Raw genomic sequence first — 57,671 nt, 5'->3', positions numbered from 1 at the left:
CGCCGCGAACTATGGGACACGCCGGACGGCGCCCGCATCGCGCTGGATTTTGTCGCCGGGCGGCCCGGCGCGCCGCTGGTGGTGCTATTTCACGGACTGGAAGGCAGCAGCGACAGCCACTACGCGCGCGCGCTCATGCTGGCGGTGCAGCGGCGCGGTTGGCATGGCGTAGTGCCGCATTTTCGCGGCTGCGGCGGCGTGGACAATCCCTTGCCGCGCGCCTATCACGCCGGCGACGGCGCCGAGGTGCGCTGGATTCTGAGCCGGCTGGCTCAACGCTTCCCGATCTTGGCCGCCGCCGCGGTATCACTTGGCGGCAGCATGCTGCTCAACTACCTGGCGGACGAAGGCGCGCTGGCGCTGCCGCGCGCGGCAGCGGCGGTGTCCGCGCCGCTGGACCTGGTGGCGGCCAGCACCCGACTGGACCGGGGTCTGGGCAAACTGCTTTACACCCGCATGTTCATGGGCACGCTCAAGCCCAAGGCCTTGGAATCGCTGCAACGCCATCCCGGTCTGTTCGACGAGGGCAAACTTAGCCGCGCGCGCACCTTCATCGAGTTCGACGACCTGGTCACCGCGCCCATCCACGGCTTCGGCACCGCGCTCAATTACTGGCGCAGCGCCAGCGCCAAACCGCGGCTGGGCCAGATCGCGCTCCCCACCCTGGTGCTGAACGCGCGCAACGACCCCTTCCTGCCGGAGCAGGCGCTGCCGCGTCAAACCGATGTAGCCGCCAGCGTCACCTTGGAATTTCCCCGCCACGGAGGCCATGTCGGCTTCGCTTCCGGCGCCTTCCCCGGCACGCTGGACTGGCTGCCCTCCCGCTTGCTGGGGTTCTTCGAACCGCATCTGGATTGACTGCGCGGCGCTTTCTGCGCATCTTGACGGCATTCACCCATTAAGCGAGAGCGCCGCATGAGCCCAGACTCCGTCAAGACCTCCGTTCTGCGCAAAACCTATCTGCGCATCCTCGCCCCGCTGTTCATCGCCTCCATGCTGGCCTTTCTGGATCGGGTCAACGTCAGCTACGCGGCCTTGACTATGAACGCCGACCTCGGCTTCGACGCCAAGGTCTACGGCCTTGCCGCCGGCATTTTCTTCGCCGGCTACGTGCTGTTCGAAGTGCCCGGAGCGATTCTGGCCGAGCGCTGGAGCCCCAGTCGCTGGATCGCGCGCATCCTGTTTTCCTGGGGAGCGGTCAGCATGCTGCTGGGCCTGGTGCAGAACGAATGGCAGTTCTATCTGCTGCGCTTTATGCTGGGCGTGTGCGAAGCCAGCTTCTACCCGGTGATCTACGCCTCGGTGATCCCGCGCTGGTTCGTCGCGGAAACCCGCTCCCGCGCCATTTCCATCACCCTGTGTTCGCTGCTGGTCTCCGCCATCGTCGGCGCGCCGCTGGCCGGCTGGATGGTGGGCTTGCAACCCTTCGGCCTCAAGGGCTGGCAAAGCCTGTTCCTGCTGGAAGGCGGCGTCACTGTGCTTTACGGCTTCGCCATACTGCTGTGGCTACGGGACGATCCGGCCCAGGCCGCCTGGCTGAACACAGAGGAAAAACGCTATCTGATCAACGCCCTGCGGGCGGAGATAGCCGTCACGCGCCAACAACAACCGGCCACGCTGCGCCAGGCGCTGGCGCAGCCGGCGGTGCTGCGGCTGTGCCTGATCTATTTTCTATGGATTACCGGTTTCTGGGGCTTCAGTTTCTGGATGCCCACGGTGATCAAGAACGCCTCAGGCTGGTCGCCGCTGGCCATCGGCCTCGCCTCCGCCGTGCCCATGCTGGCGGCCCTGGCCGCCATGCTGTGGCTGGGCCATTCCTCGTCCCGCCGCGGGGAAAAGCGCTGGCATGTGGCGCTGCCCCTCTTGCTCGCCGCCGCCGGCTTCCTGATCGGCGCGCTGAGCGACAATATCGCCGTGGCGCTGCTCTCCGTCACCGTCGTCGCCATCGGCGTCTACAGCCCGATGGGCGTGTGGTGGTCCATCCCCACCACGTTTCTGACCGGCACGCTGGCGGCGGGCGCCATCGGTTTGATCAATTCCGTGGGCAATGTCGGCGGTTTCATCGGCCCCTATGCGCTGGGCTTGATCGAGGCCGCCACCGGCAGCCACACACTGGCTTACTTCTGGCTCAGCGGTTCGCTGCTGCTCAGCGCGCTCTTGGTGCTTGGCTTGAAGCCGCAAGCGCAAACAGCGGACAATTCAAGTCAAACCGCCGCTTCCGGCGGACGATAGGAAGAACCATGCCGACACGAATCTTAGCCCTCGCCCTCACCTTCTGCTCTTTGCTGCTCTCCGCTTGCGCCGGCATAGCCGAGCGTCTGCACGGCTCGCTGGAGCCGCCGGCCGAGCGCGGCTACGCCATTCTGTCCCTGACCGGCACATCCGCCAACCCGGACAGCGCGACGCTGGGCCTGGATATCGCCAACGCCTCCGGCCGCGTCGTGGCCGCCGACAGCGCCAGCCTGCTGACCGACACCGTGTTCGGCGAGCAGGGCAAATCCATGGCGGAGGGCAAATTGATGCTGTTCACGCTGGAGCCGGGCCAGTATCGGGTAGAGCAAGTCTGGGCCAACTGGCTGGAGGACGGGGCCTGGGGCGTCAGCCGCAAAATGCGCGGCTTCCGCCTGGCCGCGCCGTTCGAAGTGAAGCGCGGCGAGGCGGTCTATTTGGGCAATGTGGATGTGGAAATGAGTTTTTTGCCGGAAGCGCGGCTACGCGACGAGTCCGAACGCGATCTCGCGCACATCCGTCGCATCTGGAAAATCAAGGAGGTATCCGGCATTCAACTGCGACCGCTGGGCGAGGCTCGACCCTGAGCCCGCTCACTTCTGCCACAGCTTGGACAGATAAGCCGGCTTCACCACCGCTGCCGACAACGGCGCCGCCTCCAGCACCCGGTAAGCGTTCTGCCGGGTATCGCGCAGCAACGCGTCGGCGTAGGGCGCGCCGTCCAGCTTGCGCAAAGCCGCCACGCGCGGCGCGTTGGCCTTGTCGCTGCGGTGGGTCACCACGCCGATCTCGTTGCTGGCCAGCTTGACGAAACTGCCGGGCGGGTACACGCCCAGCTCCTTGATCAACAAGGCCGCGTGCTGCGGATCGAAATCGCCCAGCTCACCGCGATACAGGCTGCCAATCACCAAAGCCGGCAGCGCCGGCTGCGGCTGATGTATACAGGAACACAACACATCCACCATGTGCAGCAGGGCCGCGTCCGGGTGGATGTCCTCGCCGCGCAGCCCTTGCGGGTAGCCGTCGCCGCCGCGTTGCTCCTGGTGGGTCTGCACCAATAGATGCCAATGTTCGTCCACCACGCCGGCCTCGCGCAAAATGGCGGAACCGACAATGGGATGGGCGTAGAGATCATCGCGCTGCGCGGCGTCCGGCGGCGTTTGCTGCCGCGATAGTTGATTCAACAAGCCGGTGATCGCCACATTCATGCTCAAGGCCGCGCCCACTACCGCTTGCAAGCGCGCCTCCTCCATGCCCAGCCGCCGGCCCAGCACCGCCATGATCGCCGCCACATGCACGCTATGGGCGCTGCCGATGTCGCGATAGGGCGTCAGCAGCACGCTGGCCAACACCCCGTCCGGCTGCTTGCAAGCCAGCCGGATCAACGCGTCCGCCATGTCCGCCAGCCTCCCGGCCAGGCCCGGCACCGCCAAGCCGTGCAATAGCAGGCCCTCGGCGCGGCGGGTCTGGAAGCCCAACTCCATGATGGGATTGGGCTGCACCTGCGCCGCGGCCTCTTTTTCACGCTGCGCCGCGCGCTCCAGCTGTTCGCGCTCCAAGCGCGCCGCCACCTCCTCGCTGTTGCCGTGCGCCAGCGTCACCAGCCGCTCGCGCTGCTCCGGCGTCAGCACGTAATGACCTTTTTTCAGCAGCAGCAGGCCGTTTTTGGCGTACACGTCAACCGGCAGTTGCTGGCCGATGCGCAAGAAGCTGGTAGGCAGCTTCACTTTGAAGGAGTCCGGCATAATCTATTTACGTTTCGTTAAGTCATGCTTCAATGGCTGTGAATAATGCCGCATTCCATCGGCCTAAGGAAGCCCCCGAGGACCCGCTCTCGCGCCGGCTTGCCAGGCAATGTCAATGACATTAATCTAGTTGCTTCTATCCAATCACCTTGTTGGAGAATGCCGTTATGACAAGCAATCGACGCGTCGACGCTTCGCGCAGGGACTTCTTGAACAGCGCCGTGGGCGTGGGCTTCGCCCTGGCGGTACAGCCCATCGCCGCCAGCGCCATTCTCACCGACGGCGATGGCCTCAGCGCCGGCGCGGTGGAAATTCCGACCGGGCCGGCCGTCATGCCCGGCTACGCAGCCAAGCCTTCCGCCGCCGCCGGCCCCTTGCCGGTAGTGCTGGTGGTTCAGGAAATCTTCGGCGTGCACGAACATATCCGCGATCTGTGCCGCCGGCTGGCCAAGGCCGGCTATCTGGCGGTAGCACCCGAACTGTATTTCCGCCAGGGCGACCCCAGCAAGGTCGCCAGCATCGGCGAACTGGTCAGCGGCCTGGTCAGCAAGGTGCCGGACAAGCAGGTGATGGCAGATCTGGACGCCACGCTGGCCTGGGCCGGCGGCCACGGCGGCGACGTCAAGCGCGCGGCCATCACCGGCTTTTGCTGGGGCGGACGCCAAGTATGGCTGTACGCTGCGCATAATCCCGCGCTCAAAGCCGGCGCCGCCTGGTACGGGCGGCTGCAAGGAGAGACCGGCGCCAATACACCGCGCCAGCCGCTGGACATTGTCGCGCAGTTGCATGCGCCGGTACTCGGGCTTTACGGCGGGCTGGACAAAGGTATTCCTCTGGAGTCGGTGGACAAGATGAAGGCCGCGCTGCGCGCCGCCGGCCAACCCTCCGAAATCGTGGTTTACCCTGAGGCCGACCACGGCTTCAACGCCGACTATCGTCCGACTTACAATGCCTCCGCCGCCAACGACGGCTGGCGGCGCATGCTGCAATGGTTCAAACAACACGGCGTCTGACACCAACTAATCTCCCGGCGGCCGTTTGGCGCAAGCCGCCAACCGCATGCGGATCACCTGATTGAAGCGCGCCAGCCAAAAGGGATCGAACTGACGCTCCGAGGCGTTGATCTCGGCGATGGCGCGCATCATCGAATGACGCAAACCGCGATGCGAGTGCTTCAAAGTCACCGCCTCGAACGCGTCAACCAGAGCCAGAATAAGCGCGCCGCTGCAAATTTCCTCGCCGTGCAGGCCATGCGGATAGCCCTTGCCGTCGGGCATCTCGTGATGCTGGGCCACGATGCGCGCCGCATCGGCCCAGGCCGGCATCCGCTCCAGCAGGCCCGCCGCCCAACCCGGGTGTTCCGCCATCTGGCGGCGCTCGGACTCGCTCATCCGCCCCACTTTCAGCCAGAACGACTCCGGCAACAGCATCATGCCGATATCGTGCATATACACCGCCGCCTCCAGCTGCCTATCGTCCACCATCCCCGGCGCCTGGCGGCTGGCCTCCAGCGCCAGTTCCAGATTGCGCTCGGTACGGCCCTGGAACTGCGGCAAGCGCTGTTCGAACTGCAGAGCCAATATCCGAAAAAACGCCAAATCGCCCTGGCTGAGCTGCGCGGCGGCGTCCGCCGGCGTTTCCGACTCGATCACATGCAAGGGAATGCCGGTGATCTGCTCCACCAGTTGCTGACAACGCTGCAACAACTCGCCAACCGGGCACTCCGCCACCTGACTCAACGCCCGCATCAGCAGGGGCAGTTGCAGGTCGTCCAGCAATTCGTGGTTTTCCAGGGCGTCCAGCGCCAGGCCCAAACGGTCCATCACCAGCAGCATGACGTCGCCTATCGAATCCTCATAGCTCACTTCGCCGCTGCGCAGCCTCTCCAGCAGGCTTTCCAGCGAATGGACGAAAGGCACCACAAAGCGCACCTGGCACATGCTGGCGTCGCCCTTGATGCTGTGCAGCAAACGAAACAGCTGATCGATCTGCGCGGCGTCGGTGTCGCCGAAACCCAGTTGGCAAACTAGATGCTCAACCTGCGGCGCGTAATCGCTCATCACTTCCATGAAATCGTGAAACGCCTCAGGCTCCACGATCTCCAGCGTCAGCTCCTGCTTGCCCATGCCCTCTCCCATTTTCAATGCCCCTTCATTTCAGTATATGCAGCATGCGGCAAAGCGTGCGACAGCGCCCTTTCCAAACCACCACGCGCCGCGCATAATTTGCGCCCTCGGCGCATCGCCCGCCTATCCGCCTTATATTCCCATGCAAAACCAACTGCAAACGCTGCAACAGCACATCGCCTTCATTATTGAAGTGGACAAACTCAAAACGGTCCTGCGCAAAACCAAGGCCGCTTATGTGAACCGCTACGAGAATTCGGCGGAACACAGCTGGCAGATCGCCCTCTTCGCTCTCAATCTGCGCGACTTCGCCGCTGAGCCGGTGGACATCGACAAAGTCGTGCGCATGTTGTTGATTCACGACCTGGGCGAGATCGACACCGGCGACACCATCGTCTATGCCGCGGACGGCGCCGCCGAACGCGAAGCGGAAGAGTTGGCCGCGATGCGCCGCATCCTGGGTCTATTGCCCCAGCCCATCGCCGCGGACCTGCTGGCCTTGTGGCAAGAGTTCGAGGCACGCAAAACTCCTGAAGCGCGCTTCGCCCGCGCGATAGACCGTTTGATGCCCATCTTGCTCAATCTGCAATCCGGCGGCCAGAGTTGGCGTGAAAACGGGGTCAGCAAGCAACAAGTGCTGAGCATGGCGGTGGGCAAGGTGGAGGACGGCTGTCCGCTGGCGGCGGACTGGTTGCGCGCGGAATTGGACCGAGCGGAGCAAGCCGGTTGCTTCGGAGCCTGACTCCAAACCATAAAAACCGGCAGAAATACCAGGGTATCCTGAAAAAACAGGATAAAAACCCTTTCGGCCATGCAGAAAACGCTTGCCATGTCCCGGAACTATAGGCACTATTCCTGCCGCAGGATGCTCAAGTTGTGGATGTGTTGTTGTCGTAGTGGCATTAAGTCCGTACCTCAGTCGCCATTTCCCTTGAACTTCGTGCCTTTTATTCAACTGCTCGTTTTGAGGAATTAACAAAATGGCAACCGGTACCGTTAAGTGGTTCAACGACTCCAAAGGTTTTGGCTTTATCACCCCGGATGAAGGCGGCGACGACGTGTTCGCTCACTTCTCCCAGATCAATGCCAAAGGCTTCCGCACCCTGGCTGAAAACCAGCGCGTTAGCTTTGACGTCGTAGACGGCCCGAAAGGCAAACAAGCCTCCAACATCCAGCCCATCTAATCCCCGCGATTAGTCAGCTTGATGAAAACCCGGCCTCGCGCCGGGTTTTTTGCATTCACGCTTCAACGCAAGGAACCCCCATGTCCGTCTCCGACGATCACGAACACATCATCGCCGTCACTCGCGACTGGCTGGAAAAAGCGGTGATAGGGCTCAATCTCTGTCCGTTCGCCAAGAGCGTCTACGTGAAAAATCAGGTGCGCTACGTGGTCAGCGACGCCGCCCAGCCGGATCAGTTGGCGCAAGAACTCGCCTCCGAACTGCGTCTACTGGCCGACAGCAGCCCGGACGAGATCGACACCACCTTGCTGATCCACCCGCGCGCACTGCAACGCTTTCTGGATTTCAACGACTTTCTCGATATCGCCGACGCCATCGTGGAAGACATGGGACTGGACGGCGAGCTGCAAGTCGCCAGTTTCCACCCCAAGTTCCAGTTTGAAGGCACCGGCGTCAACGATATCGAGAACTTCACCAACCGCGCGCCCTACCCGACCTTGCACCTGCTGCGCGAAGCCAGCATCGGCCGCGCGGTGGAAGCCTTCCCGCAGGCGGAAGCCATCTATGAAAAGAATATCGAAACGCTGAAACAGCTGGGCCTGGACGGCTGGAAGGCGCTGTTCGCCGGCAAAACGCCGTAAGCGGACGCGCGCCGCGCATTGCCAAGCCCGCCGCGGGCGTGGTACACCAACGGGCATTCCACTTCTGGAGCTCCATTCCCATGTCGCTCAGGCCCTTGCTGCCGCTCGCCGCTCTACTTCTAAGCGCCTGCGCTTACACCCCGGTGCAGAAACCCGTCGCCGGCGACGACTTCCGCGGCAACGAGCTGGGACAGAGCAGCGCCAACCGCACGGCCAATCTGGCCATGCGCGACAATCTGGCCAGCTTGCAAACCCTGCTGGAAAAACTGTATAAGCGCAATCCCAGAGAATGGCGCAAGACCGGCGCGGCCGACTACCCGGCCGCGATTCGCCAGGTCATGAGCTCCATCCGCAACAACGTCCCACTGCCGGCCTTGAGCGGCCAGCGCTCCATCGCGGCGATGAGCGCGGCTTTCGACCCGGGTTTTGGCGGCGACCGGGCCGGCGCCTTGATTTACGGCATGGGCTCCATGCTGGTGGACGCCTACGGCGGACGCACCGAGCTGTTCTTGGTGCATGGACTGGACGCGCAGCAGCTGGCCAACGCCTCGCACAATCTGGAAGTGGCGGCCTGGATGCTGAACAACCGCCAGATCAGCGGCGCGCCGGTCTTGCTGTCCAATGAGATCGGCAACGTGCGCAATCTGTCCTTCGAGCGGGAATTCGGCAAGATGATGGCCAGGCTGGACCTGCTGGCGGAATTGTCGGACGAGAAACTGCGCCGCAGCGCCATAGACTTCGGCCAATCCCTGATCGCCGGCCCCTTCTTGCAATTTCTGCCGGTCAGCGCCGCCGCCCAGGCCGCGGCGCCCTGAGAACCTGTTCAAAATCTCGCGAGCAAGAGCGTGGCTTTGAACAGACGCCGCGAACGCTGACTTAGCCTCGATTCGAACGCTTGCCCACCTTGTCGGCGTAAAAGGCGCGAATACGCGGCATATCGGCGTCGATATCGCCGCTAGGCGTGAATATGGGACCGAAACCGGCCTCCTTGCGGCTGTAATCCAGATACGCCAAAGCCACCGGCACCTCCGCGCCGCAGGCGATATGATAAAAGCCGGTCTTCCATTCGGACACCGTCTTGCGCGTGCCCTCCGGCGGAATCGCCACCACCAGCCGGTCCGAACGCCGGTACACTTCCACCATCTGCTGCACCAGCGAGTTATTCTGATGTCGCTTGACCGGAATGCCGCCCAACCAACGCATCACCGGCCCCATCGGCCCGGCGAACAGCGTGTGCTTGCCCATCCAGTAAATCTTGGCCCGCGCGGCGAAACACACGGCCAGCGTCAACGGAAAATCCCAGTTGCTGGTATGCGGCGCGCCGATCAGCACGTATTTGTCCAGCTTGGGAAACTCCCCCCGCAGCTTCCAGCCGCTCAGTTTGAGCATGACGATGGACAGGCAGCGGAACAAAGGCCGGATCACGGGCGTGTCGAAAATGGTGAAATGCATGAGGGTCCTGAGCAAGGGCCTTGTCTCAGAACGGAGAGCAACCACCGAGGAGGCGCCGCCCAGCGTCGGAGCAAGCGCCAATCACGTGGAAAAACGCCGGAATGTACCTGATAAAACTATCCCGGTAAATCCGCATTGCGAAATACAATCAGCTCACGCAAGTCCATGAATTCAAAAAGCAAGCGCCGCGGCGCCTCACTCCGCCAAGGGCACGATGCGATACACGCAGCGCCGCCCGCCCTTGTCCAGCGCGTGCTCCAGCCGCCGCACTTCCGCCCCCGGCCCCAACACCCGGGCGAACAGCGCCAGTTCGGAGCGGCACAGGCCCTGACATTGGCGCGCCGCCGCGCAGATCGGGCAATGGTTTTCCAGCAACAGCCAGCCCTCGCCGTCTAGGCGCGCCTCCGCCATATAGCCCTCCTGGCTGCGTATCCGCGCCAACGCGGCCACCCGCTCCCCCAGCCCGTCCGCGCCGGACATCGCCAGCCGGTATTCCTCCTCCGACTGCGCCTCTCGCCGTTGAATCAAACTCTCCAGGCCGGACTCGCCAAACAGCTCCCTCACCTGCTCCAGCAACTGCAAGGTCAAATCCGCGTGCCGGTCCGGAAAACGGCCATGGCCGCTCTCGGTCAAGCGCCAGAGCTGGGCCGGCCGGCCCACGCCCTGAGCCAGGGTTTCCATCCTCGCCAGCCCCTTCTCCTCCAGCGCCAGCAAATGCTTGCGCGCGCCCATGCTGGTCAGTCCCAATTCCGCCGCCAGCGTCTGCGCCGTCTGAGGCCCTCGCGTTTTCAGCAGATACAGCAACCGATCCGCGCTATTCATCGCCGCGGTCACCGGACCTCCTCCGCTTCGCGGATCACGCCTTGCAGCCAGGCGGCGGCCAGGCCGCACGTCAAAGCGCCCAGGACCAGCACCAGCCGGGTGTCCAGAATGGTCAGCACGCTGCCCAGCAAGGCCACCAACACATTGGCCACGCAGAAGATCGTGGTCAGCAAGCCCATCACGCTGCCCTGCCCCAAGCTGGCGAAGCGCTCCGAACACCAGCTGGGCAGGATGGCGTTGTAAATCGCCAGCGGCACGCCCAACAACACAATCAAGCCTATGCCCGGCCAAGGCAGATCCGCCAGCAGGCTCAAACCCAGTAGGCCCAGGGCCACCCAGGCCGCATTGATGCGCGCCAGCTCCAGCGGCGCCCGTTTATGCCCAAGCTTGCCCAGCAAAACGCTGGCCGACGTCATCAATACGCACATCAGCGCCGTCACCACCGCGATGCCGCGACTGTCCAGCCGCGCGTACTCCACCAGCCACAAGGGGTAGAACTCGTAAAAAGCGTTGACCCCGACGGCGAAGGCCAGTTGCATCCAGAACAGCCGCGCCAGCAAAGGGTCCGCCGACAGCAGACGAAAAGAGTGCTGGCCGCGCATCACCTGCAGCAAGGACTGCTCCTGGTGCATGCGCTCGCCGGTTTCCGGCAGGAAGGCCAGCAGCACCCCCAGGCACAGCAGGATGGCGCCGGCCGCCAGCAGGAAAGGCACCGCCTCGCCCAAGGGCAAGGTCAAACCGCCGATCAGCGGCCCCACCAGCCAGCCGGTGTACAGCACCGCGTTGAGAATGGCGAAGGAACGCGCGCGGTCCAACTGCGGATGCAGATCCGCCACGATGGCGCGCGCCACCGCCACATTGCCCTCGGTCAGGCCGGTAACGAAACGCGCCAGCACGAACAACAGATACCAGCGGCTCCACAAGGCGTACGCCGTCAGCAAATAGCCCAGAAAGGTCAGCAACAAGGTTCCGGTCAGCACCCGCCGCCGTCCCAGCCGGTCCGACAACGCTCCAATCAAGGTGCTGCCCAGCAAAATGCCCAGCGGATTGGCGGCCAGGGCCACGCCCAACAGCAGCTTGGGCGGCAGCCCCAGGAAGTGGTTGAACGCATCCGGCGCGGAGTTCACGAAGATGGGCGCCAGAATGGGATAAGGCATGGCCACGCCGGCCGTGCTCATCAGCGCCACCAGACAGACAGTCAGTAAAATCAGCTTGGGATGGGAAACATTCATGATGCATACCAATGAGACAATGGCCCATGCTAATCTCGCCACCGCAATAAGTAAACAAATTAGTTTACTTAATATCGCGCCGCGTACTGGAAATCATCAATACAGCATATAGAATGCTGTACGTATGGTTACGAAAAGGCGCGCAGAAACAGGAACCAGATGGCATTCCAAGCGTCTCAAACTACACAAGACCTACTTTATGTTTTTGGAGACTTCCATGACTTCGATGACCAGCAAATCCGCCGTTAAAGCCATTGCCGCCAGCCTGATCGCCGTCAGCCTGCTGTCCGGTTGCGCCAATATGTCCAAGCGTCAGCAAAACACCGCCATCGGCGCGGCCGCCGGCGCCGTGCTCGGTTCCGTGCTCACCGGCGGCGACGCCATCGGCACCGTGGGCGGCGCCGCGGTGGGCGGCGTGGTCGGCAATCAGACCGGCAAACGCTAAACCCGCGACCCCATTCCAAGAGCCAGCCCCGCGCTGGCTCTTTTGTTTTGCCCGCCGCGCCCATATCATCAATACAACAGCACCACGGGCCACGCCATGACCTCCTCCGCACGCATGAATTGGGAACGACTCCTCTCCACCAAACGCTTCAAAGTCATTCAGGGCCACGTCAAGGAAACCCGCACCCCGGCCACCGAAGAAGGCAGCCCGGGCTTGCGCACCGACTTCCACATCGACCACGACCGCGTGGTGTTCTCCAGCGCCTTCCGCCGGCTGGGCCGCAAAACCCAGGTGCACCCGCTGGCGCGCCACGACCACACCCACAACCGGCTGACCCACAGCGTGGAGGTGGCCAGCGTCGGCCGCAGCCTGGGCAACCGCGTCGGCATGATGATGCAGCACGCCCACCTGCTGCCGGACAACTACACGCCGCACGACATCGGCGCCGTGGTGCAAGTGGCCTGCCTGGCTCACGACATCGGCAATCCGCCCTTCGGCCACACCGGCGAATACGCGTTGCGCGACTGGTTCCGCGCCGAACGCAACGCCCACTGGCTGCACGGTCTGGCGCCGGAGGAAATCCGCGACGTGCAGACCTACGAAGGCAACGCCCACGGCCTGCGCATGCTGGCCACGCTGGAAATGTACACCGGCGAAGGCGGCATGCGCCTGACCGCCGCCGCCCTGGGCGCACTGATCAAATACCCGTGGACATCGGACGCCGAAGCCGCCCAGGCGCGCGACAAATTCAACATCTATCGCACCGAACTGCCCTATTTCCAGCGCGTGGCCTCGGAGCTGGGCCTGCTGCCCAAGGGCATCCAGCAATGGAGCCGCCACCCGCTGTCCTACCTGATGGAGGCCGCCGACGATATCTGCTACGCCATTCTGGACCTGGAAGACGCGGTGGAGATCGGCATTCTGGACTTCAAGGAATTCGAAACCCTGTTCTCCGGCTTCACCGAATACGAACGCATCTGGGACATGCAGGACGTGCGTCAGAAATGCGGCACCCTGCGCGGCATCGCCATCGGCCGCTGCGTCAGCGAAGTGGCCGAGAAATTCATGCTGCACCACGACAGCCTGCTGCGCGGCGAATTCCCGGCCAAGGACCTGATCAATCTATGCGGCGCCCAGGTACAGGACGCGTTGATCCACGCCAAGGAGCTGGCCAGCACCCGGGTCTACCGCCACCGAACCAAGCTGGTGACCGAACTGGCCTCCTACCCGTGCATGGCGGTCATTCTGGACGCGCTGATCCCCGCCGCCCACGCCTACGTCCGCAAGGGCGCCGAACGCCTGAGCCCGCGCGAGCACCTGGCCATGGGCCTGCTGGAACAGCATATCCGCAGTGACGACAGCCTGTATCAGGCTTATATGAAAGTATTGGACTTTGTCGGCGGCATGACCGACAACTACGCCGCCAACCTGGCCCGCGACATTTCCGGCGTGGGCATTCTATAACTTCGCCCCGCCGCAATTCGGCAGTTAAAAAATCAGAAAGACAGGAATGCAGCACACCACCCGTTTTTGCATCGTCCGCCATGGCGAAACCGACTGGAACCGCGAATATCGATTGCAAGGTCACACCGACATCCCCCTCAACCCCACCGGCCAGGAACAGGCGACAAGCCTCAGCCGCGCGCTATGGCCGGGACGCTACGCCTTCGACGCGCTCTACGTCAGCGACCTGACCCGCACCCGCCAGACCGCCGCGCCGCTGCAAACGCGATTGAATCTGACGCCTACCTTCAGCGCCGAATTGCGCGAGCGCCATATGGGCGTGTTTCAGGGCCTGACCTACGCCGAGGCGGAACACAGCATCCGCGACGACTATCTGCAACTCAAATCCCGCGACCCGGACTACGACCTCAAGGGAGGGGAAAGCCTCAACGCCTTCATGGGCCGCATCCGCGACGGCTTCACCGGCATCGCCCGCCGCCATCTGGGCCAGACCCTGCTGGTGGTCACCCACGGCGGCGTGCTGGAAATGATGTACCGGCTGGCCACCGGCAAGCCGATGTCCGAAGCCCGCGACTTCCCCATCCCCAATGCGGCCTTGAACTGGCTGAGCTATAGCGACGGGCAATGGCGGCTTGAACAATGGGCCGACGAATCCCACCTGGCCGCCGCGCTGGACGAAATTCAATAGCAAGACGGCCGCGCCCCCAAGCGGGGCGCGGCCGGCCGCCAACTAAGCCAAGGCCAGCAGAGTGCGCGCGATGGTTTCCGCCGACGGCAACTCCGTTGAGCGCCACACCAAGCGGCTCTTCGAATCCACCAGCAAGACCTCCGTGTGGTGCGCGCTCAAATCCGTCCGACGCTGATTGAGCGTGGCCAGCATCAGATCCAGATCGGCCAGCTCGGGGCGGGCCGCCCGCCAGCCTGGTTTAGGCAGAAACCGGGCCAGCCACCGCCGCAACTGCTCGGGCGTATCGTTCAATGGGTCAAGACTCAACGACAATAACTGTATCCGCGCCCGCTTTGATTCCGGCAGCAAATCCTGCACTTGCCGAAACGTCGCGCCCTGGATCGGACAGACATTGGAGCAGGCGGTGAAAATCAGCTGAACCGCCGTCACGCGCCGCTGCAACATGGCGTGAAAGCTGCGCCGTTGACCATCGCTGTCATTCAGCATGAAGTCCGGCAGCGGCAACGGCGGAGAAATCTCTCCATGCGCCAGGGCCAGATTTCCGGCCCACGCGGTTTTGGCCAATGCGGCCGGCCCCGCCAGCCATAAAGGCGCCAGGCCCGCCAAGCCCATCGCAAACCTCCGCCGTCCCGGATTCAACGGCGCGCCGCCCTTGCCTTGCATGCTAATGCCCCTGTAGAAAAAGCCATAAAGCCCGGCATTCCGCCGCGCTCAGCCGGTAGCGCGGCATATCCGTGCCGATCAGGATATCGGTCGGGTCTTTCCCGCTACGCAACATCTCGCAAAAGCTCTGTTCGGTATACGCCCGCTCCGGCCCCCCGCGCCTGGCGCTGGCCTCCGTCAAGAAGCGCGCGCCCAAATCCGGCGCAAACCGGCCATCCGCCCGCGCCTGATCCTGCAAGCGATGGCAGTTGGAGCAACGCGCGTACTCGCTGTCCAAGGGGCGGTTATGGACATACAGCTGGCCGACCAAGGCGGTCTGGCCGTAGAACAGCCGGCCGCCGTCCACAGCCTCTTCGCCGCCGGCCGCGCACGACGTCCCCCACAGGGCAAGCCCGCAGACGAGCCCGCCCAAGCCGCGTTTAATTGATGGCGATGATGCGAGCGACACTGGGCACCCCTTGCGGACTCATCGCGAACAACATGTAGTAGCCCGGCAAAACCATGCCGCTATCCGCCGGAATCTGCAGGGAATAGCGCATTTCCCCAGACATTGGCGCAAGCTGCGACACCGACAAAGCGATCCGACGCTGATCGTTGTTGACCGAATGCGTCACCGCGGACAGCCTCATCAAGGCGAACTGGCTCGCCGCCTGCTGCGTTTTCACTTCGATCACGCTCCCCGGCCGCGCCTGCGTCGGCGCGGCGCTAATCACCGGCCGAGCCGCCGGGCTGCCGTCCGCGTTCAACAAATAAGGAGGGCTCAGGATCTCCGCGTTCAAGTGATTTTGCGGGCAGCCGGCGCCGCACAAGCCGCCGCCGCCGACAAACACTCGCCCATCCTGCAACAGGATCGCCGTGCTATGGTAGGTCCGCGGCACCTGCATGGGCTTCAAGGGCTGGAACACCTGTTTCGCCGAACTCCACAGCTCCGGCGTCAGCACCGCATAGGAATCCGTGAACGGCTGCGGTATCGTCTGTCCGCCCACCACCACCACGTCGCCGTCGGGCAAGGCCACCGCATTGGCGAATGCTCGGCGATAGCTCATTCCGGGCAGCGACTTCACCTTCACCTGGGCCTTGGGTCCGCCGCGGATATCGATCAGATGGGCCGAGTTGCTCGCATAGGTGGTGCCCGTGTTCTGCTGATAAGCCGGCGCGCCGCCCAGCTTCAGAATCAGGCCGGCGTCAAACATCACCGCATTGCCGTTGATGCTGTAAGGATCATTGCCGCGCGTCCCCGCCGAGACGATGCTGCCGGGTCCGCTGGTGCCTATCCAATTCATCTGAGCGCTGGGGCCGGCATGGAACACCGTCCCGCCGCTGCTGGCGAACAGCCATAAATGGTTGTCGCCGCGGTACACGCTGCCATTGGCGTCCTGCGGATCGGGACCAATCACATTGTTTTCCGGCACGCCGGCAAGCACTTTCCAATGGCCGCTGTCCCATACCTCCCCGCTGCGATTGGGCCGGCTCTTGCTGTTATAGCCGCCGCTCCAGGAACCGCCCAAAGTCAGCACCCGGCCATCCGACAACACAGTATTCGCCTCATAGCCCCGCGGGATGTTCATATTGCCGCTGGCGCTCCAACGCTTGGCCGCCCAATCGTATATCTGTGTTTTAGGGCTGCTGGAACCGCCGTTGATCAATAGATTGCCGTTGGGCAACATCGACGTGCCGGGGCAGAACAGGTTCGCGCCGGTGGTCACCACCGTCAACGGCAGCGGAGTGTTCTTCGCCGCGTCGAACAGCGCGGTATAGGTCTTGCTATTGCCATTGCCGCTGTCCCCGCTGAAGGCGTCGGGAAAATCCGCGGACCACATCATCAACTTGTTGTCCGGCAGATTGGCGACGCCCACCGGGGTGACCGGCAGAGGAATCACACCACTCCAGGCCGAAGGGAGCGCCGTGCTTTTGGCGCCGGGATAATCGAACATGAACTGGTCGTTCACCTGCGCCTTGCCCTGGCAAGGCCATTGCACCACCTTGGTTCCCTGCGTCGCAACGCCGGAGAAGATGTTCACGCACTGGCCGCTGGATGCGGACACGATATGGTAAGTACCGACATCCACCGGCTGGATTTTCCACTGGTCATTGGCCACCGCAACGCCTTGACATGGCCATTGAATCAGCTGGACGCCCTGATTGCGGCTTGAAGCCGGCACATTCAGGCACATCTGCGATTTCTGCGAGACGATGTGATAGAAACCGTTTGCCAAGGGCACAAACGTCCATTGCTCATTGCTTCCCGCCGAGCAGGGCCATTGAATGATGCCGGCCCCGGACTGGGTCGAACCACCCCCGACATTCAAGCACTGCCCGCTATTCACCGCCACGATGCCGGTGGCGGCCGCCGCGCTCACTTCAGGACACAGCAGCCATGACAAGCCGAGAACACCGCTCGCCAGCGTCATCAATCCGTTTCCAAGCTTCAACATGAAGTCCCCTTAATAGCCTGTTCAAAGTCCGCTGCGCCCCTGAGGCGCAACACGGCGAATCCGTCTTCAGAGTGCCCCTCCAGCGCCTGTTTATTCCTCGTCTTCAGCCGCAAGACCTTGCCTCGTCTTGCTCGCAGGGCTTTGGACAGGCGCTTATAAATCGCTTGATCCACACACGTCACGGCATGCCAAGATGCCCTCACGATTCTTTCTCACGGCCGGATCGGCCGGCGCCGGACACTGCCGCCACTCTGATGGCCCGCCCCAATAAAAACAACAAAAATTTACAACAGATAATGATTTTTGTATCAAATATAGTACACCGTCCTGGAAGAAAGACGAAAAATCGCATAACGCTTGAAAACAGAGGCGCTATTCGGAAGCGTTTATCATTAAATTAATATATTAATAAAATAGTTAGGACATGCTCTCCCGCCCTCTCCATGCGATTGCTGTCATCCACGGGGCGCCGGCACGACTAAAGGGCAGGACAGGAGCCCGTCACCGCCCTCGCCACCCGCGCCGCAGGCAAGCAAAACATTAAGGCCGGATGTACCGCAGCCGCGCCCAGCCCTAAAATAGGCTTAAACCATCCGCAAAGGAGCACACCATGACCCTGCAAAAAACCGATCAGGAATGGCAAAGACAACTGACGCCGGAACAATACCGCGTCACCCGCCAGGCCGGCACCGAACACCCGTTCAGCGGCGAACACTATACCCGCACTGAAAACGGCGATTACCACTGCGTCTGCTGCGGCACCCTGCTATTCCACAGCGACGCCAAATACGACCCCGGCTGCGGCTGGCCCAGCTTCTGGGCCGAAGCCGCCGGCGCGCGCATCGCACGCATCGTCGACACCTCGCACGGCATGGTTCGCACCGAGGTGCGCTGCTCCGAATGCGACGCCCACCTGGGCCATGTGTTTCCGGACGGCCCCGAGCCCAGCGGCGAGCGTTATTGCATCAACTCGGTGGCGCTGGGCTTCACGCCCAAGCCTTGAGGCCGCCCAGGTCTGCCGCTGAACTGAACCCCAAACCAAAAAGGCAGCGCCGCCACGATCCATGGCGACACTGCCTTTTATGACTTTTCCGACTGCGGGCGGGCCTGCCGCCGCCCCTCAGCGCTTGCCGGCGGCCTCTTCGCGTCGGCGCTTGGCTTCTTCCAACAGGTAGACCTGGTAATCGTCCAGATCACCGTCAAAATCGCTGACGCCGCCGCGCGACACCAGCCAGAACTCGTCGCAGACCGCGCGCAGCAGCGCGCGGTCGTGGCTGACCAGCATCACCGAACCCTCGAACTCGTTCAGCGCCACGCTCAAGGCCTCGCGCGTGGCCAGGTCCAGATGGTTGGTCGGTTCATCCAGCAGCAATAGATTGGGGCGCAGCCAAACAATCATGCACAACACCAGCCGCGCCTTCTCTCCGCCGCTCATGCTGCCCACTGCCTGCTTGACCATGTCGCCGCTGAAATTGAAGGTGCCGAGGAAATTACGCAGGCCCTGTTCGCGGCAATCATTGGCCGGCGGACGCAGCTGCGCTGGCGTCTCGCGCGCCAATCGCAGCATATGCTGCAACGGATCGTCTTCCGGCCGCAGCACGTCCAGCTCCTGCTGTGAGAAGTAGCCGATGTTCAAACCTTTGCCGCGGATGATCTCGCCGCCGGTGGCCGTCAGCGCCTCGGCCACCGTTTTCACCAGTGTGGATTTGCCTTGGCCGTTGGCGCCCAGGATGCCGATGCGCTGGCCAGCCAGCACCGAGCGGTTCACCCCGTTGACGATCACGATGGGCGGCGCGCCTTCCGCCGCCCCTTCCTCCGCCGGATAGCCGAACGAGGCCTGCGACATGGTCAGCATCGGGTTGGGCAGACTGCCCGGTTCCTTGAACTCGAACTGGAAATCGGCGTCGGCCAGCACCGGCGCGATCTTCTCCATCCGCTCCAGCGCCTTGACGCGGCTTTGCGCCTGCTTGGCCTTGCTGGCCTTGGCCTTGAAGCGATCGATGAACTTTTGCAGGTGCGCGATCTTTTCCTGCTGCTTGGCCTGCGCGGCCTGCTGCAGAATCATCTGCTCGGCGCGCATGTCCTCGAACTTGCTGTAGTTGCCGCCGTAACGCACCAGCTTGCCGTGGTCGATGTGCAGAGTGACATTGGTCACCGCGTCCAGGAATTCGCGGTCATGGCTGATCACCACCATGGTGCCGGCGTACTGTTTGAGCCAGGCTTCAAGCCAGACTAGAGCGTCCAAGTCCAAGTGGTTGGTCGGTTCGTCCAGCAGCAAGAGATCGGACGGGCACATCAGCGCCCGCGCCAGTTGCAGACGCATGCGCCAGCCGCCGGAGAAACTGTTCACCGGTTGCTGCAGCTCGGCCACGCTAAAGCCCAGGCCCAGGATCAGCGCCTGCGCCCGCGCCGGGGCGTCATGCTCGCCGGCGTCGTTCAGCGCGGTGTAGGCGTGCGCCATGCGCATGTAATCCTCGCCTGCCTCGGCCTCGGCCACTTCGCGCCGCGCCGCCAGCAAGGCGGTATCGCCCTCCACCACGAACTCGGTGGCGGTCTGGGAGGTTTCCGGCATGTCCTGCGCCACTTGCGCCATGCGCCACTGGCTGGGAATGGAGAAATCGCCGCCGTCTTCGTGCAGGCTGCCGTTCAAGACCGCGAACAGCGAGGACTTGCCCGCGCCGTTGCGTCCTACCAGGCCAACCTTCTCACCGGGGTTGATATTGACTGTCGCGCCGTCCAGCAAGACTTTAGTGCCGCGACGCAAAGCCACGTTTTTCAGAATGATCATTGGGAATAGCAGTGTTGCAGAATTTTTAGGAAGCAAGAAAACAGCAGCCCGGCGACCACTTGCGTCCCGGCGGAATGCCATGAATTAACCGTGCCGGCGGACAAAGGCCGAAGGCACGGGAGGGATTATACAGATGCGCTCTATCCGCGAAACGCCGGGCGACGGGGGCGTCCTCCGAAAGCAGACGAACGCCCCCGCGCCGCCACAACTGAGCCATCGACTCTCAAAGCCTGCTCAAAGTGTCGCGAGCTAGAGCAAAACGAGGCGAAAACCGCTGAGAAAGCGGAGTGTGCACACGGTACTGAGCATTTCGAAATTGTTTTCAACGCCGTATCGCCGGCGCGCAGCAGATCGTAAACAGGCTCTCACGAAACGCGGCAGACTTTGAACAGGTTCAGACTTCCCAGTGTTCCTTCTCTCGCCCCTGCGAGCCGGGGTTCAGTTGCTCTCGCAGGCTGCGCAGTTTCTCCGGCTCGCCGCGAACGCGGAACCAGCTGCCCTCTTCGTCCGCGCGCTCTTCCAGCACTTGGCAGTGACTGTAGATCTCGCCGCGCAACTGCTGCGCCGACCACGGCAACAGCAGCTCGCCCTCCTCCAGATCGCGCTGGAAGAAGGCGACGATGAGGGCGCGCAACTCGGCTACTTCCTCGGGGCGACGCGCGCTCATCACCACGCAGTCCGGGTAGCGCTGCCGCAGTTCGTCCGTCCAGGCGGCCTGCGCCGCCTCGTCGCCGACATGGTCGATCTTGTTGAACACCCGGATGCGCGGCACCTCGTCGGCGCCGATTTCCCCCAGCACCTCGTCCGTGACCTCCAGCTGACGCTGGAAACCCGGATCGCTGGCGTCGATCACATGCAACAGCAAGGCCGCATCCAGCGCTTCTTCTAGCGTGGACTTGAAGGAGGCCACCAGGCCGTGAGGCAGATTCTTGATGAAGCCCACGGTATCGCTGACCAGCACCCGCGGCACGCTTTCCGGGTAGATGGCGCGCACCGTGGTGTCCAGGGTGGCGAACAATTTATTGGCCACCAGCACTTCGCTGCCGGTCAAGGCGCGCATCAGCGTGGACTTGCCGGCGTTGGTGTAACCCACCAGCGACACCCCGCCCAGGCCTTGGCCCTGACGCTCCAGCCGGCGCGCGCGCTGAGTCTTGCGCTCCAGTTCCATCGCGACGATTTCGCGTTGCAGTTCGGCGATGCGGTCGCGCACCTTGCGCCGGTCCAGCTCGGTATGCGATTCGCCGGCGCCGCGCCCGCCCATGCCGCTGCGCTGCCGGCCTTGCGGCCCGGCCAGCTTGGCCGCCTCGCGCAAGCGCGGCGCCATATAACCGAGACGGGCGATTTCCACTTGGGCGCGCGCCGCGCGCGAGCGGGCGTTGCGGTGGAAGATCTCCAGGATGACCATGGTGCGATCCATCACCTCGCAACCGACGGCCAACTCCAGATTGCGCGCCTGCGACGGCGAAATTTCGTGGTCCACCAGCAAGGCATCGATCTCCACGGTGTCGGCGTCCAGCGCCGGCGGCGCGTCTTCCAGCTCGTCGTTGCGAAGACCGCGGTTGACGAACTGGCTGATTTCCTCGAGCTTGCCCACCCCCATATAGGCGGTGCGGTCGAAGCTGTTACGCTTTTGCACAAAGGTCCGCACCACTTGGAAGCCCAGGGTCTTGGCCAGTTCGCTCAGCTCGGTGAGCGAGGCCTCGAACTCGACATCGCTGACATCGGGCAACTGGACCGAGGCCACTAGGGCGTAGCGGGGTTTCTCTTTGACTTCTGTTTGCATGTGCGTATGACTTTAACTTGATAGCGAGCCCAGATAGTACTCGCAAACGGAACTTCCCGCTGCGCAACGCGCGTTGCGGCGACGCCACGCCCCGCTTGACCCGGCCGCGGACAGCGCCGATACTCCTGCCGCTTCAAGCACCATCGCCGTCAACGCCCCCCATGTCATTCACCTCACTGGGCCTGTCGCCCGCCCTGGCCCAGGCCGCAAGCGATCAAGGCTATCCGGCCCCCACCGCCGTTCAGCTCGCCGCCGTCCCCGCCATTCTGCAAGGCCACGACGTGCTGGCCACCGCGCAAACCGGTTCCGGCAAAACCGCGGCCTACTGCCTTCCGCTGTTGCAGCAATGGCTGGCGGGCCGCCAAGCCGCGCCGCGCCAGGCGCAAACGCTGATCCTGCTCCCTACGCGGGAGCTGGCGGCGCAAGTGGGCGATGCCCTGCGCCAACTGTCCCAAGGCCTGCCGCGCCGGCCCAAGATCGCCGTGGTCTTTGGCGGCGTTTCCATCAATCCCCAGATGATGGCCCTGCGCGGCGGCGCCGACATCGTGGCGGCCACGCCCGGCCGGTTGCTGGACCTGCTGGCGCACAATGCGCTGCGGCTTTCCTCCGTCGACACTCTGGTGCTGGACGAGGCCGATCGCCTCCTCGACCTCGGCTTTGCCGACGAACTGGCCAGCTTGCTGGCGCAGCTGCCTCCCTACCGGCAGAACCTGCTGTTCTCCGCCACGTTCCCTCCCTCCGTGCGTACGCTGGCGGAACGACTGCTGAACCAGCCGCAGCGCATCGACATCGCGCCCGAGGACGCCGCCGCGCCGGACATCCGCCAGCGCGCCATCGAAGTGGACGCCGGCCGGCGCACCATGCTGCTGCGCCATCTGCTGCAAATCCATGGCTGGGAGCGGGCTCTAGTCTTCGTGGCCAGCCGCCACAGCGCCGACCGAGTGGCCGGCAAGCTGCAGGCCGCCGGCGTCCGCGCCGCCGCGCTACACGGCGATTGCAGCCAGGGACAACGCGGCCAGGTGCTGGCCGACCTCAAATCCGGCCGTCTGCAAGTGCTGGTGGCCACCGATGTGGCCGCGCGCGGCATCGACATCGCCCGCCTGCCGGTGGTGGTGAACTACGATCTGCCGCGCTCGCCGGTGGACTACACTCACCGCATCGGCCGCACCGGCCGCGCCGGCGCCAGCGGCGAAGCCGTCAGCTTCGTCAGCACCGACTGCGCCGCGCATTTCCAATTGATAGAAAAACGCCAAGGACTGCGGCTGCCGCGCGAACGGATCGCCGGCTTCGAGCCCATCGCCGCCAGCCCGGCCGCGGCTCCGAACGCGTCGACCGACAACGGCGGCGTCAAGGGTAAACGCAAGAGCAAGAAAGACAAGCTGCGGGAAGCCGCCGCCCAAGCGCAGGCCGAGCCACGCTAAGCGCCCTCGGCGCCGAGCCCAACGGCGTGCTCAAACAATAGGGCCGTTCCTGCTGGAACGGCCCTGTTTTCGCCCGCGGCCTACCTGGCCGGCAATCCTTTACAAGGCGTGCGGATCAATCTCCGCCACACTCTCGAACACATAGTCCGGCTGATAGGGGAACTGCTCCATGGACTCGCGAGACGACACCCCGGACAACACCAGCGCGGTGCCCATGCCGGCCTCTATGCCGCCGACGATGTCGGTATCCATGCGGTCGCCTATCATCACCGCCTCTTCCGGATGCACGCCCAGCTTTCGGGTGGCCAGCATCATCATCAACGAATTGGGCTTGCCCACGATATAGGGCTTCTTGCCGGTGGCTGCCTCGATGGCGGCCAGCAGCGTGCCGGCGGCCGGCTCGTAGCCGCCGCCCTCTATCGGGTCGATCATGTCCGGGTTGGTGCCGATGAATTTGGCGCCCTGGTCGATGAAGCGAACCGCCTTCTTGATCTGCTCGAAACTAAAGGTCTGGGACTTGGCCACCACCACGTAATCCGGGCGAGATTCGGAAATGGAAAAACCCACGTTATACAACTCATTGATCAAGCCGGCCCCCCCCACCACGTAGGCGGTGGGCATCGCTTTGCGCGTCTGGCTGCGCAGGAACATCGCCGTAGCCATCGCGCTGGTGATGAAGTTGTCTTCCGTCACCCCGTTGATGCCCAGGCCCTCCAGCTTCAGCCTCAGGTCCAGCGGCGTCTGCTCCGCGTTATTGGTCAGAAACAGAAAAGGCGTGCCGCCCTGCGTCAGGCGGTTAACGAAATCGCGCGCGCCCGGAATCAGTTGCTTGCCCCGATAGATCACTCCATCCATGTCGGAAATGATGCTTTTGCTCATACGGTATATCCAAAACACAGGTGCCGATTCCGCCGGCACGGTGGCGGGCCGCGGCTTCATTCGCCGCAACCGCGACAGCATAGCACGGCGGCTCTATCGAGCTTGTTCAAAGTCTAGCGAGCAAGGCCGGGCGTTGCGGCTGAAAAAGCCGCGCTCGCCATGTCGCGCCTCGCGACGCGCAGGGGGACCTGAACAGGTTCTTAGCTAGGCCGCCCGCGCTCATCCATCCCAAGGAACAGGTGACAGGGAACCAAGCTACCGCTAGCGGGCTCTTTCGCTGTACCATCGACGCCAGATGCACGCCTGCCCGCCGCGCCGTGTTTTACCGGCGGGCTCCTTTCGCAGCAACGGCCGCGCTCCCCTCCGGGCACGACCTTTTGCCATCCAGGGAGCGCAGCACGTATGAACATCGACGCCATCCGCGAGCAGGCCTTCGCCATGCCGCTGACCAACCCCGCCTTCCCCCGCGGCCCCTACCGCTTCACCAACCGCGAATTCTTCATCATCACCTACCGCACCGATCCGGCCAAACTGCGCGAGGTGGTGCCGGAGCCGCTGCAGCCGGCCTCGGATCTGGTGAATTTCGAATTCATCCGCATGCCGGACTCCACCGGCTTCGGCGACTACACCGAAAGCGGCCAGGTGATCCCCGTGCTGCTGGGCGGCGTGGCCGGCAACTACACCCACGCGATGTATCTGAACGATCACCCTCCCATCGCCGGCGGCCGCGAGCTGTGGGGCTTTCCCAAGAAACTGGCCTGCCCGCGGCTGCAAGTGCGCACCGACACCCTGGTGGGCGAACTAGATTACGGCCCGGTTCGGGTCGCTACCGCCACCATGGGCTATAAGCACCAGACGCTGGACGCCAGCGCGCTGCAACGCTCCATGGTCAACACCCCCAACTTCCTCTTGAAGATCATCCCTCACGTGGACGGCAGCGCCCGTATCTGCGAGCTGGTGCGCTTCTATTTGAAGGACGTGACCGTGCACGGCGCCTGGAGCGGGCCTGCGGCGCTGGCGCTGTTCCCGCACGCGCTGGCGCCGGTAGCGGAGCTACCGGTGCTGGAAGTGGTGGAAGCGCGCCATATCATTGCCGACCTGACCCTGGGCCTGGGTGAAGTGGAATTCGATTACCTCAACTAAGAACCTGTTTACGATCTGCTGCACGTCGTGAAGCGTGACACGGTGAGTACGGCTTTGAAATGCTCATATACCGCTTGTGCATTCCGCTTTCTCAGCCGTTTTCGCCTTGTCTCGCCTTGTCTCGCCTTAGCTCGCGAGATCGTATAACAGGTTCTGAAAGCCGCTTCGCGGCCCGTCCCCACGCGACAACTCACGACAACAAGGAGAGCAGCATGCAATTGAACGGCAAAGTGGCCTTGATCACCGGCGCGGCCAGCGGCATAGGCAAAGCCATTGCGGAAACCTACGCCCGGGCCGGCGCGGCGGTGGCCATCGCCGACATCAATCTGGCCGCGGCGCAGGCGACGGCGGAGGAGATCAAAGCCGCCGGCGGCAAGGCGGTGGGCGTGGCGATGGACGTGACCAACGAGGAGTCCGTCAACGCCGGCACCCAGGCGGCGGTGGACGCGCTGGGCGGGCTGGACATCCTGATTTCCAACGCTGGCATCCAGATCGTCAACCCGCTGGTGGACTACAAGTTTTCCGACTGGAAGAAAATGCAGGCCATCCACGTGGACGGCGCTTTTCTCACCACCAAGGCCGCGCTGCCGCATATGTACAAAGACAAGCGCGGCGGCACGGTAATCTATATGGGGTCGGTCCACTCTCACGAGGCGTCCAAGCTCAAGTCCGCCTACGTCACCGCCAAGCACGCCTTGCTGGGCTTGTGCCGGGTGCTGGCCAAGGAAGGCGCGGAATACAATGTGCGCGCCCACGTGATCTGCCCCGGCTTCGTGCGCACGCCGTTGGTGGAGAAGCAGATTCCGGAACAGGCCAAAGAACTGGGCATCAGCGAGGAGGAAGTGGTCAAGCGCGTAATGCTGGGCAATACCGTGGATGGCGTATTCACCACGGTGGAGGACGTGGCCCAGACCGCCCTGTTTCTGGCCGCCTTCCCCAGCGCGGCGCTGACCGGCCAATCGGTGATTGTCAGCCACGGCTGGTATATGCAATGACGCCGCCGCACAATCCGGCCTGCCCGCAGGCCGGCGGCCTGTACCAAAGCCGCAGCCTGCCGCCCGGCCACCGCTACCAGGTGCTGGCGCTGGTGCTTCAGGGCGGCGGCGCGCTGGGTTCCTACCAGCCCGGCGTCTACCAAGGCCTGGCCGAAGCCGACCTGCACCCCAACTGGGTAGCCGGCATTTCCATAGGCGCGCTCAACGCCGCCATCATCGCCGGCAATCCGCCGGAACGGCGGGTGGAGCAGTTGCGCGCCTTCTGGGACACTATCTGCCGGCCGCCGTTTCTGCCGCCCAGCCCGTTCAGCCAGCTGGACACCCACCACTGGCCGACGGGCCTCAACGGGCTGATGGCAAGCTGGGAAGCCTGGCGAGCGCTGACCGAGGGCCAGAACGGCTTCTTCCTGCCGCGCTCTCCCTGGCCGGCCGGCACGCCCTCTCCCGCCAACTGCAGTTTCTACGACACCGCGCCGCTGAAAAGCACACTGGAGCGCTTCGCCGACTTCGACCGCGTCAACGACAGCGATCAGATGCGGGTATCGGTGGGCGCGGTCAATCTGCGCAGCGGCAACTTCGTCTATTTCGACAACACCCGCCAACGACTGCGCGCCGAGCACTTCATGGCCTCCGGCGCGCTGCCTCCCGGCTTCCCGGCGGTGGAGATAGACGGCGAGTACTACTGGGACGGCGGCCTGGTGTCCAATACGCCGCTGAAACAAATACTGAGCACCGAGCCGCGCAAGAACTCCTTAGTGTTCCAAGTGGATCTATGGAGCGCCAAGGGCGAGCCGCCCACGGACATGAAGGCGATCGCCATGCGACAGAAGGACATCCAATACTCCAGCCGCACCCGGCAAATCACCGATACGATGAAACGGGAGCAGAACTACCGCGGCTTGCTGCGGCAGTTGATGGAGCTGGTGCCGGAAGCGCAGCGCGAGCACCCGGCTTACCGTCGCGCCCATGAGCTGGCCTGCGGCCGGCTGCTGAAGGTGATCCACCTGATCTACCAGGACAAGGAGTACGAGGACCACCACAAGGATTATCAGTTCGGCGCCCAGACCATGCGCGCGCACTGGGCCAGCGGCTACCAGGACATCTGCCGCACACTGAGCCATCCGGATTGGCTGGAGATGCCGTCGCCGGACCGGCCCTTCGTCACCCACGACGTGCATCGCTGAGGCGGCGGCGGTGCCGGGCCTTTCAAACCAAGGCCGCCCGCCGCCCCAACTCCAGCCAGTCCAGCACCGCAGGCCGTTGCCACTGGCGTTCGACGTAGGCGGCCAAACGCGACGGCAGGATGTCGTCGTATTGCAGCCGCTTCAACATCAAGGCCAGGTCGGTGTCGGCCAAACACCAGGCGCCGAACAAGTCGCCGTCGCCGGCCGGCAGCAATTGCTCCGCCGCGGCGATCAGCTTGTTCGCCGCCTGACGCGCTTCCGGCGCCAGGGTGCCGGTTGCCGGGCGCAGAAACACCACCTCGGTATTGCGGTCTTCGCGCAGCGCCATCAGGTCGCTGCGCAGCCAGGCTTGCAATTGGCGCGCGCGGGCGCGTTGGCGCAGGTCCCGCGGATAAAGTCGGGGACGCTCGGGGTAAGCGTCTTCAAGATACTCGGCGATGGCCGAGGATTCGCTGAGCTGGAACTCGCCATCCTCCAGCATGGGCACGCGGGCGGTCAACGATTGGCGCTGATAGGCCGGGGCCAGATTGGCTTGCGCATCAAGACTCAAGGTCGCCAATTCGAAGGCCAGCCCTTTTTCTTTCAAGGCGACGAAGGCGGACAAGGCGTAGGGGCTGAGGAAACGGGAATCGACATGCAGCAGCATAAGAGCCTCCGAGACTGGGACATAGGACTCTGAATGCTAAAGACATGCGGCGCCGGACGCCAGCGCCAAAAAGCGAACACGGCGTTCCGGCGCGCCGTCCGTCCTGGGCGCCTGTCGACGCCCAGCGGACTTTGAATGGGTTCTCAGCCGAACAGACCGGTAGACAGGTAGCGATCGCCGCGGTCGCAGACGATGGAAACGATGACCGCGTTCTCCAGCTGGCTCGACAGGCGCAGCGCCACCGCCAGCGCGCCGCCGGACGAAGGCCCGGCCAGGATGCCCTCCTCGCGCGCCAACAAGCGCGCCATATCCTCCGCCTCCTGCTGACTGACATGCTGCAAATCGTCCAGCTGCGAGAAGTCGCAGATCTTGGGCACGTAGGGGTCTTCCCATTTACGGATGCCGGCAATCTGGCTGCCTGGTTCCGGATGCACGCCCACAATCTGGATGGCCGGGTTTTGCCGCTTCAGATAGCGGCTGGTGCCCATGATGGTGCCGGTGGTGCCCATGCTGGACACAAAGTGAGTGATGCCGCCCCGAGTGTCCTGCCAGATTTCCGGCCCGGTGCTTTCATAGTGGGCCAGCGGATTGTCCGGATTGGAAAACTGGTCCAGGATGCGGCCCTGGCCAGCGGCTTCCATCTTGCGCGCCAGGTCAATGGAACCCGGCATCGACGCCTCCTTGGGCGTCAGAATCACTTCCGCGCCGTAAGCGCGCATCGCCTGCACCCGCTCGGCGCTGGAGTTCTCCGGCATGATGAGGATCATCTTGTACCCCATCATCGCCGCCGCCATCGCCAGCGCAATGCCGGTATTGCCGCTGGTGGGTTCGATCAGGGTGTCGCCCGGCTTGATCTCGCCGCGCTCTTCGGCTCGACGAATCATGGACAGCGCCGGCCGGTCCTTGACCGAGCCCGCCGGGTTGTTGCCTTCCAGCTTGACCAGCACGGTGTTGCTGGTGACGCCGGGCAGGCGCTTGAGTCTGACCAGCGGGGTGTGGCCGACGAAATCTTCCAGATGCTTGTACACGACGCGTTCTCCAACGGGGAACGGCCATTATACCGATTGGCTATCAGCAAAGACGGAATCCTTATGTCTAAGCAAATAACCGTTGCGCTCCCTCGCCGCCGCGAGAGAGCGGACCTTGCGCCGGAGAGAGCTCGCTCTCCGGCGCGCGGCGGAGCCTGAACGGTGGCTCAAACCATGGGCGGCTCGATTCTGGTCAGTTCCAGGAACACATTGCGCAAGCGCAACAAGGGCTGGGCTTGTTCGGTCAGATTGGAGCTGACGGTCAGATCGAACCATAAGCTGCCGCCTTTTTGTTCCGGTCCGTGCGCGGCGAACCAGTCCACGCAGCCCTGGGCTTGCTGAGCGACGACGTCGGCCAGCGGCAGGCCGCCGCCGCCCTCCTGCAAGGCCACCTCGGTCGGCGGCATCAGGTAGACCGGCAAGCGCACCTTGCTCAGCGCGTCGTTCAGCCGGTACTCGTAATACACCGTCAGGCTGAGGATGGCGCTGTCGCTGCCGGCATGGCCGAACAAAGCCTGATAGAACAAGCCAAGCTGGCACGCCAGCGAGCGGCTCACCGGCTGGTCCGCGCCTTGGGCGTAGATGGCCGCCATATTCACCGGCTGATCCGAATCCACGGTGGGACGCAGCGGCGCGGACAGGGACACCGTCGGCGTCTGATAGACGAAAGGCTCCGCCGTCGGCTTGCCCGGCACCAGTTCCTCGTTGCGCCGCAGGAAGACCTGAGCGTTGGCGTCCTGCCGCTCCAAGATGTCCAGGTCCGGCAATACCACCATGCGCGCGGCGATGCCCTTGCCTTCGGACGCGGCCAGATAGGCGCCGGTGTTCCGATCAAGATAAGTGAAGGAACGGCTCAGGCCTTCTCCCTCCTCAGGCTCACACTCGTATCGCTCCGGCTCCACCTGCACAAAAGGTTGGCCGGCGCGCTCGGGCAGCGCCTGCTCCAGCGTCAGCGTCACCCGCAGCGCGCTCACCTTGCCTCCGTCCGGATTGACGCGCTCCACCGCGTCTTCCTCGATGACGAAACGTATCGGTTCCGCCTGAGCCAGCAGCCGGCTGTTCGCCTGCAACAGGCCCCCGCCGCCGGCGCTGTCCGCCAGCCACTGCACCATCTCGCCGGCGGATAGCAGCGCCGCCTCGGCGTTCTCGATCTGGACCGGGTCCTTGCTGCCAATGTCCAGCGGCAGCAAGAAGCGGTTCAGATCTTCAACCACCTTGGGAAAGACCTGAGTCATTTCCGCCAGGTTGTCGAACAGATCGCGGCTGAGCGCCATCGCCCTCAGGCCGGATTGTCCGCCTAGGTTGAAATCAATCTGACCGTTGACCGCGTCTTGCTCGAAATGGCGTTGCAGCGCATAGCGCAGCCGATAATTCCAACGACTCAGCGCGGCCAGCGGATTGTAGTCGCCGGGCCGGCTGCAAGCCGAGTCGCCGGCGGCCGTAAGCCGCGCCGCCATGACTTCGCCCGCAGGCAAGCGGCATGGGCAAGCGATATCGGCGTTGGCCGCCGCCTCCTGCAGGGTCAGCGTCGGCGTTTCCGGGAAGGCGCGCAGCACGATGGGCGTGCTGAAAGCGCCCAGCGCCTGGCGCAGCGGCCAGCTCTCGCCGGCGGTGTCCGCCACGAAGCTGAGCCAGGACGACGGCTGGTAGCCGCGAATGCCGGCCAACGCGCCGATCTGGTGTTCAATGTTCTGTCCTTCGAACACCAGATCCAGGTCCACATTCTTGGCCTCCAGGCCTGCGCTGGAGAGCAGGAAGCTCAGCATGCGGGTGTCGCCGCCGCCGTCGCCGGCCAGCCTCAAGCCCAGCTTGGGCGCGGTCAGCGACAGATTGCCGCGGCCGACGATGGCGCTGCCGCCCGGCCGGCTCACAATATTGCCGTACAGCCGCGGCGTCAGTTCCGCGCCCGAGGGCTGGATCGCGGCATTGACCTCGGCCTGGAACTGCAGGCCGGCGCGCACCGCGTAGAACTCGCTCAGCGTGCCCAGCATCCTCTGGAAGAAGGCCTCGCGGATCGCGTCCAGTTCCCGCTGGTCCGCGCTCTCATCGCGGAATACCGGAATCATCGCGCCCTTCAAGGCTTGAGCCAGCGCTTCTTTGGCGTCCAACAGTCCCTGCATCGCGTTGTTGCCGGTCAGGCTCCGCAAGACCTGCGCCGGCGCGACATAGGCCGGCGACAACAGTTGGTCAATGCCCGCCAACGAGGATTGCAGCCATTGATCCAGATCCACGCCGGTGAAAGCGCGCGGCTCGGCCGGGTCCTGCAGGCTGATCACCTTGCCGGTGCGGTAGGGAATGATGGCCGCATCCAGCTTGGACGCCAATTGATTGGATACCGGCCTGGGCGCGAACTGCTTGGGCTGGCCCGGATTGAGCAGGCGGTAGGAGATGCCCTGCGCGGCGTCCCGTCCCAGCTGCACCGCCCACAAGGTCATGCCGGAGCCGCCGGTGAAGGCGTTGCGATCGCTGCCGGTGGCCACTTGGTAGCGCGGCCCCTGCGGGGTGGACAGCGCTTGCTCGAAGCTGGCCGCAAACTGTTTGAGATCGCGCTGGGCGCTCGCCGCGGCCTGGTCGCCTTGCAGCGGGCCGGTGGACGGCGACAACAGCGTGCCCGCCTCGGCCACGCCGGACACCGCCGCCAGCGCGCCGCTGACCAGCTGCGGTTTGCGGCTCAAGGTCAGGCTGGCGTCCAAACGGAAGATCTGGTCGTCGTTGATCTGGCCGGACGGCAGCGGCGCGCTCAACTCCAACAGCGGCTGGAAGCCGGCGGCTCGCTCTTGATGGCTGCCGCTGCTATTGGGCAGCAAGCTGTTGAGCCAGGCGTAGATGTCCACCGCCCAATTGACCAGCGCCGCCTGCTGAGCGGGGTCCAATAACGCCCCCACCTCCGGGCAGACGCTGCTGCTCAGCTCGATGCCGAGGCCGTTGGGGTCTTGCAACTGATACAAGACCTTGGCGTAGATGGCGACGGCCTGTTCGATGCGCTGCCTACCGCCGGCGTCCAGCGCCTTGGCCGCGTCCAAATAGGGCTGCTGGTCAAAGGCCAGCGACACCTTGAGCCCCGCCTTGCCGTCTTGCAAGGCGGCGAACAGGTAGTCGTTGGCCACAGACGGCCATTGCCCGATGCCCAACACGCTGTCGGTATAGCCGGTCAGCTGCGGCGGGAAGTTGTATACGCGCGCCTCGGCCGGCGGCGCGTCCATATCGCTGAGGATGCGGTTGCCGAACAAATCCAACCAGGCCAGTTCAATTTGCAACAGACCGCCCACGCCCAGATAGGGGCTGCCGCTCACCGCAGGCGAGGCCTGGCGCTGCACCGGCGGATGCCGGTACAGGCCAGGATACGGCACGGTGCGGACATAACGCCACGGTTCGTCCTCGTTCGCGGTGCGCGGCGCGCGCACTTTGTCGGCCGGGCCGTTGCCGTCGACATTGCCCGGACCGGTGGCCACGCCGAAATTGCTCTCTTTGAAATCGTCGGTCAGGCTGTTGCGGTAGCCGAGCAGATTGAACAGATTGGCCAGATAGATCCAGCCCCAGTCGGCGCCGTCGGCCTTGTCCGGCACCGGCGGCGCGGCCTTGCGCTCCAATTCGATGCCGGCCACGCCGGCCTGGGTGGTGGCCGACACATCAAACGGCCCCAACTCGACTTCCAGCGCCGCCTGGGCCGGGAACAGGCCGGGCGTGCGCGCATTGGCGGCGGCCAGGCCGGCCAAGGGCGCCTGGAAGTAGGCCGAGATATCGTCCAGCGTGGCGAACAAGGCGCCGTTGGCGTAGCGCCGGCCCACGGTCACATCGACCTCGGGCAGGCGCAAAGCGGTATAGCTGGCCAGCGGGCCGCTCCAGCTGGCGCGATACGGGTTGGCCTGCTTGATCGCATCCTCGGTGGTAAAGAAATGCTCGGCGATGCGCGCCAGGTCCCCGCCCGGCGCCGCGCCGGTCGGCGCGACTTGATAAACGCCGCCATGCACTCGCAACACGGCGCCATCGCGCAACGGCCGCCCGGAGTTAAGCCGGGCCAGACTATCGACGCGGCTGTAATAGGCAGCGGCGACGCCGTCCAGCGTGGCCGCGTCGGCCAACGGCGCGGTCTGTTCCCGCCGCAGCACCGCGGTCGCCACCAGCGCGGCGGCGCTGGCGTCGAAGGACTCATTGGTGGCCAGCACGTTCATCCAGTTGCCCACCGCCTGCCCTTCGCCCTCGTCCGCGGCAAACAGCGCCAATACCGCCAGCTCGGCTTCGCCGCTGTCGTTGAACACATGGTCCGGCAAGCCGGACAGCGTGCCGCCGTCTTGCAGGCCCTGGCTGTAGCTGAGGAAGAAGCCGCCCTGGCGGGTGATGCTGGCTTCCCATAACAGCCGCAGAAACTCGTCCGGCGCGCCGATCAGATTGGGGAAGGCGTTATCGGTCAGCGCCAGCGCGCGCAGACCGTTCTGCGCCGGAGGACGGGTCTCGGTGGACAGATTGACCTTGGCGATGCCGGCCAGGCTGGCGGCCGGGTTTTCCATCTGCCAACCGGCCACCTCGCTGCCGGTGGAGGCCGGCCGGTACAGCACCAGCAACTGGCTCAAACCCGCGCCCGGCCCCTGTAATTGGCTGAGCACGCGCTCCAGCAACACGATTTCCTTATCCGGCGCGCCGATGATTTCATACAGCCTCTGACTGCTGGGATTGCCCGCCAGCGGCTGAGTGCGACGCACACCGAAGGGGATCAGCATGCCGAAACCGTAATTGAGCAAGGGCTGTTCGCTGACGCTGCCGGTGGCGGCGTCGGTGCGCGCCAGCTGCGGCGCGAAACGCGGCAACACGCCTTGTTCCAGCGGGGTATTGATCAGCGAGTCCGGCAGGCTCCACAAGCGCGGTTCGGCCACCTCCGGCGCGCGGGCCTGGCGCGGCAGCGCCACCGGCGCCGCGCACTGCCAGGGCTGAGAACTGGACAACGGGAAGCGCGAGGCCTGGGCCTCGGCGTCCAGCAAGGGCCGAATCGCCCGCGTATCCGTGCGCAAAGGCTGCCCGGTGGCCGCGGCGCGTACTTTCACATAGCGCAGGTAATCGTCCTGGCTCACTTCGAAACTGGCGCTGCCGCTGCCCGGCGTGCCCAGGCTGAGCCAGGTTTCGGCGGCGCCGCGGCTCAGAGTGAAGCTGAACTTCGCCCCCTGCACCGGGTCTTGCAGCGCGGGCAGCGGGAAGGCCTGCCCAGTCAACGCGAACAGGCCCAGCTGCGCCGGGTAGTCGTAGCCGCCCTGGCCGTTGGGCTTGACGAACAGGCCGGGCGATTTCGCCGTCAGGCCGGCGGTGGGCAGCCGCAAGCCGTTGAGGTAGTAACGCGAAGCCATCGCGCCCAGGTTCTGGAACGCCAGCGTGCGCAGCGCTTCGTCGATCAGCTCTCCCACCTGGAACTGCGCCAGTTCCGGGATGTTCAGATTGGGGTCGCTGTCGTAGTCGAACAAGCCGGCGGCCGCGCCGTTGGCGCCGGCCAGCAGATCCAGGCTCACGCCCAAGCGTGCGGAGATGCCGGCCAGGGTGTCGCCGGCGGCCACCGGTTGCAGGAAGGCCGGCATGGCCAGTATCGCCAGCGACGACAGCAGGTCCGCGCGCCGCAGCACGTCGCTGCCTTGCAATAGCGCGTCCAGCGATACGCCCAGCCCGGCGGCGACGCCGGTCAGCGAATCGCCGTCCTGGGTCAGGTAGACCTTCTCGCCCAGCGCGATGCGCTGATTGGCCGCCAGGATGCGCGCCTCGTCGGCATTGGCCCGCGCCAGTTGCTCGCCGTTGAAGCCGCCGCCAAACAAGGACTGCGCGGCCACTTGTTCGAAGCTGAGACCGCCCGGGGTTTGCCAGCGCATGCCCGCCACCGTCAACGGCCGGGCCCCCGCCGCCAGCGGATGCTCCTGGTTGGCGACGAACAATTGTCCGGCGCTGAAAGCGTCGTCGCCGGACAGTTGGCCGGTGGCGTTGACCCAGTCGACGATCTCGGACACCGTCTGCGCCGGCTGAATCACCAGCTTGAAGTTGCCCAGGCCGTCGCGCAGCGCTTGCAAGGCCTGGCGCGCCAGCAGGCAGAAGTAGTCGCCGAAGATGTAGCTGGCGATGGAGGCGCCGGTGCCGGACTGCATCCGGACGGCCGCCGCCGGCGCGCTGCCGCCTTCCACCTGTACCTGCAGTTGCTGGAAATACTGGCGCAGCAACAGCAGGTAGTCGGTCTGGCTGCTGTTGTATTGGCCAAACACATAATCGTAGCCGGGCGCGCCGGCGTAACTCGGCACGTTCAGGCGCACGCCGGGAGGCGCCGGGAAGAATACGCCGTGGGCGTTGGCCGCCGCCGTGGCGGCGAAGCAGATCGTCGCCTGCCGAGCCAGGAAGGCCTCCACCTGATCGGCCGGAATCGGCAGCGGTTGATCCGGATTGGAAAAGTACTGCAGCGCCTGGTTCAGGAAGTCGGCGCTGACCACTTGCTGGTTGAGCTGGTCCGGGCTCATCGCGCCGCTCATGCCAGCGGCCAATACCCATTGCAACACCCGCACGGCCAGGTCTTCAAAACCGTCTTCGCCGCCATTGGCGGCCAACCTGGCGTTCAGCGCCGGGCGCTGGCGCGCGCGCGCCAGCGCGGCATGCGCCAGTTGACCTTGCTCGGACCCGCCGTTGCGGGCCGCCGCCAAGGCGCCGCCCGCCTTGACCGGCTCCGGCGTGGCGAGGAAAAAAGCCGCCACATAGCATGGCAATTGCTCGGCCGCAGTCTTGGCCTGATCGCCGGCCACGGTCAGCACCGGCACGGTCCACCCCGTCAGTTGCAAGAGCTGCCCCGCTTGCAGATTGCCCCAGGCCGGCTGATAGCCGGCGGCCTTGGCGGCCAGCCGCAGTCCGGCTCCGCCGCTCTGCCCCAGCGCGCGGCGCAGCCGACGCGCTTCCAGTTCAGACGCCGCGTGGCGCGCGGACAAGCCTCCGCCCAAGGCCAGCGTCCGCATGCCGTTGCCAGGCAGGGTGCGGCCCCAGGGCGGATTGTTGCCCGCCGGGTTTTTCAACACAAAGGTGGCTTGCACCGAGGCCGAGAACGACAGGCCTATGGTGATGGTGAACAGGCCCAGATTGATCTTGACGTCGACGCTGACCTCCACCGAGGCGTTGGCGCTGATGGGGATGTCCTGATAGGCGATGTAGCTGAGCCGCACGTAGAGCTTGATGGCGATATTGACGTCGGCGCGGATGATGGCGAAGTCTATGCTGCCGTACAGACGGCCCTGCACCCCGGCGGTGCCGATCAGCGAGAAATAATAGCCGTCCTGCAATTGGTCGCGGCCCTGACTGGGCGTGGCCTCGCGGTAAGGCAGCCAGCGCGCCAGCACGCCTTCTATCACGCCGAACACCGTCAGGCTGAAACCGGCGCGCAAAATGCCCAGCTCTATGGATTTGCCCAGGCCAAGCTGAGCGCCGAAACCGAACACCAGCACCGGGTTGAACCAGCCCCGCTCCGACACCGGCACCAGATTGGTGGTGGCGCTGCTGAGCTTGCCGAAATAAAAGCCGGCCGAGCCCAGCACCGGAATACCCGGCGCCACGATCAGCTCTATGGTGAAGGAACGGGCGAAGTCCTGCCGCCACGGAAAACCGATGTCCACCTGGAAATCGCCGTTGGTGTACAGATTGATGCCGAACTCCGGCAGGGTGATGGTAGCCACCCCGATCTGGAATTTGCGCATCAGATTGGGCAAGGCGATATTGGCGGAATAGCACCCCACGGTTTCCGACACCTGGCGGTAGAGGATCTGGAAATCCAGCCCGGCGAAAATCTTGGCCATCGGCCCGGCCAGCGCCACGCGCAGCGCGTAAAGCGTGGGGTCGTTGAACACCATGGACAGCTGCAGCAGATATTCGTCGGCTTCCTCGTCGGCCTCGGCCGCTGCCGCCTCCCGGGCGGTGATCAACTGCTGGCTGCCCCTGGCCGCCGGCGCTTCCTTGTCTTTCTGGGTTTTCAACACGCCGAAGTCGAAGGCGATGAACCAGGAGTTGTTGGCGGCGAACACCGGCTGCCCTTTGCCGCCCACCGGCACCTCCGGCGGGTTCGGCACTTCCAGGCTGCGCAGCTTGGCGATCACGCCCTGCACCGAGGTCTCCTCCACCAGGCCGGGCACGGTGACGTGCTGGCCCAGCGCCAGCAAGCGCAGGTCCAGATATTTGTTGCCGCCGCCCGGAGGCGCCGGCGTGGTTTCCGGTTTGGACGGGTCCCAGCTGAGCGCGTCGCCGGACTGCCAGACGAAGCTGCCCTGCACGGTGATCTCCACCTTGGCGTCCTTGACCTGCGGATCGTATTTCAGCGCCACGCCCTTGAGCGTGAAGAAGCCGAAGTCCACCGGCCCGATGCCGATATTGAAGCCCACCCGTTTCTTGCTGAAGTTGTACACCAGCTCAAGGCCGCTCAGGCTGAAGGAATTGAGCACGTTCCAGGGCGCGGCCAGGCCGAACTCGGCGCCGGTGGCCCAAGACACGAAGGTCTCCACCATTTCGCCGATGGACTTGTTGTCCAGTTTGAAGGTGGCGACGGTGTCGCCCTGTTTGTCGGTCGTCACGGTGGCGAGCAGGGTCAGCCAGCGCAAGCTCAATTCCTGCTTGCCGGGAGCGAAGTTATAACTAACCCCCAGCTTGATGTTCCACAGGGTCAGATCGGCGCCGATCTCGCCATAGGTGCCCGGCACCTGCGGCGGGTCGTCGCCCTCGGTGTTCAGCGGAGCCAGCCCCAGCCGCTCGGCGGCCTTCTTGCCCAGATAGCCCAGTTTCAGCCGGCCGGTGACGCTGACGTCGGGCAAGGCGGAAATCGGTACCCAGGCGCTTGCGGTGGCGGCGCTGAATTCAAAGGAAGTCGCCTTCTGCTTGCCCCAGTCCAGTTGCAGCGTCAGCTTGCTCACGTCCGGGAAGGACAGCACGGTGCGCCAATCCCGGCCCAGATACTGTTCCAGCAATTCATTGATACTGAAAACGGTGTCTTCCTGCTGCTGGATGGAAAATGTCCAATCTCCGGCGCCGGCGTAGCTCGCGCCTATGCCCACCACCAAGGGATGAGCCATGTCCGGCAGCAAGGTGGTGTTGGCGGTGATGTTGCCCTGGTTTTCCAGCTTGGCGCGGCTGACCGAGAAGCCGACGTTGTCCAGCTTGAACAGCGGCTTGCCGAAAAACTCGAAAGTCCAGGCCGGCTGGAACACAAGGTTCAGCGACACTTGCAGATTGTCGGCGGCCTGGGCGTAGTTGAACACGAAGCTGTCTATCACCGGCAACGACGGCAAGGTCAGGTCAACGCCGGGCAGGAACAGCGACAGCAGGTCCTCCATGCGGATCACTCCGGACTCCAGCGTGCCGCGGAACTGCCAATCCGGATATTGCACGCCCACCGCCACCACGCCGGCCTGCTCGCCGCTGCCAATGATGAAATTGCCGTTGGAGCTGGCCCGTACCTGGCGCGTTTTGACCGGGTCGATCAGCGCCACTTGGGCCTCCACGTTGCTCAAGGCCACTTTGCCGACCAACGGCACCGGCTTGGCGCTGTTGGAGCGGATGATGAAGCCGAGCGCGGAGGCGTCCTCTTCCTTGCTGAGGTAGTACAGGTCCAGCTGGCTGAGGCCGAGGTCCGCCAGCACATTCAGCGGCGGCGGCAGCACCGCCACCAGGTTGACCGCCGCCGCCATCTGGAAGGCGCGGTCTATGCTGGGATACGGCGCGTCGAACTTGACGGTGAGCAAGGCTTGCTCGCCGGCCGACGGCGCCAGTAATTGCAACTCCGCGCCCAGCGGCTGATAGCGGCCGCCCAAGGCGGCGGTGACGGGTATCTGACCGTCGGAACTGGACAGGCGCAGGAAGGGGCCGCTCATCTGTATCCACGGCACGCCGGGCAGCGACCAAGTGCCCTCGGCGGACAATTCCAGATTCATCCGCAACTGTTGTTCCGGCGCGTCGAAGATCACCGCGATGCGGTTGCTGATTTGCAGGCTGGCGAAGATGCCGGTCATGCCTTCCAGGCGGATGGAGGCGATGTCGTCCTCCTCACCCTCGTGCTTGAACTGGGACACCTCCAGCCACAGGCTGGCGCTGAAACCCTGCAACAGGGCCAGCACCGCCTCATTGATGTTGCCGCCGGCCAGGATGCCCGGCACCAGGTCCAGCCGCTTGGGCGGCTGGATCTCGCCGTCCGCGCCCAGCTTCTCCTTGAGCTCCAGATAGAGCGCGTTCAGCGGGTTCTCGGCCGGTTCGTCGCCGCCCTCCTCTCCGTCGGCGCGGCTCGCCCGCCGCGCGGCCGCGGCTTGCAAGGCGTGCTCGGCCTGGTAAACGTTCATCAGGTAGGCGACGGCGACATTGAGCTTGTCTGCGCTGGAAGTGGCGTAGAACGCCTTCAGCTCGCTGAAATAACGCGGAATCGGGTCGTCCGCTGCGGTCTGGGCGCACAGGCTTTGGATGAAGGCGCCGAGTTGCCGGCAGGGGTTGCCGCTCTGGTTGCCGGTGGGCCAGCTGTCCAGCGAGAAGTTCAGCTGGTTGGCGGCGGCCGCCAGCTCGTTGATCGGCGGCGAGGCGCTGAACAGGCCTCGGTTGACGCTGGGGTACAAGGCCGGCTGCACGCCCAGGCCTTTTCGCGGCAAGGCCAGGAACGGCCGTCCCATATTGATCGCCGCCATCATGCTGTTGGCGCCCTCGAACAAGGACAGGGTATTGGTCTTGAACAAGGCGTAGTAGAACAAGGGCTGCGGCACCGGCCCCAGTTGGATGAACAGAACCTGGTTGGGCTTGCCGACAATGGCGTTGACCGCGGCCTCCACCGCCGCCGTCGAAGTGGGATAGTTGAGCCAGCTGAAACGTTGCACCGCGTTCAGCGACGCCATATAGCGGCTGCGCGCCTCATGCACCTGCCGCGCAGCCTGCCGCCGGCTGGCGTTTTTCGGGTCCGTACCGGTCAGCACCACCACCTCGTCGCGGGTCATGTCCCCGCGCAGCAAACCCGCCACCGCCTGCAAGGGCGCCTCGCTCTCCATGCTGCCGAAACGGTTGAGGTTCAACACCACCACCGGCGCGGCATGGCTGTCGCGGCCGTTGTCCTGATAATCGAGCAGGCCGCCGCACAGAACCGCCGCCGCCGCTTCCGGGCTGCTGTTCACCACGTTTTGAGCACTGGGCATGATGGCGTAGGACACCAGCAGCCGCACTTTCTTGAGCAAAGCGTCGCCGGTCAGATAACGCAGGATGGCCGCGCGCGGATTATCCGCGTATTCCGCCCAGTCCGGCGCCGCATAGCTGGATTCCGGCACATAGGACACCCGGCGACGGAAACTGGGATTGTTCAGCTCCGGCACTTGCAGCAAATCAATGGCCGGCCGCCTGGCGCCGACAAAATCGATTTTTTCCGCGTAATTATAGTTATAAGGCTGCAATTGCAGGAAATACTCGACGTTCAGCCCGGTGGCGTAGTTGCCGGCACTGTCGTCCACCGCGCCGGTGAAGCCGAACAACACCTTGTCGGCCGGCGGCGCCAGGTAGGCCTTCAGTTCCACCGTGGCCTGGTTCAAATGGCCGCTGGGCTGGTGATCCAGCTCCGGTAGCAGCTCGTACAGCTTGGCCAGCGTGTCCTCGCCTCCCAGGTAATAGACTTCGGCCTTGCCGGCGTAGGCGTAAGTCAGCCCCGCCGCGGTCAAGGGATCGGTCAAGCGCCGCAGCAGATTGACCGTGGCGGACTGGTTGCCGAAGCTGCCCCCGGTGCCCACCAACAGGCGGATCGCGGCCTGCTGTTCCAGCAGGCCCCTGAACGCGGCGATCTGTTCCTGGTTGATCCGGGCGGAAGTATTGCGGCTGGCCGAGTTGGCGTTGTCGAACAGGGAGAAAGGCCACGTCATGATCGCGCCGTCCTTCAAGATTGAGACAGGTGGGTAAGCGCCGTCGGATCGGCATCGGGGGCGGCGGCGGGAGGCGGTTGGTCCTGGTTGTAAATCGCGTACCATCCCAGGCCGGTGGGCGTCTCCGCATCGGGGTTGCCGAACAGAAAGAACGAGGTGGCGCCGTTGGGCGGAATGCGCAGCAAGCCAAGGAACTTGAGCGCGATCTCGTTGAGCAGCAAGAGATAGCCTTTCTGCTCGGCGTTGTACAAGAGCCGGATCGCGCCGATGGACAGCTTGATCACGGTTTGCAGGCTGAACAGCTCGCCGCCCGGCCCCGCGCCCGGCAGGGCCATGCCGACATGAGCCTGGTAACCGGCGTCGCCGTCGGCCGCGCCGCTATCGTCGGCCCAGGCCAGCAACAAGGTGGTGTTGAGATTGACCTTGGACGCCAGCGCGCCCAGGGTGCCCAGGTTGACCCGCAGCGACAGGCCGTGCCAGGCGCGTTCGGCCACGCCTTGCAGGCCATAGCTGGTCGCCACCGCCAAAAACCCCTTGGCCGCCGGCGTGCTGTCGGCGGCGCCGGACAAGAGGCCGTTCAATTCCAGCTGGAAATCACGATACAGACCCTGCGCTCGCGAGCGGCTAGCCGCCGGATTGAAGGACAGCTCGTTTTCCAGCATGGTGATCACGGCGGGCCCGCCGGCCGGACCGCTCAGCGGGAAGGCGATCCGCAGGCCCAGGCCGCTGAAACGCAAGCCTTGGCCGGCTACCGGTTCATCGCCGTCGGCGCCGAAGGAAAACAGATCGAAAGGCGGCAGTTCCCCCGCCTCGTCCTTGAGCACGGCGAACTGCATGAAACCGGACATGTTCAACCAGGACACCGCGCTGCCGCCAGCGCCTTCGTCACGCGTGGACAAGGCCGCCGTGGCGATCTCCACACTGGTGAGCACATTGTTGCGCAGCTTGAACAAGGCCGGCTGGGCGGAGGACAAGGAGTACACCGGCGCGCCGCCGTTGGTCTGGAAACCGCCTTCCAGCAACACGGCGTTGTAGATATTGGCCTGTCCCTGATCCTCGACCATGCGGTCCACCCGGCTGCCGAACAATTGATTCAGCACCACTTGGGCCACGCTTTCAAAACGCTGCACCGCGGTGTTCTGGAACAAGGCCTTCAAGGTCAGCAGGCGGAATTCATAGGTGGCGTCCGCGTCCTGCGGCGGAATCGCATGCGCCTGCGGCTCGTCCTCGTAGTCCGGATCCAGGTAGTAGATCAGCCCGAACAAGGAGCTGGAGTCGGTCTGGGTCACGGTCTTGCCGTCGATCTGGCTCAGTTCAATGCCGATATGATGGGCGGCGAAGGCTTCTGGCTGAGTCACCCCCGCCAACAAGCCCAGCAACTCCGCCGGCACTTTCTCAATATCCACCCTCAGCAGCAAAACACCCTGCCAGTTAGGATCCCGGATGATGCGGCAGAAGTTCTGGAAATAGGGGTTGTCCTGCTGGCTCAGCGCGCTGGCGAAGTATGCGCTCAGCCAGTCCGCCAGCGGGGTCAACTGCGACGCGTCCGGCTGCCCGTCCGGCCCCAGCGGCGCGGCGAACAGATTTTTCTGCGTCCATTGCGTCGGCCGGGTCACCAGTTCCAGCAGGCTGCCGGGCACGCCCTTGACCACCATCACATTGCGATAGTCGCCGTAGCGGTTGCCCTTGCCCACCGCTGCCTTAAAGCGCCAGCGATCGATCTCCAGCTGGTTGTAGAAGCGCGACGGGCTGGCCGGCGGATCCTCAGGCATCACGCCGCTGGCCTCAACGCCCAACTGGAGGGGATTGGCCACTGGCAGAAACAGGTTGTCGGTCTGAAACGCCGCCTGTAAGGCGCTGGACGGCGCGGTAAAACCCAGCTGCCATTGCGGCTGCCCGCCCGTCATGATCTGCGCCAACAGCAGCCGGCTCCAGCCCCGCTCCGCGACGCGGGCGATGAAGCCTGCCGGCGTGGCCGCGTTGTAGCCGGCGACGTTGCGCGTCTGTTCCAGGCCCAGGCTGGCGCGCGCCGAGCGCGACGCCTGGGCGGAGGCGGCGTTGATGCGATTACGCCGAGTGGGGCTGACGATCTGGCTCTCCAACAACTCCATCTGGCCGGCCAGCAAGTCCTGGTCGCCGGCCCCGGAACGAAACGCCGCGAACGGCAACAGGGGGAAGCTCAGTTCGCCGCTGTTGGGCAAGGCCAAGCCGGGGTCTTTGGGTTCCAGCAGATCGCCGCCGTCCGCGTTGGCGGCGTCCGGCAGGCCGAACAGATCAGCGCCCTTGGGCGCGGCCGCGTAGTGAGCGCTGGCGCCCTCGCCCTTGGCCGTCACCGTGCACCATGAGGTGCGGAAGTCCCGATTCAGCAGCAAGGCCAACGGGTCCAAGGGCGGCCCCACCGGCGAACTGGGCTCCAGAGGAAAAACCGGCGCATAGGCCGGCTGCCCGCCGCTGGCGCGCAAATACGCGCCGCCGCTGACAAAGCCGATGTTCTCCGAACCGGACAGGCCGGCCAGCAATTGCTGCGGCTGGCCGTCGTCCACGCCCTCCACCCTCAGCTCGAAATCCCCCACCGGCGCAAAGCTGTAACCCAGGTACAGCGGCGTCCTGCCGGAGCCGGGATTGACCACCAGGCCCGCCGGCCGCCCCGCCGCCGCGTCCAGTACCGGACGCAGACCCACCGTCATGCCGTAGACGGTGCGGTAGTAGGACACCAGGTCCAGGCTGGCGCCGGCAGCGAACCAAAATACGGTAGGCGTCGCCGGCAAGACATTGTTGGGGTTGACCGGATTGAACTGGGCGGTGAAGGCGAACAGATCGGAGGGGTTGGGCTCGCCGCCGTTGACCAACGGCAGATAGGCGCTCAGATCCTTCACCGGCTGCTCCGAGCCGGCGCTGCCCACCGCCGGATTGGGCACCAGCAGCTGGAAGCCGCAGGCGAAATTGCGCGCCAGCGCCTGGCGCGCCGTCTTGAAGCCAAAACGCCAACTGCCCAGCGCCGCGCCGGCAAACGCCAGGCCGGCGCTGTAATCGTCCTGATACAAGGCCGGCGCCATGCCGCCGCTCAAGGTGGCCGCCGGCGAGCTGCGGCCGGTCAGCGTCAGCGCATCGCCGGACTCGGCCACGGTCAGCGCCGCGCCGGAGGCGATGGCGACGCCGATGCCGGCGCCGCCGGTCAGGCTCAAGTCCAGTCCATTGCTGGTGCGCCAGCCGCCGCCGGAAGCGGAGAAGGACAAGACCCACCCCTTTTCCTTCGCCTCCGGCGCCTGCTCAGCCCGCGGCAGCCACAGCAAGGCGCGGCCGCCGATAATGGTGGCCAAAACCGCATCCAGCGCCGCAACGAAGGCGGCGGCCTTGTCGCCGCTCAGATCCGGCGCGGCGGCGCAGTAGACAAAGCTGCCGGCCAAATCCGCATTCTCCAACGCTTCCGTCAAGGGCACCGGGCCGGCCGGCGCCTGAGCGCCGGCGGCCAGCAGCCAGGCCCACCAGCCGGCGCCCTCCTGGTTTGCCTGATCGATATACAGCCGGCTACCCGCCAGGCGCTCGAATGCGATCATGTCTTTTCTCCTTGATAAGCGCCTATCGTGAACGTCGTCGTCGCGGCCAGCGAGGTACGCCCCTGCGGCAGCGCCTGCATGAAATAGCCGACCGCATAACTGGTGTTGATGGTCAGTTTCAGGCCGTCCATCGCCAGGTAGCCGGAGTCGTCGTCGCGCGGCACCGGCAGGCTGCGGATAGGATCGCCGCTGTAAGGCACGGTGGAGCCCTGCCAGATGCCCACCCAGTTGCCGGCGGCTTTCGGCTGATAAGCCGTCAACACCTTGTACTTGAGTTGCAATACATTGCTGTCCACATACACCGTCTGCAGCGACACGCTGTCATAGGTCCAGGCCTGCGGATTGTCCTGCTCGCCGGCGGGCAAGTAGACGCTGGAACACACCGCCTGCGGCGCGCCCGCCACCGCGTAGGCGATGACATAGCCCTTGAGCTCGTAATCGAAATTCAGCACGCGGGTGGAAGTGGAACTATCGCTCAGCAAAGCGGCCTGCCCGGCCGGCGCCTTGTCCCACGGCACCTGATTGGCGCTGCTCTCCCAGGCGTACAAGCGGTTGTCGAAGGTCTGCGGCTGATTGGCGGTATTGGTGATGTAGTTGGCCAGCACGCCGTCCGGCATCGGCACGCCCACCACGGTGACGAAGACCTGGCGGCCGCCATCATTGCTCAGCAGCAGCAAATTCGACATGGGGCCCTGAACGGTGGTTAATCGGGAAAAGCCGCCATCGGCCAGCGCGCTCCGGACATCCCATGCGCGCCGGCCGCTTCAAGCGCGGGCGGTTCAGGCCTTGCCGACGGTGAAGGTGGAAGTGGCGGCCAGCGAGGTGCGGCCGGACACCTGATCCACCATGAAGTAGCCGATCGAATAGGTGGTATTGATGGTCAGTTTGACGTTGCTGAAAATCACGCTGCCGCTGTCGCCGCCCTGGGTGACGCTGACTTTCTTCAGCGGATCGCCGCTATAAGGCACGGTGGAACCCTGCCACAGCCCCAACCAGTTTTTATTGCTCACCGCGTCGTAAGATTGCAGCACTTGGTATTGCGCCTGCACCAGGTTGGTGCCGACATAGAGCGTTTTTACCGAATTGTTGGCGTACTGCCAGTCCTGCGGACTATCCAGCGAGCCTTGCGGCACATAAATGGTGGAGCACACCGCGTTGGGCGTGGCGGCCACGGCGTAACCCAGGATGTAGCCCTTGTCCTCAAAGGCGAAATCGACGAATTGGGTGCTGGTGGAGCTGTCGGTGTCGATGGCGGTGTCGCCCGTCGGCGACTTGGCCCAAGGCACGATATTGCTGGTGCTTTCCCATACATAAATATGATTGCCGAATTTCTTCGGCTGGTTGGCGGTATTGGTCACGTAATTGACAATCGCGCCGGTTGCCGCAGGCACGCCGACAAAATGGATGGTCACGGTGGAGCCATCGTTTGCGGTCAGCAGCAGCTTGGTTTCAGCGTCCTTGAGATCTTTGAGATCGCCCATGGTTTTCGACTTTCTACGATGCAAGGCAGCCGATGCGGCGCTTGCGATTGATCGGAACCTTAAGAGCCTGTCGCTTGCCTGCTGTGTTTGGCGAAATCTCCGGCAATGAACGCGCCTCGTCTTACTGCGGCTCACCGGGCTTTGAACAGGTTCTTAGCTCGCGGCCTGCCCGTGATCCGTTCTCGGCGAGCAGGCCTGCTTCTTTAGATAGCACTCGGCTCCGGCCATCTCAAAAATGAAATTATTTGTCATTCTCAGGATTTTTGGTCTAGAACTAAGCTGTTCTTGGTTTATCCATTAGTGATGAAAATATTAAAATTTAAGCAAAGTCATTGACTTGAAAATAACCAAATCAACAAAATCCTGCCAGCCGCCGCCCAAAACAAAACAGCCGCCCGTCAAAAATGACAGGCGGCTGTTTATGCGTACAAGCGCGATAGGAACAAATCTGGTGGCACCGCCACGGCGCCGGGCAACACGCGACTCAGGCCCTCTTCAACATCTCCAGCAGATCCTCGGGAAAATAGCTGGCGCCAGATGCGCTCAATTCGCTTGGAGCCCACCAACGACCCTGCCCCATCACCCGCCGCTCGATGTCGGTCCAGCCGGCGTCATCCAGCCGCGCGTGCTCGACGTGAATCAAAAAAAAATGTTCGACCGCCAGCACCCGCTCGCCATCCAACAACGTCAACTCGAACGAACTGCAAGCAACCGGCGGGCCGGGATCGGCAATGCGGTGGCCGGTCTCTTCCCGGCACTCGCGCCGCGCGGCATCGGCCAAGCTTTCACCGCCCTCGACCTCGCCGCCCGGCGTGAACCAGTATTCGACCCGGTCCGCCGGCTGGCAGGGGAATAACAGCACCCTGCCCGCCGGATCCAGCATCAACAGCCGCGCCGCCTGCCGGACGCGCAGCGTCATTGCTTGATCAGCCAGTCCACATAACGGTCCACGCCCTGCTCGACGCTAAACAGTTCGGCGTCGTAGCCGGCGCTGCGCAGCTTGCCGATGTCCGCCTGGGTAAAGCTCTGATACTTGCCCTTGAGCGCGTCGGGAAAATCCACGTATTCGACAATGCCCTGAGCCGCCATCTCGTCCAGGCTCAGCGCCGGCTGGCCATCATGGCGACGGCAGGCGTTGACGGTGGCCACGGCAACGTCGTTGAACGGCTGCGAACGACCGGAACCCAGGTTGAAGATACCGCTCTTTTCCGGATGGTCCAGGAAGTAGAGGTTGATCTTGGCCACGTCTTCCACCGACACGAAATCGCGGCTTTGCATGCCATTGCCCCAACCGTCCCAGCCGCCGAACAGCTTGACCTTGCCATGCTCGCGGTACTGGTTGAAATGGTGGAAGGCCACCGAGGCCATCCGGCCCTTGTGCTGCTCGCGCGGGCCGTAAACATTGAAGTAACGGAAGCCCACCGCCTGCGCGCTCAAGCCTTCTTTCATGCGCTGGCGCAGCACTTGGTCGAACAGGAATTTGGAATAGCCGTAGACATTGAGCGGGCCTTCGTACTGGCGCTCTTCCTTGAACACGGCGCCCTTGCCGTAAGTGGCCGCGCTGGAGGCGTAGAGGAACTGGATTTCCTCGTGCTGACAGTAGTCGAACAAGGCCAGCGTGTACTGATAGTTGTTGTCCATCATGTACTTGCCGTCGTGGTTCATGGTGTCGGAACACGCGCCCTGGTGCAGGATGGCGGACAGCTCGCCCTCGAACTCGCCTTCCAGCAGCAAGGCCAGGAAGTCGTGCTTGTCCATATAGTGGGCGATTTCGCAATCCACCAGATTGCGGAACTTGTCGCCGCTGGACAGATTGTCCACGGCGATGATGTCGGTGACGCCGCGCTCGTTCAACGCCTTGACCAGGTTGGAACCAATAAAACCGGCGGCGCCGGTGACGACGATAGTCATGTTTTGCCTTTCCGCCGCCGGCCATCGCCGACGGCGCGAGAATATTGCTGCGCGTTTAAAAACCGGCGCCGGGCTCGGCCAGATAGGCTAGCTCTTCCGGCGTGCTAGTGCGGGCCAGCGCGGCGTTGCGATGCGGGAAGCGTCCGAAGCGGACGATCACGTCCCGGTGGCGGTGCGCGTAATCGATAAAACTCGCCATGGCCGCGTCCTCGGCCATGGTTTCAAACAAGCGCACGGCTTCGTCCTGATCCGCCAGCGACTCGCTGTGCTCGAACGGCAGATAGACGAAGGTGCGGGCGAGATGCGGCAGTTGCCGGTCCAGGCCGCGCGCCACCATCTCGCGCGCCAGCGCCAGCGCCTGGCCGTCGGTGGCGAAGGCCTCGGCCGAGCCGCGGAACAGATTGCGCGGGAATTGATCGGTCAGAATCAGCCAGGCCAAACCGCGGCGAGCGTCGCCGGCCTCCGCCGGCAACTCCCCGGTGCGCGCCTGTCGCCACGCGTCCAGGAAGCGTTCGCGGATAATGCCGTCGAACACTTCATCCTTCTTGAACCAGGCGCTGCGCGGCACCGACAGGAAACTGTCGTCGCCGCCGCCAAACCAGAACGCCAAGATGACATCGGTATAATGCTGCATGTGTTCTCCTTCAGGATCCAGCCTGACTGGACGGGATCACACGGCGAAAAGTTCGCGCTGGCTGCACACCGCGGTGCCCAGCTTGCCCACCACCACGCCGGCGGCGGCGTTGGCGAGACTCATCGCCACCGGCAGCGGCTGGCCGGCGGCCAGCCCCAGGCCCAGCGTGCCGATCACGGTGTCGCCGGCGCCGGACACATCGTAAACCTCGCGCGCGAAGGTGGGCTGATGCACCACGCCCTCGTCGCGGAACAAGGTCATGCCCTCCTCGCTGCGCGTTACCAGCAAGGCGTCCAGCGACAAGGCCGCGCGCAGGGCCTGCGCCTTGGCGGTCAACTCGCTCTCCGACGCCCAGCGGCCGGCCACCTGGCGGAATTCGCTGCGGTTCGGCGTCAGCAGCGTGGCGCCGGCGTATTTGCTGTAGTCGTCGCCCTTGGGGTCGATCAACACCGGTTTGCCGGCCTGGCGCGCCAGCTCAATCATCTTACTGACGTGAGTCAGGCCGCCCTTGCCGTAGTCTGACAGAATCACCACATCGTGGCTGGTCAGGATCTGCTGGTACTCTTCCAGCTTGCCCGCCAGAATCTCGTGACTGGGCGCGTCCTCGAAATCAAGGCGGATCAGCTGTTGCTGCCTTGCCACCACGCGCAACTTGATGGTGGTGGCGATGCTAGGATCGCGCTTCAGCGAGGTGGCGATGCCGTCCGCCGCCAGCAGACGCTCCAGCGCCGAGGCCGCCTCGTCGTCGCCCACCACCGACAACAGGGTGGCTTGGCCGCCCAAACCCGCGATATTGCGCGCCACGTTGGCGGCGCCGCCGGCTCGCTCTTCAATGCGCTCGATCTTGGCCACCGGCACCGGCGCTTCCGGCGAAATTCGGGTGGCGTCGCCAAACCAATAACGGTCCAGCATCACATCGCCCACCACCAGGACTTTCGCTTGCGCCAGTTCGGCGGCCAGTTTGGAGCTGTCCAGCCCCAGGTCTTGCATCAGGCCCATGATTATCCTCAGCGGCCGATCGCGAAGTAATCGAAGCCCTGCTCGCGCATCCAGGCCGGATCGTACATATTGCGGCCGTCGAACACCAAGGGCTGCTTCAGCGCTTGCTTGACCGCGTTCAGGTCCGGCGCGCGGAACATCTTCCATTCGGTGACGATCAACAAGGCGTCCGCCTGCCGCAGCGCCGCCATCATGTCGCCGGCGAAGCTCAGACCGGAGATGTCGCCCATCACGCGCTGCGCTTCGTGGGTGGCCACCGGGTCGAAGGCAACAACTTCCGCGCCGCGGCGGCTCAGTTCCGCGGCGATTACGCGGCTGGGCGCTTCGCGCATATCGTCGGTGTTGGGCTTGAAGGCCAGGCCCCACATCGCGAAACGGCGGCCGGACAGGTCTTGGCCGAAACGCGCCAGCACCTTGTCCACCAAGCGCAGCTTCTGGCAATCGTTGGCCTCTTCCACCGCGGTCAGCACCCGCAGTTCGTGGCCGTTTTCCTTGGCGGTCTGCACCAGGGCCTTGACGTCCTTGGGGAAGCAAGAGCCGCCGTAGCCCACGCCCGGATACAGGAAGTGGTAGCCGATGCGCGGATCGGAGCCCATTCCCAGCCGCACCTGCTCGATGTCGGCGCCCAGGCTCTCGGCCAGATTGGCCAGCTCGTTCATAAAGGAGATGCGCGTCGCCAGCATGGCGTTGGCCGCGTACTTGGTCAGTTCGGCGGAGCGCACATCCATCAGCAACACGCGTTCGTGATTGCGCTGGAACGGCGCGTACAGCCGGCGCATCATCGCCGCCGCGCGTTCGTCGTCTACGCCGATCACCACGCGGTCCGGACGCATGAAGTCGTCTATGGCCGCGCCTTCCTTCAGGAACTCCGGGTTGGACACCACGCTGAACTCCAGCGCTTCGCCGCGCTCGGCCAGGGTTTCCGCCACCGCGGCCTTGACCAGGTCCGCGGTGCCCACCGGTACGGTGGACTTGTCGACGATGACTTTGTAGTCCGTCATGTGACGGCCGATATTGCGCGCGGCGGCCAGCACGTATTGCAAGTCCGCGGAACCATCCTCGTCCGGCGGGGTGCCGACGGCGATGAACTGCACCTCGCCGAAGGCCACCGACTCGGCAATGTCGGTGGTGAAACTGAGCCGGCCGGCGGCTACGTTGCGCCGCACCATGTCTTCAAGGCCAGGTTCGAAAATCGGAATGCCGCCCTGCTTCAGGATGGAGATCTTATTGGGATCCACGTCCAGGCAGCACACGTGATAGCCGGTTTCCGCCAGACACGTGCCGGTCACCAAACCGACATACCCCGTACCGATAACTGTGATTTTCATATTTTATTGAGCCTGATAGTGCTGAATGTCTTGATTGATGGCGCGCAACACGGCCAGCGGATCGGCGGCGCGGGTGATGGGCCGGCCTATCACAAGATAGTCGGAACCCGCCGCCAACGCGGTCGTCGGGGTCATCACCCGGCGCTGATCGTCGGCTACGCTGTCCGCCAGGCGAATGCCCGGCGTCACCAGTTTGAAGTCGCTGCCCAGCGCGGCTTTCAGCTCTCCGGCTTCTTGAGCCGAGCACACCACGCCGTCCAGGCCGCAGTCGCGGGTCAGCGTCGCCAGCCGCAACACATGCTTTTGCGGGGAGGCGGCGATGCCGATTTCGGCCAGATCGGCGGCTTCCATGCTGGTCAACACCGTCACCGCGATCAGCAGCGGCCGTTGGCTGTACGGCGCCAGCGCTTCGCGCGCCGCTTCCATCATGCGGCGGCCGCCGGAGGCGTGCACATTGACCATCCAGACGCCGGCTTCCGCCGCCGCCTTGCAGGCATGGGCCACGGTGTTGGGAATATCATGGAACTTCAAATCCAGGAACACCTGAAACCCCCTGGCCACCAGGCTCTCCACCAGGCTGCGGCCGGAGGACGTGAACAACTCCTTGCCTACCTTGAGCCGGCACTCGCTCGGGTCCAGCCGGCTGGCGAAGCGCAAGGCGCTATCCGCGTCGGCAAAGTCCAGGGCCACGAGCACGGGCGAAGTCGGCCGAACCGCGTCGGCTGCTATCAAAGGGTTCATGCTTGCTCCATTCTTGCCGCCGGAAGCTGCCGGCGGCCTGTATTCAAATCAGCGCAGCCGCTCCAGGGCGGCTGCTTAATCTTAAGCTCTGTTCTATTACTGCGATTCCGTCCGGTTGGCGGTAAAGCCCTCCCACTCGCCGCAGGCCGGGCAATGCCAGAAGAAGGCGCGCGAGCGAAAGTTGCAGCATTTGCAGCGATGCACGCTCAGACGCTGCGCGTGCTTGAGCACCAGCGCGCGCGCCACTTCCGCGTCCATCCGCCCTTCCGGGCTCAATTCGTCCATCTGCGCCTCGATCAGCCGGTACACGCCGGAGAGGCTGGGGCGGGCGTGCACACCCTCTCGCGCCACTTCCAGCGCTTTTTCCTCGCCTTCGTAGGTGGCGATCTTCTGATACAGCAGATCGGTCAGTTCCAGTTGCGGGAAGGTTTTCTGATAGCCGCGCAGCAGCGCGATGCCTTCCAGCGGCTTGTCCATTCCCTCGTAAGCGTCGAACAAGCGCTCGGCGGCCATCGACAGGTATTCGTAGTTCTGTTTCTCGATGTTCTGCCAGGCCGCGATCGCCGCTTCCACATGGCCTCCGGCGAACTCGATGTCGCCCAGGATCAGGCTGGCGCGCACGCACTTGCGGTTGGCCGTGAATGCTTCTTCCACATAGTGGCGCGCTTGTTCGCTATTGGATTTGTACAGTTCGCCCTGAGCCAGCTCGCAATAGAACTGCGCCACTTCATGCTGGAAGGAGTGCGCGTCGCTGCGCAACTCCTTGGCGGTGGCGATGGCCTTGTGCCAATCGCGGTCCTGCTGGTAGATGTCCAGCAGCTGGCGGCGCGCCGCCAGGCCCATATTGCCGTCCTGCAGCTTGATCAATATTTCTTCCGCCCGGTCCACCAGGCCCGCTTTACGGAAATCCTGGGCCAGTTCGAAGCGCACCGCGTCGCGGTGCTCGGCCGGGAGATCCGGCGCGTCCAGCATGCGCTGATGCAGGCGGATGGCGCGGTCGTTCTCGCCGCGCTTGCGATACAGTTTGCCCAAGGTGTGCTGCAACTCCAGCGCCGACCCTTGCTGGCGAGCCACTTCGGCCAAGGCCGAGGCGGCGATATCGGTCTTGTCCTCCACCAGCGCGTCCAGGCCGCGGAAAAAGCCGGTCGGCACCGCTTTCGCCTGTTTCAGCACCGTGCGCATGTCCACGCGCGCGGCAAACCAACCCAGGCCGAAAAAGGCCGGAAACAATAGCAACCACCACAAATCCAGTTCCAACAGCAATCCTTTCCGGACAAACAACAACAGCCGCTCCCGGGCGGCATCATCAAGAACGGCGGATGGAATCACAGCGGCGCCTAAACGCGGCGCCGGCTCGCTCCGCCGCTCGCGCTAGGCTTAATCGGCGATCGCGTCGCTGGGGTCGCTAATCACCTTGCTGGCGGGGGGGCGGTTGCGTAATTCTTTTTTCAATTGAGAAAGCTCTTTCCGGCTGCGCAGATAATAGCCGAGCGTGGCGAGCAGACCCACCAGGGCACCAACCACGAAAAACAACAGCAGAAACACGATCAGCGGCGCGGACCACGACTGGCCGAAGAACAATTTGAATTCAACCGCATGGCTGTTTTGCACGGTGACCGCGATCAGGAATACCAACAGGGCCAATTCAACGATACGAAGCAGGTAACGCATGATCTCGCTCGATTTGTTTGCCGGAGTGCAAGTTTAAACGATAGCCCGGCGCAACCCAAGCTGGAATTCTGGAATTTCCGCCGCGCAAAGAAAAAGCGCCGCAAAAAGCGGCGCTTCGGATTCGCTAGACAGGGCTCATACGCCTAGGCTTCGCTCTGCTCCAACAGGGACAGGTCGACGCGTTCGCGTAATTCTTTGCCCGCCTTGAAATGCGGCACATATTTCTCAGGAACCGAGACGCTGGTGCCCGACTTGGGGTTGCGGCCAATCCGCGGCGGACGGTAGTTCAAATCGAAACTGCCGAAACCGCGGATTTCAATCCGGTTTCCCTGCGCCAGGTTATTGGCCATCGCATCCAAAATGGTTTTGACGGCCAACTCAGCGTCTTTGTAGACCAACTGAGAATTGCGCTCGGCGAGTCGTTCCGACAGCCTAGCGATCAGCTCAGATTTGGTCATGTCTCAATTACTCGTTGGAGCCGGACAGTTTTGCCTTCAGCAGGGCACCCAGATTGGTGGTGCCAGCGGAAGCGCTGTCAACAGACAGGCTCTTCAGAGCAACGTTGTCTTCCTGAGCGTCTTTAGCCTTGATGGACAGGCTGATATTGCGGGACTTGCGGTCCACGGCAATGATCACGGCTTCCAATTCCTCGCCGTCCTTAAGAACGGAGCGAGCGTCTTCCACGCGGTCGCGGGACAGTTCGGAAGCGCGCAGGTAGCCTTCAACATCGGTGTCCAGAGTCACGACGGCGCCTTTGGCGTCAACGGACTTCACGGTACCCTTAACCAGAGCGCCTTTGTCGTTCATCGCAACGAAGTTGTTGAACGGATCGCCTTCCATCTGCTTGATGCCCAGGGAGATGCGTTCTTTTTCAACGTCGATGGACAGAACAACGGCTTCAACCTCGTCGCCCTTCTTGAACTTGCGCACGGCTTCTTCGCCGGCTTCGTTCCAAGACAGGTCGGACAGGTGAACCAGGCCGTCGATGCCGCCCGGCAGGCCAACGAACACGCCGAAGTCGGTGATGGACTTGATCGCGCCCTTCAGCTTGTCGCCTTTGTGGAAGTTGTCGGCAAACTCGTTCCACGGGTTGGCCAGGCACTGCTTCATGCCCAGGGAGATACGACGACGGTCTTCGTCGATTTCCAGGATCATGACTTCCACTTCGTCGCCAACCTGAACAACCTTGGACGGGTGTACGTTCTTGTTGGTCCAGTCCATTTCGGACACGTGCACCAGGCCTTCGATGCCCTGTTCGATTTCCACGAACGCGCCGTAGTCGGTCAGGTTGGTCACCTTGCCGAACAGACGGGTGCCGGACGGGTAGCGGCGGGACAGGCCCACCCACGGATCTTCGCCCAGTTGCTTCAGACCCAGGGATACGCGGTTCTTCTCTTGGTCGAACTTCAGTACCTTGGCTTCCACTTCGTCGCCCACGGCCAGAACTTCGGACGGGTGCTTCACGCGGCGCCATGCCAGGTCGGTGATGTGCAGCAGGCCATCGATGCCGCCCAGGTCAACGAACGCACCGTAGTCGGTGATGTTCTTGACGATACCCTTGATGATGGCGCCCTCTTTCAGGGTTTCCAGCAGAGCTTTGCGCTCTTCGCCCAGGGTTTCTTCCAGCACGGAGCGACGGGACACAACCACGTTGTTGCGCTTGCGATCCAGCTTGATGACCTTGAATTCGATCTGTTTGTTTTCGTACGGGGTGGTGTCTTTCACCGGACGCACGTCAACCAGGGAACCCGGCAGGAAGGCGCGGATGCCGTTGACCATAACGGTCAGGCCGCCTTTGACCTTGCCGCTGATCAGACCGGACAGGATCTTGCCGGTTTCCAGAGCCTCTTCCAGCTCCACCCAAGCGGCCAGGCGCTTGGCTTTTTCGCGGGACAGCTTGGTTTCACCAAAGCCGTTTTCCAGCGCGTCGATGGCAACGGTCACGAAGTCGCCGATGGCCACTTCGACCACGCCTTGGTCGTTCTTGAATTCTTCAGCCGGAATCAGGGACTCGGACTTGAGGCCTGCGTTCACGGTTACAAAGTTGGAATCAACTGCCACCACTTCGGCAGTGATCACCTCGCCCACGCGCATGTCGTGAAGGGTCAGGCTTTCCTCAAACAGCTGAGCGAAGTTTTCCATGGAGAGGGTAGTCATCAAGCGTACTCTCGGTGCGCGCCTTGCGGCGTGCGGGTTAGGGTTGCACAACCGGATTTATTGCTTTGCAGCATTTTCACCCGACAAAAAAATCATAGGCCGGAGACCTGTCTTTCCTCGAACCAACGCAGAACCTGTGCGACCGCCTGGTCGATGGTCAGCTCCGTGGTGTCGAGCAAAAAGGCGTCCGGCTCCTGGCGCAGCGGCGCTACCGGCCGGGCGGCATCGCGCGCGTCCCGATCGATAATGTCCTGCAGAATCCGTGGGAGGTTAGCAGAATCTCCCTTGCCGATCAACTGCTTATAGCGGCGATCGGCTCGCTCTTCGGCGCTGGCGGTCAAAAACACCTTCAAAGCGGCGGCGGGAAACACCACTGAACCCATGTCGCGGCCGTCCGTCACCAGGCCGGGTAATTGGCAGAAATCGCGCTGACGCTGCAACAGCGCGGCGCGCACCGCCGGCAGCGCGCCCACCTTGGACGCGCCGATGCCGATTTCCTCGCTGCGGATCGCCGCGCTGGCGTCGTTGTTCTCCAGCCACACCGCCCCGTCGGCGAACTCCACCGGCAGCCCGGAGGCGGCCGCGGCCAGGCCCGGCTCGTCGTCCCAGCCTATATTGTGGCGCTGCGCGAACAAGGCCAGCAGGCGATAGAGCGAGCCCGAATCCAGATAATGAAAACCCAGCCGCGCGGCGACCAGGGCGGCGACGGTGCCCTTGCCCGAAGCGGACGGGCCGTCGATGGCGATGACAGGTGCGGTCATGTACAGACAATGTCCTTGCAGAAATTCGCGCCGGCCGCCTCGACGGGCAACCGGCCAAACCGGCGATTTTATCTCAAGCCGCGGGCCGGCACAGCAAGATTCTACGGCTTGCGCCGCGCCGCCGCGCCGCAACGCGGGGTTTGCGCAAAGACCTTGCTGGCGGTTACATTGTCCGACGGGCGCCTCGGCGCCCTCCGCCAATCCCAAAGAACACAAGATCCCGAACCGCCATGGAACAACTGCACCTCGCCCCCGTCCGACGCCTGTCCGGCGCCATCAAGCTGCCCGGCTCCAAAAGCATCTCCAACCGCACTCTGCTGCTGGCCGCGCTGGGCAGCGGCAGCACCCTGGTGCGGGACCTGCTGGATTCGGACGACATCCGTCACATGCTGGCGGCGCTGAAGCTGCTGGGGGTTGAGATTGAGCAAATAGGCGACAGCCGCGATTTCCGCGTGCAGGGCGTGGGCGGAGAATTTCCGGTCAAAAGCGCGGACCTGTTCCTCGGCAACGCCGGCACCGCTTTCCGCCCGCTAACCGCCGCGCTGGCGCTGATGCAGGGCGATTACCAACTCAGCGGCGTGCCGCGCATGCACGAGCGGCCGATCGGCGATCTGGTGGACGCGCTGCGCGTGGCCGGCGCCCAAATCCAATACCAGGGCCAGCCCGGCTACCCGCCGCTGACTGTCGCTCCGGCGCGGCTGGAAGCCGGCCGCCCGATCCCGGTCAAGGGCAATGTGTCCAGCCAGTTCCTCACCGCCTTGCTGATGGCGCTGCCGCTGACCGGCGAAACCGCGGTCATCGAAGTCAGCGGCGAGCTGATCTCCAAGCCTTATATCGAAATCACCCTCAACCTGATGGCGCGCTTCGGCGTGCGGGTTGAGCGCGACGGCTGGCGGCGCTTCACCATCCCCGGCGGTCAGACTTACATTTCTCCGGGCGAAGTTCACGTGGAAGGCGACGCTTCCAGCGCGTCCTACTTCCTCGCCGCCGGCGCGCTGGCGGGCGGCCCGGTACGAGTGGAGGGCGTGGGCGCGGACAGCATACAGGGCGACGTCAAGTTCGCCGACGCGCTGCGTTTGATGGGCGCGGACGTCCGCATGGGCCCCAACTGGATAGAGGCCAGCGCCAGCCTCCCGCTCAAGGCGATAGACGCCGACTTCAACCACATTCCGGACGCGGCGATGACCTTGGCGGTGGCGGCGCTGGCCGCCGACGGCACCAGCACGCTGCGCAATATCGAGAGCTGGCGCGTCAAGGAAACCGACCGCCTGAGCGCGATGGCCGCCGAGCTGCGCAAAGTGGGCGCCGTGGTGGAGGAAGGCCAGGACTACATCCGCATCACCCCGCCTTCCACCTTGACGCCGAACGCCGAAATCGACACTTACGACGATCACCGCATGGCGATGTGCTTCTCGCTGATTTCGCTGCTGGGCGCCCCCGTGACCATCAACGATCCCAAGTGCGTGGCCAAGACTTTCCCCGACTATTTTGACGCGCTGGCCGCGCTGCGCGGCCAGGAGTAAACGCCGCCGCGCCCTGACCCAGCCCCGCCCCGGCGGGGTTTTATTTTGTTC

Annotated in this window: 45 protein-coding genes (1 of these 45 running past the window's edge); 17 read left to right on the top strand and 28 right to left on the bottom strand. The window is 64.0% G+C overall.

From position 1 onward, the window contains the following. The 3 genes in view from HA052_RS14420 to HA052_RS14410 are tightly spaced (at most 57 nt apart) and all read left to right on the top strand, a layout consistent with a single transcriptional unit that may run on beyond the window. Positions 1-858, top strand: partial view of a YheT family hydrolase gene (locus HA052_RS14420; RefSeq protein ID WP_166452404.1) — the 3' portion only. It extends 90 nt beyond the left edge of the window; the window shows 858 of its 948 coding nt (coding positions 91-948); its start codon lies beyond the left edge, outside the window; its stop codon occupies positions 856-858. A 57-nt stretch (positions 859-915) separates the two neighbouring features. Beyond that, positions 916-2,232 (top strand): MFS transporter, encoded by a 1,317-nt coding sequence (locus tag HA052_RS14415; protein ID WP_081545103.1) that lies wholly within the window; start codon positions 916-918, stop codon positions 2,230-2,232. Between the two features lie 8 nt (positions 2,233-2,240). After that, on the top strand, positions 2,241-2,816 hold the full coding sequence (locus HA052_RS14410; protein ID WP_166452403.1) for a hypothetical protein: 576 nt from the start codon (positions 2,241-2,243) through the stop codon (positions 2,814-2,816). Between the two features lie 6 nt (positions 2,817-2,822). Here the strand turns inward: HA052_RS14410 and HA052_RS14405 are convergent, their stop codons facing one another. Then, positions 2,823-3,974 (bottom strand): HD-GYP domain-containing protein, encoded by a 1,152-nt coding sequence (locus HA052_RS14405; protein WP_166452402.1) that lies wholly within the window; start codon positions 3,972-3,974, stop codon positions 2,823-2,825. Between the two features lie 167 nt (positions 3,975-4,141). Here HA052_RS14405 and HA052_RS14400 point away from each other — a divergent pair, with 167 nt between their 5' ends. Next, the gene (locus HA052_RS14400; protein WP_081545100.1) at positions 4,142-4,987 is read left to right on the top strand and encodes a dienelactone hydrolase family protein; all 846 of its coding nucleotides are present in this window, start codon (positions 4,142-4,144) and stop codon (positions 4,985-4,987) included. Positions 4,988-4,993: 6 nt separating this feature from the next. Here the strand turns inward: HA052_RS14400 and HA052_RS14395 are convergent, their stop codons facing one another. Then, positions 4,994-6,100: an HD domain-containing phosphohydrolase gene (locus HA052_RS14395; protein WP_166452401.1), complete on the bottom strand. Its 1,107-nt coding sequence runs from the start codon at positions 6,098-6,100 to the stop codon at positions 4,994-4,996. Positions 6,101-6,242: 142 nt separating this feature from the next. Between HA052_RS14395 and HA052_RS14390 the strand changes: the two genes are divergently transcribed. The 4 genes from HA052_RS14390 to HA052_RS14375 all read left to right on the top strand — a co-directional run bounded on the left by HA052_RS14390 (position 6,243) and on the right by HA052_RS14375 (position 8,740). Further along, complete coding sequence (locus HA052_RS14390) at positions 6,243-6,842, top strand: HD domain-containing protein (protein WP_166452400.1); 600 nt, start codon at positions 6,243-6,245, stop codon at positions 6,840-6,842. Positions 6,843-7,080: 238 nt separating this feature from the next. Next, on the top strand, positions 7,081-7,284 hold the full coding sequence (locus HA052_RS14385; RefSeq protein ID WP_019101682.1) for a cold-shock protein: 204 nt from the start codon (positions 7,081-7,083) through the stop codon (positions 7,282-7,284). An 80-nt stretch (positions 7,285-7,364) separates the two neighbouring features. Continuing rightward, complete coding sequence (locus HA052_RS14380; protein WP_081545097.1) at positions 7,365-7,925, top strand: DUF1415 domain-containing protein; 561 nt, start codon at positions 7,365-7,367, stop codon at positions 7,923-7,925. 80 nt (positions 7,926-8,005) lie between these two features. Then, the gene (locus HA052_RS14375; protein ID WP_166452399.1) at positions 8,006-8,740 is read left to right on the top strand and encodes a hypothetical protein; all 735 of its coding nucleotides are present in this window, start codon (positions 8,006-8,008) and stop codon (positions 8,738-8,740) included. A 61-nt stretch (positions 8,741-8,801) separates the two neighbouring features. Here the strand turns inward: HA052_RS14375 and HA052_RS14370 are convergent, their stop codons facing one another. The 3 genes from HA052_RS14370 to HA052_RS14360 form a co-directional block, all read right to left on the bottom strand. After that, on the bottom strand, positions 8,802-9,377 hold the full coding sequence (locus tag HA052_RS14370) for a lysophospholipid acyltransferase family protein (protein WP_081545095.1): 576 nt from the start codon (positions 9,375-9,377) through the stop codon (positions 8,802-8,804). Positions 9,378-9,572: 195 nt separating this feature from the next. Next, positions 9,573-10,199, bottom strand: coding sequence for a helix-turn-helix transcriptional regulator (locus HA052_RS14365; RefSeq protein WP_166452398.1), 627 nt, complete (start codon positions 10,197-10,199; stop codon positions 9,573-9,575). A gap of 8 nt (positions 10,200-10,207) precedes the next feature. After that, the gene (locus tag HA052_RS14360; RefSeq protein WP_166452397.1) at positions 10,208-11,431 is read right to left on the bottom strand and encodes an MFS transporter; all 1,224 of its coding nucleotides are present in this window, start codon (positions 11,429-11,431) and stop codon (positions 10,208-10,210) included. A gap of 217 nt (positions 11,432-11,648) precedes the next feature. Here HA052_RS14360 and HA052_RS14355 point away from each other — a divergent pair, with 217 nt between their 5' ends. From HA052_RS14355 to HA052_RS14345, 3 genes are all read left to right on the top strand, one after another. After that, complete coding sequence (locus tag HA052_RS14355) at positions 11,649-11,876, top strand: YMGG-like glycine zipper-containing protein (RefSeq protein ID WP_081545093.1); 228 nt, start codon at positions 11,649-11,651, stop codon at positions 11,874-11,876. A gap of 96 nt (positions 11,877-11,972) precedes the next feature. Next, positions 11,973-13,340, top strand: a complete 1,368-nt coding sequence (locus HA052_RS14350; protein WP_240937370.1) for a deoxyguanosinetriphosphate triphosphohydrolase — start codon at positions 11,973-11,975, stop codon at positions 13,338-13,340. Between the two features lie 46 nt (positions 13,341-13,386). After that, entirely contained in the window at positions 13,387-14,028 is a 642-nt protein-coding gene (locus HA052_RS14345) for a histidine phosphatase family protein (RefSeq protein WP_166452396.1), read from the top strand. A 42-nt stretch (positions 14,029-14,070) separates the two neighbouring features. Here the strand turns inward: HA052_RS14345 and HA052_RS14340 are convergent, their stop codons facing one another. From HA052_RS14340 to HA052_RS14330, 3 genes are read right to left on the bottom strand one after another with little or no spacing between them, the layout of a single operon-like run. Beyond that, positions 14,071-14,691, bottom strand: a complete 621-nt coding sequence (locus HA052_RS14340) for an SCO family protein (protein ID WP_166452395.1) — start codon at positions 14,689-14,691, stop codon at positions 14,071-14,073. Between the two features lies 1 nt (position 14,692). Further along, on the bottom strand, positions 14,693-15,103 hold the full coding sequence (locus HA052_RS14335) for a hypothetical protein (protein WP_166452394.1): 411 nt from the start codon (positions 15,101-15,103) through the stop codon (positions 14,693-14,695). Positions 15,104-15,110: 7 nt separating this feature from the next. Then, positions 15,111-17,126 carry an RICIN domain-containing protein gene (locus HA052_RS14330; RefSeq protein WP_081545088.1) on the bottom strand — a complete coding sequence of 672 codons (2,016 nt, stop codon included), beginning with the start codon at positions 17,124-17,126 and terminating at the stop codon, positions 15,111-15,113. A gap of 610 nt (positions 17,127-17,736) precedes the next feature. On the opposite strand from HA052_RS14330, the gene msrB reads away from it, so the two are divergent. Next, a complete protein-coding gene (gene msrB / locus HA052_RS14325; protein WP_107799715.1) occupies positions 17,737-18,129 on the top strand; it encodes a peptide-methionine (R)-S-oxide reductase MsrB in 393 nt (130 codons plus the stop codon). 117 nt (positions 18,130-18,246) lie between these two features. Here the strand turns inward: msrB and HA052_RS14320 are convergent, their stop codons facing one another. Continuing rightward, entirely contained in the window at positions 18,247-19,914 is a 1,668-nt protein-coding gene (locus tag HA052_RS14320; protein WP_081545086.1) for an ABC-F family ATP-binding cassette domain-containing protein, read from the bottom strand. Positions 19,915-20,308: 394 nt separating this feature from the next. Then, positions 20,309-21,697: a GTPase HflX gene (hflX, locus tag HA052_RS14315; RefSeq protein ID WP_081545085.1), complete on the bottom strand. Its 1,389-nt coding sequence runs from the start codon at positions 21,695-21,697 to the stop codon at positions 20,309-20,311. Between the two features lie 161 nt (positions 21,698-21,858). Here hflX and HA052_RS14310 point away from each other — a divergent pair, with 161 nt between their 5' ends. Further along, positions 21,859-23,118 (top strand): DEAD/DEAH box helicase, encoded by a 1,260-nt coding sequence (locus tag HA052_RS14310; protein WP_206118909.1) that lies wholly within the window; start codon positions 21,859-21,861, stop codon positions 23,116-23,118. Between the two features lie 99 nt (positions 23,119-23,217). Here the strand turns inward: HA052_RS14310 and HA052_RS14305 are convergent, their stop codons facing one another. Further along, positions 23,218-23,997 carry an HAD-IIA family hydrolase gene (locus tag HA052_RS14305; protein ID WP_166452393.1) on the bottom strand — a complete coding sequence of 260 codons (780 nt, stop codon included), beginning with the start codon at positions 23,995-23,997 and terminating at the stop codon, positions 23,218-23,220. Between the two features lie 402 nt (positions 23,998-24,399). Here HA052_RS14305 and HA052_RS14300 point away from each other — a divergent pair, with 402 nt between their 5' ends. The 3 genes from HA052_RS14300 to HA052_RS14290 all read left to right on the top strand — a co-directional run bounded on the left by HA052_RS14300 (position 24,400) and on the right by HA052_RS14290 (position 27,319). After that, positions 24,400-25,140, top strand: a complete 741-nt coding sequence (locus HA052_RS14300; RefSeq protein ID WP_081545084.1) for an acetoacetate decarboxylase — start codon at positions 24,400-24,402, stop codon at positions 25,138-25,140. 212 nt (positions 25,141-25,352) lie between these two features. Further along, positions 25,353-26,135: a 3-hydroxybutyrate dehydrogenase gene (locus HA052_RS14295; RefSeq protein ID WP_166452392.1), complete on the top strand. Its 783-nt coding sequence runs from the start codon at positions 25,353-25,355 to the stop codon at positions 26,133-26,135. Beyond that, positions 26,132-27,319 carry a DUF3734 domain-containing protein gene (locus tag HA052_RS14290; RefSeq protein WP_166452391.1) on the top strand — a complete coding sequence of 396 codons (1,188 nt, stop codon included), beginning with the start codon at positions 26,132-26,134 and terminating at the stop codon, positions 27,317-27,319. The genes HA052_RS14295 and HA052_RS14290 overlap by 4 nt, the downstream gene beginning before the upstream one ends. 22 nt (positions 27,320-27,341) lie before the next feature. Here the strand turns inward: HA052_RS14290 and yfcF are convergent, their stop codons facing one another. The 17 genes from yfcF to cmk all read right to left on the bottom strand — a co-directional run bounded on the left by yfcF (position 27,342) and on the right by cmk (position 56,097). After that, positions 27,342-27,965, bottom strand: a complete 624-nt coding sequence (gene yfcF, locus HA052_RS14285; RefSeq protein ID WP_166452390.1) for a glutathione transferase — start codon at positions 27,963-27,965, stop codon at positions 27,342-27,344. A 143-nt stretch (positions 27,966-28,108) separates the two neighbouring features. Next, entirely contained in the window at positions 28,109-28,993 is an 885-nt protein-coding gene (gene cysM, locus HA052_RS14280) for a cysteine synthase CysM (protein ID WP_081545080.1), read from the bottom strand. A gap of 167 nt (positions 28,994-29,160) precedes the next feature. After that, positions 29,161-40,857: a LysM peptidoglycan-binding domain-containing protein gene (locus HA052_RS14275; protein WP_166452389.1), complete on the bottom strand. Its 11,697-nt coding sequence runs from the start codon at positions 40,855-40,857 to the stop codon at positions 29,161-29,163. 14 nt (positions 40,858-40,871) lie between these two features. Continuing rightward, positions 40,872-44,414 carry a hypothetical protein gene (locus HA052_RS14270; RefSeq protein WP_166452388.1) on the bottom strand — a complete coding sequence of 1,181 codons (3,543 nt, stop codon included), beginning with the start codon at positions 44,412-44,414 and terminating at the stop codon, positions 40,872-40,874. Next, positions 44,411-45,100: a hypothetical protein gene (locus HA052_RS14265; protein ID WP_081545077.1), complete on the bottom strand. Its 690-nt coding sequence runs from the start codon at positions 45,098-45,100 to the stop codon at positions 44,411-44,413. The genes HA052_RS14270 and HA052_RS14265 overlap by 4 nt, the downstream gene beginning before the upstream one ends. 93 nt (positions 45,101-45,193) lie before the next feature. Then, positions 45,194-45,895 carry a hypothetical protein gene (locus HA052_RS14260; RefSeq protein ID WP_081545076.1) on the bottom strand — a complete coding sequence of 234 codons (702 nt, stop codon included), beginning with the start codon at positions 45,893-45,895 and terminating at the stop codon, positions 45,194-45,196. A 484-nt stretch (positions 45,896-46,379) separates the two neighbouring features. Further along, a complete protein-coding gene (locus tag HA052_RS14255; RefSeq protein WP_166452387.1) occupies positions 46,380-46,814 on the bottom strand; it encodes an NUDIX hydrolase in 435 nt (144 codons plus the stop codon). Then, positions 46,811-47,806: an ADP-glyceromanno-heptose 6-epimerase gene (rfaD, locus tag HA052_RS14250; protein ID WP_166452386.1), complete on the bottom strand. Its 996-nt coding sequence runs from the start codon at positions 47,804-47,806 to the stop codon at positions 46,811-46,813. The genes HA052_RS14255 and rfaD overlap by 4 nt, the downstream gene beginning before the upstream one ends. Positions 47,807-47,861: 55 nt before the next feature. After that, the gene (locus tag HA052_RS14245; protein WP_166452385.1) at positions 47,862-48,440 is read right to left on the bottom strand and encodes a DUF924 family protein; all 579 of its coding nucleotides are present in this window, start codon (positions 48,438-48,440) and stop codon (positions 47,862-47,864) included. A gap of 36 nt (positions 48,441-48,476) precedes the next feature. Beyond that, positions 48,477-49,439, bottom strand: coding sequence for a D-glycero-beta-D-manno-heptose-7-phosphate kinase (gene rfaE1 / locus HA052_RS14240; protein WP_081545073.1), 963 nt, complete (start codon positions 49,437-49,439; stop codon positions 48,477-48,479). A gap of 8 nt (positions 49,440-49,447) precedes the next feature. Beyond that, positions 49,448-50,767 (bottom strand): UDP-glucose dehydrogenase family protein, encoded by a 1,320-nt coding sequence (locus tag HA052_RS14235; protein WP_166452384.1) that lies wholly within the window; start codon positions 50,765-50,767, stop codon positions 49,448-49,450. A gap of 3 nt (positions 50,768-50,770) precedes the next feature. After that, positions 50,771-51,508, bottom strand: coding sequence for an orotidine-5'-phosphate decarboxylase (pyrF, locus tag HA052_RS14230; protein ID WP_166452383.1), 738 nt, complete (start codon positions 51,506-51,508; stop codon positions 50,771-50,773). Between the two features lie 96 nt (positions 51,509-51,604). Beyond that, positions 51,605-52,765: a lipopolysaccharide assembly protein LapB gene (gene lapB, locus HA052_RS14225; protein WP_206118908.1), complete on the bottom strand. Its 1,161-nt coding sequence runs from the start codon at positions 52,763-52,765 to the stop codon at positions 51,605-51,607. A 120-nt stretch (positions 52,766-52,885) separates the two neighbouring features. Beyond that, positions 52,886-53,179 (bottom strand): LapA family protein, encoded by a 294-nt coding sequence (locus tag HA052_RS14220; RefSeq protein WP_019104285.1) that lies wholly within the window; start codon positions 53,177-53,179, stop codon positions 52,886-52,888. 143 nt (positions 53,180-53,322) lie between these two features. Further along, the gene (locus HA052_RS14215) at positions 53,323-53,637 is read right to left on the bottom strand and encodes an integration host factor subunit beta (protein ID WP_019104286.1); all 315 of its coding nucleotides are present in this window, start codon (positions 53,635-53,637) and stop codon (positions 53,323-53,325) included. A 7-nt stretch (positions 53,638-53,644) separates the two neighbouring features. Then, the gene (gene rpsA, locus HA052_RS14210; protein ID WP_141111089.1) at positions 53,645-55,336 is read right to left on the bottom strand and encodes a 30S ribosomal protein S1; all 1,692 of its coding nucleotides are present in this window, start codon (positions 55,334-55,336) and stop codon (positions 53,645-53,647) included. Between the two features lie 92 nt (positions 55,337-55,428). Further along, on the bottom strand, positions 55,429-56,097 hold the full coding sequence (gene cmk / locus HA052_RS14205) for a (d)CMP kinase (protein ID WP_081545068.1): 669 nt from the start codon (positions 56,095-56,097) through the stop codon (positions 55,429-55,431). A gap of 230 nt (positions 56,098-56,327) precedes the next feature. Here cmk and aroA point away from each other — a divergent pair, with 230 nt between their 5' ends. Next, positions 56,328-57,620: a 3-phosphoshikimate 1-carboxyvinyltransferase gene (aroA, locus tag HA052_RS14200; RefSeq protein ID WP_166452381.1), complete on the top strand. Its 1,293-nt coding sequence runs from the start codon at positions 56,328-56,330 to the stop codon at positions 57,618-57,620. The last annotated feature ends 51 nt before the right edge of the window (positions 57,621-57,671 follow it).

The sequence above is a fragment of the Chromobacterium fluminis genome (genome assembly GCF_011602385.1).
In the GTDB taxonomy this organism is placed as follows: domain Bacteria; phylum Pseudomonadota; class Gammaproteobacteria; order Burkholderiales; family Chromobacteriaceae; genus Chromobacterium; species Chromobacterium fluminis.
This window is presented reverse-complemented; position numbering and strand designations above follow the sequence as displayed.

Coding starts and splice junctions, on each gene's coding strand:
- HA052_RS14320 (WP_081545086.1), bottom strand. CDS start 19,914: ATGATCATTCTGAAAAACGTGGCTTTGCGTCGCGGCACTAAAGTCTTG.
- HA052_RS14235 (WP_166452384.1), bottom strand. CDS start 50,767: ATGAAAATCACAGTTATCGGTACGGGGTATGTCGGTTTGGTGACCGGC.
- HA052_RS14355 (WP_081545093.1), top strand. CDS start 11,649: ATGACTTCGATGACCAGCAAATCCGCCGTTAAAGCCATTGCCGCCAGC.
- cmk (WP_081545068.1), bottom strand. CDS start 56,097: ATGACCGCACCTGTCATCGCCATCGACGGCCCGTCCGCTTCGGGCAAG.
- HA052_RS14215 (WP_019104286.1), bottom strand. CDS start 53,637: ATGACCAAATCTGAGCTGATCGCTAGGCTGTCGGAACGACTCGCCGAG.
- HA052_RS14380 (WP_081545097.1), top strand. CDS start 7,365: ATGTCCGTCTCCGACGATCACGAACACATCATCGCCGTCACTCGCGAC.
- HA052_RS14400 (WP_081545100.1), top strand. CDS start 4,142: ATGACAAGCAATCGACGCGTCGACGCTTCGCGCAGGGACTTCTTGAAC.
- HA052_RS14345 (WP_166452396.1), top strand. CDS start 13,387: ATGCAGCACACCACCCGTTTTTGCATCGTCCGCCATGGCGAAACCGAC.
- pyrF (WP_166452383.1), bottom strand. CDS start 51,508: ATGAACCCTTTGATAGCAGCCGACGCGGTTCGGCCGACTTCGCCCGTG.
- HA052_RS14310 (WP_206118909.1), top strand. CDS start 21,859: ATGTCATTCACCTCACTGGGCCTGTCGCCCGCCCTGGCCCAGGCCGCA.
- HA052_RS14265 (WP_081545077.1), bottom strand. CDS start 45,100: ATGTCGAATTTGCTGCTGCTGAGCAATGATGGCGGCCGCCAGGTCTTC.
- HA052_RS14405 (WP_166452402.1), bottom strand. CDS start 3,974: ATGCCGGACTCCTTCAAAGTGAAGCTGCCTACCAGCTTCTTGCGCATC.
- HA052_RS14415 (WP_081545103.1), top strand. CDS start 916: ATGAGCCCAGACTCCGTCAAGACCTCCGTTCTGCGCAAAACCTATCTG.
- HA052_RS14375 (WP_166452399.1), top strand. CDS start 8,006: ATGTCGCTCAGGCCCTTGCTGCCGCTCGCCGCTCTACTTCTAAGCGCC.
- HA052_RS14370 (WP_081545095.1), bottom strand. CDS start 9,377: ATGCATTTCACCATTTTCGACACGCCCGTGATCCGGCCTTTGTTCCGC.
- HA052_RS14260 (WP_081545076.1), bottom strand. CDS start 45,895: ATGGGCGATCTCAAAGATCTCAAGGACGCTGAAACCAAGCTGCTGCTG.
- HA052_RS14305 (WP_166452393.1), bottom strand. CDS start 23,997: ATGAGCAAAAGCATCATTTCCGACATGGATGGAGTGATCTATCGGGGC.
- HA052_RS14340 (WP_166452395.1), bottom strand. CDS start 14,691: ATGCAAGGCAAGGGCGGCGCGCCGTTGAATCCGGGACGGCGGAGGTTT.
- rfaE1 (WP_081545073.1), bottom strand. CDS start 49,439: ATGGGCCTGATGCAAGACCTGGGGCTGGACAGCTCCAAACTGGCCGCC.
- aroA (WP_166452381.1), top strand. CDS start 56,328: ATGGAACAACTGCACCTCGCCCCCGTCCGACGCCTGTCCGGCGCCATC.
- HA052_RS14300 (WP_081545084.1), top strand. CDS start 24,400: ATGAACATCGACGCCATCCGCGAGCAGGCCTTCGCCATGCCGCTGACC.
- msrB (WP_107799715.1), top strand. CDS start 17,737: ATGACCCTGCAAAAAACCGATCAGGAATGGCAAAGACAACTGACGCCG.
- HA052_RS14365 (WP_166452398.1), bottom strand. CDS start 10,199: ATGAATAGCGCGGATCGGTTGCTGTATCTGCTGAAAACGCGAGGGCCT.
- HA052_RS14275 (WP_166452389.1), bottom strand. CDS start 40,857: ATGACGTGGCCTTTCTCCCTGTTCGACAACGCCAACTCGGCCAGCCGC.
- yfcF (WP_166452390.1), bottom strand. CDS start 27,965: ATGCTGCTGCATGTCGATTCCCGTTTCCTCAGCCCCTACGCCTTGTCC.
- HA052_RS14385 (WP_019101682.1), top strand. CDS start 7,081: ATGGCAACCGGTACCGTTAAGTGGTTCAACGACTCCAAAGGTTTTGGC.
- HA052_RS14295 (WP_166452392.1), top strand. CDS start 25,353: ATGCAATTGAACGGCAAAGTGGCCTTGATCACCGGCGCGGCCAGCGGC.
- HA052_RS14395 (WP_166452401.1), bottom strand. CDS start 6,100: ATGGGCAAGCAGGAGCTGACGCTGGAGATCGTGGAGCCTGAGGCGTTT.
- HA052_RS14255 (WP_166452387.1), bottom strand. CDS start 46,814: ATGACGCTGCGCGTCCGGCAGGCGGCGCGGCTGTTGATGCTGGATCCG.
- HA052_RS14290 (WP_166452391.1), top strand. CDS start 26,132: ATGACGCCGCCGCACAATCCGGCCTGCCCGCAGGCCGGCGGCCTGTAC.
- HA052_RS14270 (WP_166452388.1), bottom strand. CDS start 44,414: ATGATCGCATTCGAGCGCCTGGCGGGTAGCCGGCTGTATATCGATCAG.
- HA052_RS14220 (WP_019104285.1), bottom strand. CDS start 53,179: ATGCGTTACCTGCTTCGTATCGTTGAATTGGCCCTGTTGGTATTCCTG.
- HA052_RS14330 (WP_081545088.1), bottom strand. CDS start 17,126: ATGTTGAAGCTTGGAAACGGATTGATGACGCTGGCGAGCGGTGTTCTC.
- HA052_RS14245 (WP_166452385.1), bottom strand. CDS start 48,440: ATGCAGCATTATACCGATGTCATCTTGGCGTTCTGGTTTGGCGGCGGC.
- hflX (WP_081545085.1), bottom strand. CDS start 21,697: ATGCAAACAGAAGTCAAAGAGAAACCCCGCTACGCCCTAGTGGCCTCG.
- rpsA (WP_141111089.1), bottom strand. CDS start 55,336: ATGACTACCCTCTCCATGGAAAACTTCGCTCAGCTGTTTGAGGAAAGC.
- HA052_RS14390 (WP_166452400.1), top strand. CDS start 6,243: ATGCAAAACCAACTGCAAACGCTGCAACAGCACATCGCCTTCATTATT.
- HA052_RS14410 (WP_166452403.1), top strand. CDS start 2,241: ATGCCGACACGAATCTTAGCCCTCGCCCTCACCTTCTGCTCTTTGCTG.
- rfaD (WP_166452386.1), bottom strand. CDS start 47,806: ATGACTATCGTCGTCACCGGCGCCGCCGGTTTTATTGGTTCCAACCTG.
- HA052_RS14360 (WP_166452397.1), bottom strand. CDS start 11,431: ATGAATGTTTCCCATCCCAAGCTGATTTTACTGACTGTCTGTCTGGTG.
- HA052_RS14350 (WP_240937370.1), top strand. CDS start 11,973: ATGACCTCCTCCGCACGCATGAATTGGGAACGACTCCTCTCCACCAAA.